This window comes from Archaeoglobus sulfaticallidus PM70-1 (genome assembly GCF_000385565.1).
Classification (GTDB): domain Archaea; phylum Halobacteriota; class Archaeoglobi; order Archaeoglobales; family Archaeoglobaceae; genus Archaeoglobus_A; species Archaeoglobus_A sulfaticallidus.
In genome coordinates this window covers 225,436-281,725 of the sequence record NC_021169.1, presented here as the reverse complement: position 1 = coordinate 281,725, position 56,290 = coordinate 225,436, and the positions used below count along the sequence as shown (strand labels likewise).

Genomic DNA, 56,290 nt, shown 5'->3' with positions numbered 1-56,290 from the left:
ACAGCTTGGAAAGCTGATATCCATGGAATGTGGGATTAAGATAGACAGGACGATTCTGAAGTTTAGTGGCAGATGTTTTTACAGAAATGAGGTTGTGGAAGCTGTGGAAAGGATAATGAGGGGAGAAAATAGGGTTGTTGTGAATTGTGGGTGGTAATAGCATGATCTTGAAAAAGTACAAAACCGATCTCTGGATCGACTGGTGTGCTGGATGTGGAAACTTTGGCATCCTTTCAGCGATATACAGGGCTTTTTCGGAGCTAAACCTCGATCCAAGGAAAACTGTGCTAGTTTCAGGAATCGGATGCTCCGGGAAGATACCTCACTTTGTGAATGTTAACGGCGTCCACACTCTGCATGGCAGGGCAATTCCGTTTGCTGTCGGGATAAAGCTCTCTAATCCCGAACTCACGGTTATGGTTAACGGGGGAGATGGAGATCTGCTTGGAATAGGGGCTGGACACTTCGTCTCGCTTGGAAGGAAGAATGTTGACATAACCGTTATACTTCACAACAACGGTGTTTACGGGCTAACTAAGGGACAGGCCTCACCAACCTTGGATTATGGATTGAAAACCAAAGCTCTGGCAGAGGCTAATAGGCTATATCCACTCAACCCGATAACTCTTGCAATCGTATCGGGATACACCTTTGTTGCTAGGAGCTATGCTCTGAAGCCTGAACATCTGAAGGAAATAATAAAGAAAGGTATCAACCACAGGGGATCGGCATTGATCGAGGTTTTACAGCCCTGTGTAACATATAACAACATCCATACATGGAAGTACTACAGCGAGAGAATCTACGAGCTTGAATCTGATTCCGGACTTGATTTTAGCGAAGCAATTGAGAAATCCAAGGAGAAGGAGAGAATACCAATCGGCATCTTTTACATGGAGAAAAAGAAGGTTTTAGAGGGGATTGATAAGAGGGCCAAGCTAAGCAATGAAGACTTCAAAAACCTGTTCAGAGAGAAGATAATTCGAGCGACATAGTTTTATCTTTTGAAGTGGTTGAAAGATTATGGAAGGATACAGGCTGATAAATCATACAGCTGACATCGCCTTTGAAGCTTATGGATACAGCCTTGAAGAGCTTTTCGAGAACGCTACAAGGGCTTTTTATGATGCCTTTGCTGTGCTTGAGAGTGTTGGTATCGATAGAGAACAGATTATCGAAATGGAGGATTCGGATATAGAGATGTTGTTCTTCAGATATCTTAATGAGTTGCTGTATCTGTTTGACACAGATTTCTTCGCCGGGAAGGAGGTTAATGTCAGCATCGAGGATGTTGAAGATGAATTAAGACTGAAAGCTAAGCTGAAAGGGGGGAAGATCTCGCCGGAGATTGTCAAAACCGAGCCAAAAGCAATAACTTTGCATAAGTTTATGATAGAAAAGGTTAAAAATGAAAAAGAATTCTGGAAGGCTTTTGTTGTGGTTGATATTTGAATTACCAATTTGAATTACTTCGCCCTCAATTCCTCTGGCTTGTAGTGCAGACTCAGCTTATCCAAGAAATCCTCAAAATTTATCCTTGAAAGTATGCTCCAGTCAAAATCCTCTGCTTCTCTCTCCTCTATATATAGTGCATGAGATGGGCAGACGGCTATGCACGATCCAAAACCATCACACAGCTTTTCATCTCTGAGCTTAGCTTTGTCGTTTTCCAGATAGAGTGCGGAAGTTGGGCAGGAGTTAACGCATCTCCCGCAGCCTATGCAGAGCTCCTCATCAACGGCTATTATCATCCTCTTGCCCATAATCAGCCACCTCTATGCGCCTTTATCTCGGCCTGCAGCATGCTTTCATCGACTTCTCCTGTGTATTCCTCAGTTTCTCCATTCACCCTGACTATCTTTCTCGTAACCTTAATCTCGCTCTTGCCCTTCTCCTTTCTCTCTTCATTTGCCTTTTCAACCATCATGTGGATGGCTTGGCAGCATGGGACCTCCATTGAGAATATCTCTATCTCTTCAGCACTGGATTCATCAACTATCAGCCTTATCTTCTCAAACATCCTTCTCGGATCTTCGAGCATCGGACAGCCAATAATCAGAGCCTCTTTACCGAATTTCTCACTGATTTCTTTATTTACAACCAAAGCACAGTCTGCAGAGATCGTGAGCTTCTTATCCTGCATGAAAGGTGCCTTTGGATGCACCAACAATATCTTTATCGGCCATTGCATAAAAAAAATTGTTTTTAAGTACTTATCTCTCTTTTCCCGAATCTTTTAGGTTTCTCATAATCTCCCTGTACAGTCTGCCCTGCAATCCGTGGAAGGCGGAGTATCCCTCTGCGAGCTTTTGATCTATTGAGGTTGTGTCGAAGGATGTAAGCTCTTCGCTGTATAACGCGTAGTCTGAATACCTTGCGACAGGTATCACGCTGCCCTTGTAAAGCTTCAGCTTAACCCATCCGGTGACTCTCTCCTGTGTTTTGTCTATGAACGCGTTGAGGGCATTATATAAGGGATCGTTTGTCAGCCCGTAGTAAACAAGCTCCGCCCATTCTTCCTCAACAAATCTCTTGAACTTCAACTCCCTTCTGCTGAGAACAAGCTTTTCTAGATCTCTGTGTGCGGTGAGCAGTATCGTTGCTGCAGGATGTTCGTAATTCTCTCTAGCCTTCAAACCCAGCACTCTGTCTTCCATCATATCCGTTCTGCCAACCCCATGCTTTCCGCCAATCTCGTTCAGCATTCTGATGAGTTCGTAGCCCTTCATTTTCTCATCGTTGATCGATACGGGAATTCCTTTCTCGAAGTCAATCTTTATGATCTCTTCTTCATCAGGAGCCTTCTTTGGATCAACTGTCCACTCATAGATTTCTTCTGGAGGTATAAACGATGGATTTTCCAGTTTCCCGCCCTCAACACTTCTGCTCCAGAGGTTTTCATCTATGCTGTATGGCTTGTCTTTTGTGGCCTTGATATCTATGTTCTTCTCCTTAGCGTACTCGATCTCCCATTCTCTTGTTAGGTTCAGATCTCTCATCGGGGCTATAACCCTGAAACCATACTGGAGAAAAACATTCTCAAATCTAAGCTGATCGTTACCCTTACCCGTACATCCATGAGCTATGGCAACGGCATTCTCCTTTAAGGCTATTTCAACAGTCTTTTTGGCTATAATAGGTCTGGCTATTGCTGTTCCGAGAATATAACCTTCATAATCTCCATTAGCTTTAATTAGCCTGAAAAGGGCTGAAACGAAGTCCTCTTTCGCATCGACCGTGTAATGCTTGTCCGCGTACCTCTTACCCCTTTCCTCAGCCTCAAGAACCTCCTTTTCAGGCTGACCAATATCAACTGTTACGGTTATTACCTCATCAAAACCATATTTTTCTTTTAACAGTGGAATGCAAACTGTTGTATCTAACCCTCCAGAGTATGAAAGCACGACCCTATCCATGTTTTCGATATTCTGGTTCATCTTAAATAATTTACCCGAAATCCATTCTAACAATGTTAAATTCAAAGCCTAAAGACGAAATATTTTTAACCTAGGTAAATTATCCAGAAGTGTGGAGTTTGATAGGCTCGTGAGTGTGCTCAAAGAAGCATCTCTGCCTAAAAGAATTGAAATGCTTGAAATAATAAGAGATAGTGGTGAGAATGGGATAGAGCACTCAAAACTGAATGAACTGGTTAAAAATGGGTTGGGACTTCCACCATCGACTTTTTACAGATCTCTCAACAACATGTTCTCTCTGGGTTTGATAAGAAAGGATGATGATAAAATATATCTGACTCCCATAGGAACTCTCCTCATAGATGCAATTCAATGCATCAACGATCTGCTTGAGTTTGAGTATTTGGATATCGCTTCGGCTTTCGTCCTTACAATACCTCCGGAAATGCGGTTTGGTGTGAGGTACATAAAGGAATGCAAGAAAGTTGACATAACCGAAACCAGTAGGCTAGTCTACGATCTCATAGCAGGAGTTGAGAAGGGCGGGAAGTATATAGACAGGATAATCGATCCAGACCTTTATGCTCTAATGCTTAAGAAAAGAAAAGAATGTGCAACAGAGAAAGTAATATCATCTGTTGATACCGTAATCCCCAGACTTAATGCAGAAATTGAGGCTGCGAAAAAAACCAATTTCGATAGGGATACGATAGAGGAGCTTGAAGAGAAGCTGGAGATAAAGGTTCTGGATCTACCGCTTCAGCTTGGTGTTATCGATGAGAGAATTGGAGTGATTATGTTTTTAAAGGACAAGTATTTCACGCCGATATTTATCACAGAAGATAAAAAGGCTGTGAGGTGGATGGACAGCGTATTCGATTACTACTGGGATATGGCAGAACCGCTTGATAAGTATCTGGAAGGCGGTATGGAAGGCTGGAAAAGGAGAGTAGTTGAGGCTGTTAGCTGAATGCATTTCTGGATGATTAGCCTGGCCAATCCTCACCCTTGCTGATTTATTCTGAATACCACGAAGACCATCAGTGGTTTTTAGGCAGAATCATGAATGTGAGCAGACCCCCAATGGATGATGAGATGTCAGCCAGCAATCCATTAACTTAGTAATTTAGATTATAAATATTTCAGATAATGGATAAAAATTCAAAAAATAAAAAATTTCAAAAGTGAGATCTTACTTCAGACTTCCTTCGTAAGCTCGACACAGTACTTCTGCACAGCCTCTTCCTCAACTGGCTTGGTTATCAGCGAGACGATTATGAACAGTAGGAAGCCCACTGGAATGGCCCAGACTTGGTGTGGTGTAATCAGAGCCTTCGGGTTGCCATACAGCACATCGTTGAGGAAGAAGAACGCGTGGTGTCCGAGCACGAGCTTGGCCTTGAGCCATGCATACAGGTGAAGGACTGTCATGACTATCGCGGTTGTCCACATAGCAGCTCTGGTGGCCCTCTTCCACCACAGGCCGAGGATTAAACCTGGACCAAGAGCGGATATGATGACAACGAATGCCCATCCTGAGAGATCCAAGACGAGTCCGGGTGGATTGACTGCAACAATCAGACCTATCAGCAGGAATATCACTGAAACAATTCTGGCCAGAAGGACCGGATTCTCCTTGGCGAACTTGCTCTTGAGCAGCATGTCACCCCAGTCTCTTGTCATCATAACATTAACGACCATAACCCATCCTGCTGCAGTGGACATAGCAATAGCCAGACCACCAGCAGCCAGAATACCGAGAACGAATGGGTTCTGAAGTGCCTCAACTGCTGCGACCATTGAGTAGTCCGTCCAGCCTCCAACACCATACTGTGCCATGTAGTTCTTGAGGATCACAACCGCGTTTGCACCCTCTGTTGCCATCGGGCCGGTCTCGATCATGACCTTGGATGCTGCACCGATTATCTCGAGGGCTATGTAGAATATACCAGCAGCGAGTGTACACCAGAAAATGCTCCTTCTTGCAGTCTTGATATCCATCGTTGTGAAGAATCTGACGACTGTGTATGGCATTGTTGCGAATCCATAGTGCCACACGAAGAACCATCCAATAATTGCAATCCACGAGCCACTAAGCAGATGTGGTGGGTTTGGATCGGATGGTGTGTTCCAGAATTTCGGATTGTTCGCAGCAACCGCATCATAGAATGCCCCAAGACCACCAAGCTTACCAACTATGGCTATGGCGGCTATAACAGCTGCTATTGTCATCAAAGCTGCTTGGAATGCAGCGTTCCAGCTCGTGGCAATCATACCGCCCCATACGACATACAGCATGACGATTATTGTTCCTATGATAATACCGTATATGTACGGGACTCCGAGAATCGCCAGCAGGAATAGTGCCATACCGACTATTGAGAGGGTTATGTACAGTATCGAGCCGATTATTGTGACGACTCCAACGAGCCATCTGAGCCTCTCATCGTTGTATCTATCGACATAATAATCAGCAAAGCTTGTTGGGGCATACTTCCTCAGAGCTGAAGCTGTTAGCAATGTGGCAACTGGCATTCCTGCGATAATTGCCGCCATTGCCCACCAGAATGGGTAACCTAGTATGAATATGTACGCAGGCAATCCGAGCATCGAAGCGGGACTCAGGTATGTGGATTCCAGAGCGAGACCGTTGACCACACTGCCTATCTGCCTGCCTGCAACATAGTAGTCGGTTGCACTCTTCATCCTCTGTCTTGAATAGTATCCAATCGCAATAACACCGAGAAAATACAGAACGGTTATACCAACTACAATCGAGTCAACCATACAACAACACCTCTATACTCCTCTTGCCTCTTCCGCCTTCTCGGGGAAGTAGAAGGATATTATCGACATTATCAGTGGTATCAAGAATGTTCCAACCACCGCCGCATACCAGAATGGTGCCAATGGTATATGGTTTATCCCTGCAGTCGCTTCAAGTATCCAACATAGTGCCGTCCATCCATAAAACAAAACTAAACTTATCCAAAACACTTTAGGGGGCCATGGCATTACATCACCTCAATTGAAAGTAAAAATAATTAAGGATTTAAATTTTTCTATTTTTTTCGTTATAGTTCAGATTAATCGTTAATTTAGCATTAGCACGCTGACAGTGTCGATTGTTATAGTAGTTATTTTTGTAGATTTTATAAAATAGCTTTTAATAATACCATACAAAGAGGGTGTGCCAATTTCTAAAGGGTATCGAAAATATTGGAAAGTGTTAAATAACCTTCCTGTAAAGAGGGTAAAAATGTATGAAATTTGATGTAATAATTATAGGTGCTGGACCCGGAGGGATGTTTGCCGCTCATAAACTGGCCAGTAAAGCAAGCGTTGCTATTTTTGAGATGGGTAGAAACATCGACAAAAGAAAGTGCCCGAGCGATCTTGCGGAGACCTACTGCATTAAATGCGATCCCTGCAACATAACATCTGGAGTTGGGGGGGCTGGTGGATTATCGGATGGTAAGCTCAACTTTGTGAAACCTGAGTATCCCTCCAGCTATACTGTTGGAGGGGATTTTCTCGGGCTTATCGATCCAGATTATCTGCTTAAAAAGATGGATGAGGTCGACTCCATCTTCCTCGAGAACGGGGCTCCAGATGAGGTTTACGGCATGGATGATGACAAGCTCACCAAGTTCCTAAGAAAAGCGAATTCCGCAGGAATAGAGTTCGTTCCACTAAAGCAAAGGCATGTTGGCAGTGATGAACTACCAAAGGTGATAAAGAATATCGAGGATTACCTTCTTGGAAATGGAGTTAAGATATTCACGAATAAAACGGTTGTTGACATAAATCCTAATGAAAAGAAGATTTACACTGCTGATGGAGAGGAATATGAATATGACAAGCTGATCATCGGTGTTGGAAGGGGAGGAGCGAAGTGGCTTGAAGAGTGGGCAGTTAAATATGGAATGAAGCTGAGTAAAGCCTCCGAAGCGAGAGCGATAGATGTTGGAGTGAGGGTGGAAGTTCCAGCCTCCATTATGGATGAGATAACTTCAGTAATATACGATCCCAAGCTGAGGGTTATAACGAAAAAGCATGATGACTACCTTAGAACATTCTGCACATGCCCGAGAGGGTGGGTTATCAGGGAGGATTATGGTAGTTTCTGTCTTGTGAATGGACACAGCAAGGCTAAGGAGAAAACAAACAACTCAAATTTCGCATTGCTTGGACATTACAAGTTCACAGAGCCGTTTGAACATCCGAACGAGTGGGGCAGGGATCTGGCGAGAATAACGACCAAGCTTGGAGGAGGGAATCCGATAGTGCAGAGGCTGAAAGACCTCAGGCTTGGGAGAAGGAGCACAGAGAACAGAATAAGGAATAACATACTCGTCAGACCAACCCTCAAAAAGGCAATTCCTGGAGATATCAGCTTGGCATATCCTGGAAGGGTTGTTACGGATATTCTGGATGCTCTTGAGCAGCTTGACAAGGTTATACCTGGAGTCGCAGACGATTCCACACTGCTGTATGCTCCGGAGATCAAGTTCTACTCGCTGAAGCTTGAGGTTGACTCTGAGATGAGAACAAACCTGAAAGATATTTATGCCATTGGAGATGGGGCAGGAGTTAGCAGGGGAATAGTCGGTGCTGCAGTTACCGGGTTGATTGCCGGGGAGAGCATTTTGAAGGATTTCAAGAGGGGTTAGAGTTTCTCTTTTTTCTTTTTTGACAGTTTAACTTGTGGTATATCAAAAGGATGTGAAATAGGAAAGAGTTTCTACTAAGTTAATCCAGCTTAAATTTAAATTCTTCTGAAACCCTGAGCTGAGAGAGAATACCGGATAGAACTATAAGAAAACCAAAAATATAGAATGGAGACTGAAATCCAATATATCCTCCAAGAAATCCGGCTATTATTGGCCCAAAGGCAAGTCCAAGGGTTAGAGAGGAATTCGTTATGCTCATACCCAGTCCTAGGTTCTGTTCACTTTTATCAGCTACAAGGGCTGTTGCGGGAGAATAAACAAATGCAACTAACACTCCCTGCAGAGTTCTTAGAATTACAAACTGCTCAAAATTTTTGCAAAAGGGTACAGCGATTGTTGATAATCCAAGCAGGATTGTTCCGATAACAAAAATCTTTTTTCTCCCAATTTTATCACTTAAATTTCCTGCTGGAGTGTTAAAAAACGTTCTTGTAATTATATATGCTGAATATGTAATTCCAAATGTTAATGGGGTTAATGCCATGTATTTAAAAAACGACTCTTCAAGAGGAACATATGAGGAGAGGGCACATATTGTAAAGAAAAGGGAGAGGGAGATGACAAAAATCTCAGGTGATGGTTTCTCATTCCCTCTGTCATTTACATTGATTTTATCAACTTTTGGAACTAGCTTCAAAACAAGTACTGCACTTACTAAAGTGAGTAAAGCTCCTGAAACAAAGACTTCATTAAATCCATAAAATTCAAGCAAGAATCCAGCGAGAACAGGTGAGACAGCAAATCCAATATCAGTCACAGTATAAAACAAACCAAAATTTTCTCCTCTATTACTTTTTTTAGAGATTGAAGCGATTATTACCACGGATGAGACCATAACCATAGCTTCTGTAAAACCAAGAGCAACTCTTACAGAAATCAGTGAGAGAAGGTCTCTAACGAACGTGTAGGAATAAAGAACAAGTGTGGTTAAAAGCAGTCCTGAGAAAAGTATCTTCTTTACTCTACCATACCTATCAATGAAAAACCCCAGTACTGGCTGGACAAGAGTCGCAATTATCCCCCAGATGGCAATAACAATTCCGGAAAGAAAAGCATTAGGAATTTCAGTTTCATTTATTTCTGCTATTAGCAGTGGCAAGGCGAAGTAAACTGCACCCCCTCCAAGAGCATCTGATAATCTTGAAAATGATATGGTAAGTATTGTTTTCCGGTTTTTGATATAATTTGTTACGGTGAACATGAGTCGGAAATTTGATGTCAGGATTTATTAACTCTTCACTCTGGAAGGAGTGACAGAATAACCGTCTGTTTCTCATCCATATTTCATATTCAGATCGTTTTGGTTAGCAATAAAAAGTTAGGCTTAGTGCTGGAGAATTCTATACGATGTGAGGAAGATACAGCATTCCTGTTAGTGCGAGAGTTATAAACGGATGTTAAACTGTGAAAAAGCATCTAATACCTCAACCGGAACATGGTGGGTAGAACCCCTCTTTTCTATAAAGACCTCCTATTCAAAGCCCTCTTTATCCAAACCATGAGTGAAGAGATAAAAAGATAAAGAAAAAGCTGCCAAACGCATGGAATATCTATGTCACCTTAAAATTCTCATTGAGTTGAGGACAGCAATGAGAGTGACACCAACATCGGCAAAGACCGCCTCCCACATTGTTGCTATTCCAAGAGATCCAAAGGCTATGAAAAATCCCTTTACAGCCAGAGCAAAGCTTATGTTCTGCCAGACTATGCGCTGTGTACGCTGCGAAAGCCTGATGGATCTCGCTACTTTCGATGGCTTATCATCCATTATGACGACATCAGCTACCTCAATTGCAGCTTCACTCCCGAGTCCCCCCATTGCTATACCAACATCTGCTCTGGCTATGACTGGAGCATCGTTTATACCGTCTCCAGCAAAAGCTACAATGCCATCTTCAGCTTTAAGTCCCTCTATAACCCTCACTTTATCCTCAGGAAGCAGTTCGGCATAATATTCATCAACACCCAGCTGAGAAGCGACTCTTTCGGCGATCTCTCTGCTATCTCCGGTGACCATCACAACTCTACATCCAAGTTCTTTCAGATCCTCCACCGCCTCCCTCGCATCGTCTTTCAGCTGATCTGACACAATTATATATCCAGCATAAACCCCATTGACAGCAACATGAACAACTGTCCCTTCAACATCACACGAGTCGTGTTCTATATTCATTTCATGCATCAGAGCATCGTTACCGGCTATTATCGTGTAGTCATCAATTTCTGCTCTAACGCCTCTTCCTGCAAGTTCTTTATAACTCTTCACCGAGCCACCTATCTCCCCATATGCGTCGATTATCGACTTGGCGATGGGATGGTTCGAATGCATCTCAACGAGAGCAGCAAACTTTAGCACATTTTCCTTGCTAAATCCATTCTTCGCCACAACCTCTGCAACCCTGAAACTACCTTTCGTAAGCGTTCCAGTTTTATCGAAAGCGACAATTCTTGTAGATCTCAGGGCATCGATAAAATTGGCACCCTTGATCAGTATTCCCTCTCTGGCAGCTTTGCCAATGGAGGCGAAGTAGCTGAGAGGAACAGACAACACGAGGGCGCAGGGGCATGAAATGACGAGCAAAACGAGGGCACGATAGATCCATGTAGTAAACGGTTCACCAAGTATCAGCGGTGGAAGTGCTGCAATGCTTACAGCCATGGCTATAACTGCAGGTGTGTAATAACGGGCAAAACGGGTTATAAATTTTTCAGCTCTTGCCTTTCTGCTTCCCGCCTCCTCTACAAGCTGGAGTATTCTTGAGACAGTTGAATCGCTGAATGGCTTTGTAACTCTTACTGTAAGAAGACCGCTCATGTTCACCATACCTGAAAGGACTTCATCTCCTTCGGCAACACTGCTTGGCTTTGATTCACCAGTTAAGGCAGAGGTATCAACCACTGAAGTGCCTTTAACCACAACACCATCCAAAGGTATTTTCTCTCCGGGCCTGACAACAATGAGATCTCCAACCTTCACATCCTCCGGCTTTGCCCTTACTGTTTTCCCATCAACCTTCAGGTTTGCAAAGGTAGGCTTTATTTCCAGCAGGGCTTTTATTGAGCGCCTGGACCTTCCCACTGCGATATCCTGGAAGAGTTCCCCCACTCTGAAGAAGAGCATAACACCAACAGCTTCGGGCATTTCATGGATCGCAATGGCACCTATGGTAGCTAAGCTCAGAAGAAAGTTCTCGTCAGATACAATTCCCTTTGTAAGGTTTCTGGCGGCCTTCCAGAGAACTCTCCAGCCAACTATTAGGTAGGCTGAAAGAAGTACGGTGTATTCAGCTGCGGGAATTGGGTGTAGAAAACCTTCTAGGGTTACTCCTAAGATGAACAGAATCGCAGAGACAACAATCGGAATGATTTCTTTTTTAGATACTCCTTCATCCTTCTCTCTTTCCTTACCATCCTCATCGAGATCTATGATTTCAACTTCTGGTTCCACTTTCTTTATGGTTTCAATGACTTTCTCGATGTCCTCTGTATCAACAACAAGCTCGGAAGTGGAGAAATTTACAGAAGCGAACCTTACGCCTTCCAGTTTTTTCAGCTCCTCCTCTATTTTAACAGCACAGCTTGCACAGTCAAGGTTCTTCAGCTTGCACTTCTTCATTTCCTTCCACTTCCCTCTTCAATATGTTCCAATGCTGTGTCCAGAATAGCAGCAACGTGTTCATCATCTAAGCTGTAGTAGACATTCCTGCCTTCCCGCCTGTACTTTACCAGTTTTTTGTCTCTCAGAATTCTGAGCTGATGTGAAACAGCAGAAACTGATAAGCCAGTTATTGCAGAGATATCGCAGGTGCAGAGTTCGCGTTTAGATAAAGTTAAGAGTATTTTAATGCGCGAGGAGTCGCCAAAAGCTTCAAGGAATTCGGAAAGCTCAATTATGCGCTCATCAGGTGGTAAACTTGAAGCAACAACCTCAATGTACTCCCCAATACTTTCATCTTTACAGACAGGTGCCTTTTTACTCTTTCCCATATTTGAACAATTGTTCAAATACTTATAAATTTTTTGTCTGGCACATCTGGATCATATTCTTCAATTAGGGTCTCTTTTTTAACCTCAACTTAATAATAATTACACAAGCTTTACTAATTTTATAGACCACTAAAAACACAATTTCATGAGCATGTATAACTGTTTTAACCTCTAAATAAGAAAACAAAGTTTAAAATAGAAGAATTTAAAAACAAAATGTTTACACGTAACTTATTGGTGATCGGAGTGGGATTACCTGTTGTAGCAGATATCAGAGTTCAAAAATTCAAGATCTTAAAGAAGGCGGTTAAAAAGATAGAAAAAGATGGGATAAAGGAAGCCCTATTCAGAAATTAAATAACACCTGTAGCTCTCACTACTGGCTTTATTTTACAATTATAATCCCCCGCATGAAGAAGTGGTAGGGACTGCACCGCACGGAGCATCCGAAAAAGTATATACCTTCCTTTTCTGCCACGAATTCAATTACCTTTCTCTTTCCAACATCTATAGGTCCGGTGTTGATGCCCAAGCTTGGAATTGTGAAGCCGTGAACGACATCCATGCTTTCCACAATGAGTCTCACTTTCTGCCCCTTCTCAACCACAACGAGGTTTGGCTTAAAGCCTCCAGCCTCTGCTATGTAAGCCCGTATCACAACCGTGCCGTTCTCTTCAGCTAAGAACTCTCTGTCCATGCTCAAAAGTGCGAGAGGTAATGCCAAAGCGAGAACAACAAGCGATAAAGCTACTATCTCCCAGAAAATTTTCATCCTCTCACCCCGCAATAACTTTTATCAGGATCAGAGCAGAAATGATATGCAATAAGCTCACCACTGCTGTTGCCCTGAAAGCCCTGTGATGCTCACCGAACAGCTCTTTCGCTATGCTATATGTAGTGATTATTGCAAGTGCGAGTCCAGTAAATATCAGGGGAGCCTGAAGGAAAGGAAGCCATTCAGGATAAAGCGGACTCCATTCAAATTCTGTACCAAAATTCCATCCCCAGCCAAACGGGTCTGAAAAAGCTGTTAGCGGGTAAGCCCAGAATACTGCGAGCAGTGATACCGCGAATGCTATCCATACAAAGAGTCCGTAAGGAGCAAGAGCATAGCTGAAAGAGAGGAAAATCTGCTTTGCAGGCATTCTGGTGTCAGCGACCTTTTTGGAAATCCATGAGAAGGCATAGAAAACTGCTGGATAGGCAACGAGTGCGAGTGTTGAAACGAGCAATGCCCACTTGATCCAGTTAATAACTCCCCACGGTGGAGGGATTAACAGTCTTGCAGTTTCGAGGTTCGCACCGTAAACGTTGCTCATATTCCCCCAGTCTTTCAGCCAGTAGTATGATCCGAAGAAGATTAGCTCATAGAATATAGCTAGTACAAACCTTGTGAAACCCATCCAGGCCTCATCAAATCTGTTTTTCGCTTTTGCAGCAATTTTTGGAAGGTCTTTTCCAATCATTCTGATTTTCACCGTCATGTTGTTTTTAGGACAGGATTTAATGCACTCAAAGCACTCCCCGCAGTAAGTGTTCTCACAGTTTCCGCCAGGATAGAGCTTCCATGGGCATCCATAGCCCTTTGAATTCCCTTTGATACAGTCTTTACTTTTGTGAGATCGGCAGATCTCTCTATCTCTCGATCTAACTGATAAAATGGAGACATTGGAGTGATATCCGATGTAGCCGCTTGCCGGACATATGTGCCGGCAGAAGTACCTCCCCGGATATAGGGTGTAGAGCAGCGTTGCAGCAATAACAAGGGTTAAAAATACCACTGCTGTTACGAGCGGTCTTGTTACGAGCCATGGGAGGAATAGAGAGAGTACGAAGAACCCGATAACAGATACCCACATGTTGTTAAAAGCCCTTGGCCACCTCCTTTTTATTTTGAGCTCGCTGACACCAACGATTCTTCTTCTCGCAATCCACTCACCAAGTACAGGGATGGGGCATGCTGCACACCAGAATCTTCCCGCAAAAAGTATTGTGAACTCTACGATTGCAAACCAGAGAATCCAAACCACAGCAATCGAAAAATTTCTATTACCTGTGGGGTTTCCAAAGAAACCGGCTACAATAACGAGAGTGAAGAAGAAGATACTGGGTAGAATTAGCGAGAGCTGGAGTCCTCTCCATTTGAGGATCTTTTCAAGTATAGGACCAATAAACCTCGCTTTGAGTATGTCAACCTCCCTTTCGTGACCTCCAAGCAGTTTATTTTCGGGTTTTCTCTGAAGGTACAGTAGCGTAAATCCACCTACCGCGAGCGTGGATATTATGAGGATGTGGTAGGGTATGTTCGGCTTGACCACTATGTCCATAACCATAAATGGATGCAGCGGCCCGCAGGTTACAGAGCAGCGAAGCTTGAACTTTCCTTCCCTGTCAAAAGTTATTGGACCGACTTCCAGAACTCTACCCGGCAACACAAAGATCTTTTGATCCGAGGGTGAGGGTGTGTAGCCATCAATATAGAAACCATGGGTGACATCCCTTGAAATTACTCTGAATAGAACTCTATCTCCCTTATTAACTTCTAAAACACTGGGTTCCGAACCTTTAGGATATACTTTCAGTTCAGAGCCTTCTTGGATAGCCCTTACAGTAAATCCAAATTGAAATGCTTCAATGTATACTATCTTGGTTGGAGAATCCCTGAAACTTTTTTCAGCCTGAGCGTTAACAATTTGAGCGTTAGCATTTGAAATCAACAGGACGAGCATAACGGATAAAACTGGTAAGATTGCCTTTTTAACCATGTAAACTCCTCCTTAAATTTGGTTTACCTTCTATTCTCAACCTTCCGAAGCATCTGCTAGTTTCTGAGAGTTAGCACGCTCATTTGTAACTTATATTAAAAAATATTTAATAAAAATAAGTTTGTCAACAGCAGCTGTGTCCTGATGCACTCGATCTCTTTTTTAGATACTTCTCAGGATTCTCATCGAAAGTCTTTTTGCAGTCAAGAGAGCAGAAGTAGTATGTTTTACCCATATATTCTGATTTACTGACTGCCTTTTCTCTGTCTATTACCATGCCACAAACTGGATCTTTTGTTTTGTCATTCGTCTCCGTTTCGTGTTTGTGTCGGGAGTGCCTGCAGAACATTTTTCACCTCCTCCAAAAATTAAAAAATAATAGAGCTAAATCAGTTTACCAGTACCCCATCATTGGGCAGTGCCATCCTCCGTAGTATCCGTAGGGCACATTGTATGTCTGAGGATACTGTTCAGAAGTTTCGTTGATATTCTGGTTCTGATTCGATGGGTCCTGTGGATACTGGTAGTCATACGCTGGCATACCATATCCAGCTCCATATCCTCCCATCATTGGTCCTCCCATCATTGGCATTCCGTATCCCATCATTCCACCCATGCCCATCGGCATTCCGTATCCATATCCTCTCCATCCAAATGGTGTTGCAGTTGCCGTATATACTACCGCAGCAACTGCTGCTATTGCTACTATTACAACTCCAACCTTTTTCCAATCCATCTCGCATCACCTCAATCAGTGTTTCACCTCAAAGGCAAAAGATGTTGTGTGCTAAAACTTGGAAAAAAGAAGCTTCGAGATCTTTCAGAACGTTTTAAACAGAAACCTAACGTTTCATTCTGGTCATCTATAGAAGCAAACTCCTTTTAACTGAAAACGAAGGAGTGAACGCTGATTTAAGATTTCAATTGCCATGACGAGAACCCTGGAGAAGGATAAAGCGTGGCCTGTTCAAATCCGTAATCGGGCTGATAAACGCAGATGTGAGCTCTGCGAGGGCTATCATCAAGAAGTAGTTTTTAAGGGATACTGCGTCCGGCCTCAAGCAAGTAAGTAGATTTGAGAGTCTTCCGAAAGCTCAAAGGTAGCTCCGAGTCTGCTGTATTGGACGGATAGGAGTAGCAAGGGGTTGTGTCCCCTACGGGGGTAAGGCTTATGCAAACCCGCCCGGAAGCTCTTGCGCAAGCGAGGGGTGATTCACCCAAGAGGTATATTGTCTCTCTCAAAGCTGCTGAGTTCTTTTACTAAATCTTTTACTTTTAGCATATTATTCGGTTATATATACTATCTTTTATTTTTTGATTAGGTTTACGTGTCCAAAACACCAAAACGCTCATATATTCATTTAACTTTACAGTGTTAAAATGTCTGGGAAACTTCAGGTAAAAAGCATATCAGAGCTTAATAATGCAGAATTTGTTTTGTTAATTGGTGGAGCCTTCTTTCTATTCACTTCGTTCCTTCTTTTTCCGAATCTACACCACTATATGATGATGGGGCCGTACTACATGAGTTACCTACCATTCATTCTTGGACTTCTGGGGCTTGCGATGATAATTCTCTCACTTGTGAAAACTTCAAGCTCGGAAGTGAGCAATTTGGAGAGAGACACGAATCTGAAAAATCATGAAGAGAATCAAAATGAGCGAAAAGATAATGAGAAGCTTAGCGTCGCTCTCAGACTTCTCAACGATGATGAAGCCAAGATTCTGAGAATCATACACGATAATGAAGGAATAACTCAGGATTCGCTGCACTTCAGGACGGGATTCTCACAGTCAAAAATTTCAATGATAATGAAAAAACTCGAAGAGAGGGATCTGATAGTCAGAGAGAGATTCGGTAAGACTTACAAAATATATTTGAGTGAGTGGTTAAGGGATTGCAAAAATAGGTAAAAATACTCTCAGTCTCAGAGTATGTCTCACGGTCAATGTAAGCTATTGCGAGGACATTAAATGAACTATTAGACGGAGATATTCTGCTTTAAAAGTGCAATCTAAATAAAATTATCCAAGACTCTTTTGTAATCGATGCTGAGCTTCCCGTCTATACTCAAGCCATGAGCAGTCTCACCATCCAACCAGTATCAATACTAGCTCTCTTCTGCGTATTCAATAAGTATACACTCGTATTCGACAAAACTCAGAAGAGTGAAGAATGAGATGTAATAAGGCTGGAGTGCTAAAGAGATCAGAAACCCTGCAGGTGGACAGAAATATTAGTGTATGTGAACTTCAACCTGTGATGAAACGAAACCGGTTTTTCATTCAGACTTTTTCTGCTTCAACTAGTCTGAAAACTGTGCCTAAAAGATGCTCCTCTTTTACTATGCTGAACCCTGCCTTTCTTATATTTTCGTCCGTCTTCCTGTTTATCTCAGGACCCATCATTCTCGCAATGGGGTTCAGCAGATGAAAGATCGGCTGGATTAAACGATTCTTGGGCAACATGTGTTCGAGGAAGAAAGCTCTGCCATCTGGTTTGAGAACTCTGTATGCTTCCTTCAAACCCTTTATCGGATTCTCCACAGAGCAGAAGACAAAAGTTGTGAAAACGATGTCGAAGACATCATCTTTAAAAGGTAGTGATTCTGCATCACTGACAATGAGTTGCACATCTTTGGTGGAGTTTCTCACTCTCTCCTTAGCCTTAAAAATCATTTTCTCGCTTATATCTACAGCGATATAGTGTCCATCCCTGTAATACGGGACATTTTTCCCTGTTCCAACTCCAATCTCCAGTATTCGATCGCCCTCACAGGGGTTGATTCTCTCGAAAAGGTACTTTCTCCATTTTTTAGATAAAAAGAGTTCCATTGGTGCCTCGGCAATCTCATAAATTGCTGCTATTCTGTTGTACCTTTTCCTGTCTTCTCCTACCTTCGCTTGAACTCTCACTCTTTCAGCCTCGCCTCGTAGCCCGCATCTTTGACAGCTCTCAAATATTTCTCCAAGTCCTCTCCTTCCCCTATCTCAATTTCTGCTTCGTTGAGAGTAATTCTCTCCACCCTCGCTCCAGCGTTCTCGAGAGCTGCCTTAACAACACCTACACAGCCACCACACGAAAGCCCGGAGAGCTCAAGTCTGACTTTCTTCACACTCCCACCTCCTACCCCTTTATTCACAATTTTGCCATACTTTCTCAAATACCACTCACAACACCTGCTAGAGGGGTTTCATCCCTCCACTTCCACACTCTTTACAAATCTCGTTCATTCAATCACTTCCTGAACTTCCTGACCGGCGGAATGTAGTTCTTCATCAGCAGGGAGTTTGTCACAACGCTGACACTGCTCATCGCCATCGCTGCTCCAGCCCATTCAGGTCTGAAGACCACTCCAAAGATAGGATACAGCAAACCCGCCGCTGCTGGGATTAGCATGGAGTTGTATATCATCGCCCAGAAAAGGTTCTGTTTGATCTTGTTCAGTGTCTTCTCGCTGAGCTGAATAGCTGCAACCACATCTCTCAAATCATCCCTCATCAGCACAATTTCGCCGCTCTCAATAGCTATGTCTGTGCCACTTCCAATGGCAATGCCGAGATCTGCCTGAGCCAAAGCAGGAGCATCGTTTATACCATCACCAACGAATGCAACTATTTCCCCGCTTTCCTGCAATCTTTTAACCTCCTCAGCTTTCTGATGAGGCAGAATTTCGGCAAGAACAAAATCTATTCCAAGTTTTTTAGCAATTACCGTGGCAGTCCTTTTGTTATCGCCGGTTATCATTGCCACTTTCTTGCCCATTTTGTGGAGTTCATCTATAGCCTCCAAAGCAGATTCTTTCAGCGTATCTGCTATACCAATAACTCCAACAATTCTGTCGTTTGAAGCAACGAGTATTGCTGTTTTTGCCTCCATTTCAAGTTTCTGTAAAGCATCCTCCACCTTCTTATCAACGGCAAGCCCGTTTTCAACCATCAGTTTTCTGCTGCCAACCAGTATGCGATTACCATTGAACGAGGCAACGACCCCCTTACCTGCGATAATCTCGAACTTCTCAGGCTCTTCAACACTTATTTTCTCAGCTTCAGCCTTCCGCACTATCGCTTCTGCCAGCGGATGTTCGCTTCTCTTTTCTGCTATCGCGGCGATTTTCAACACTTCCTTTTCGCTTCCATCGAAAGCTGTCACATCTGTAACTTCCGGCCTGCCTTTTGTAAGAGTGCCCGTCTTGTCAAAGACAACGATACTTACTTTTCTTGCAATCTCAAGAGCTTCTCCATGCTTTATCAGTATTCCGAGCTCTGCACCCTTACCCATTCCAACAGTTAAAGCTGTAGGTGTTGCTAAACCAAAAGCACAGGGACATGCTATTACCAGAACTGCAACGAGGGTTGTGAAGGCGAATATTGCCGGAGCATCGGCGATGAAATACCAGTAGACAAAAGAGCCAACTGCTATTGTCAGAACCGCTGGAATGAAGTAAGTAACTATTTTATCAGCTAATCTCTGTATCGGAGGCTTGCTGCCCACTGCCTCCTCCACCAGTTTTATGATCTGTGCAAGCAGTGTATCCTTCCCGACTCTTGTAGCTCTTATCTTCAGAAAGCTGTTCTTGTTTATTGTAGCTGCGATGACCTCATCGCTAACCTTCTTGAGATTTGGAGTTGGTTCGCCTGTGATCATCGACTCGTCAACATAGCTTTCTCCCTCTATTACCACACCGTCAACAGGTATTTTTTCTCCCGGTTTGACTATTACGATGTCTCCAACTTTAACATCCTCAACTGACACAACAATTTCTCTACCATCTCTGACCACAACTGCTGTCTTTGCCTGCAGACCCATCAGCTTCTTTATAGCCTCACTTGTTTTCCCTTTCGCAACCGCCTCCAGAGTTCTGCCGAGTAAAAGGAAGGCTAAAAGCAGGACTGAGGTCTCGAAGAAGAGATAGTCTTCCGGTAGAAAGCCGAGAGTTGAGAGGACACTTGCTGCAAAAGCACTTCCAACACCCATTGAATACATAACATCCATGTTCAGCATTCTGTTTCTGAGAGCTCTTGCTGCCGCTGAAAACATGCTCCTGCCAGAGTAAAGCATCACGGGTGTTGCGAGAATCAGCTGTATCCAGCTGTTGTAAGGTACACTTAGGCCGATAAATCTCCCATAGGTCAGAATGAGGAGAACTGCTCCTGTTGCAGCGGCGAAGAAAAGTCTTCTCTTCATCTGCGTGATATGATCTTCCCCTTCCTCTTTACTCTTCTCTTCTCCTTCAACCCCGAGGAACCTGTAGCCGACGCTCTCTATCGCCTGTTTTATATCTTCCAAGCTTGTAGTTGATGAATCAAAAATGATTCGAGCAGATTCTGTGGAAAGGTTAACGCTGACACTCTTAACTCCAGGCAGTTTGCTTACAGTGGTTTCTATGGATTTAGCACACATGGCACAGCTCATTCCACCTATCTTCACAGTTATGGCTTTCTCGTCTTCTAAAACGCTGTAGCCTATACTTTTTATGGTCTCAATCATCTTTTCAAGACTGATCTTGGAAGGATCATATTCAACATAGGCTGATTCAGTAGCGAGATTGACAGATACATTCTCAACTCCTTCGAGCTTCCTTAGGGCGGTTTCGATAGCTTTAACGCACGATGCACAACTCATTCCCGTAATCTTGATGTTTTTCTTCTCCATATCAATCGCCCCAAGATAATATACAAGACGATACTAAATAAGGTTAATTTTTGACAATTTGTTAAATAATTGTAAATCGGGTGTCTTATTCAGACTTTTACAACCCATCCTTCAATTCCTTGTGAGAAAAACTTAACAAAAATTTGATTAATTGTCTGTTTGAGGTGTAGAGGTGTGTTGGTGGGGATTGGATGGCGGACTAGTAGAAGATCCTAAAAGGAAAAACAAATCAAAGAGCTAAAACACATCATTCTAATTAAAACTACCGGTAATCTTGACTGACAAACCAACAAAAAGTGGGGCGGCGGAGATTTGAACTCCGGTCGCCGGCTCCCAAAGCCGGAAGGATAACCAGGCTACCCTACCGCCCCTCTTGCTAAGGAAATTTATCGGGCTTAAAAAATCTTTCTGTTGTGGGATTAGTGTGGTATGGTATTAGCATAGATTCAGCTAGGATTATATACTACAGCACACAAAATCTTATTCAGAAAAATTAAAAATATTTGTTGAATTAAAATTTCTCAACCACAAACGGTGGTAGCAACCTTGTCAGAACCTTCTGGTCGGTTATTATCCCGATTGGATTGCCCCTATCTGTCACGATAAGAACCCTGACATCTTCGTCTCTCATCAGTCTTATGGCCTCTCTTATCTTTGTATCCTTCTCTGCAGTCACGATCTTTGGTCTCATAACTTCTTCAACCCTCGCATCGAGCTTATCCTCAGCTATAGCTTTAACAGCATGTTCCAATGTGAATATTCCGATTAAAGACCCATCAGACTTTACTGGAGCGCAGTAAATCTTCTTCTCGCTCAGTATCTTTGTAGCATCCCTGACAATCATGTCCTTATCAACTGTAATCAGCGGAGATGACATATGCTCCCCAATCGTATCCTTAGGCAGGGCTACTATGCTCTCAGTGTCGATTATTATTGTATTCGCTGTATCATCCCTCCCGCTGACCTTTCCGGAAACTATCATCTCGTTTACCGGTGTTGGGCCAACAAGAATCCTGTCTCCGACGGTTATCTTCTTTATATCTCCTACAACCCTTATTCTGGCCTGACATACCTCAGGATGGGATATTGACGGAAAATCAAGTTCCTCTACCGACAGATCCTCCAGCAACTCGTCATTTCTGATTACCGGCACTCTAACTGCTTCCTCTGGCTTCGTCACAGATAAAAGCTCGTAAGCCTTTGCTGTTGGTTTGTAACCTCCCTTTGGTCCGGGAACACCCTCGACAAGACCCAAAGCTCTTAAAGCCTGCATCTGGTTTCTTACCGTTCCGGGATTCCTGTTGATCAGTTCGGCAATTTCTTCACCTTTTATTGACAATCCTATCTTCTTTTTGTATAGCGTGATCAGGGCATACAGGATGTCCTTCTGAATTTGTGTAAGCTCAAGTTCCATTCAAATACCTCCCAAATCTTTTCCAAAGATTTAATCTGAAGAGTATATATATTTTTTCACGGTTATTCAATAAACAACCACCTCTCCTTTATACCTTATAACCTGAGGGCTCACTAAAACTTTAATTAAAAGAATTTTCACCAAGAAACTCTTTAAGAACCAATTGTTATTATTGTTCATTATAGTTATGTTCGTAGATCTTATCACTCGTCACTTTAGAACCTTGCCTGTTGAGAGATACCACAGATTTAGATCCAGTTCTCCCGGGCTCATCGAGAGCTTTTCGGCAATCTCCACAAAAACTTTCTCGATCTCAAGATACTTTCTCCTGCTCAGTGTTTTCGGTTTTTCTATAATCCCCTCGCTGCTTAAAAGCTTCAGTATGTGCCTGTCAAGGATCGCAAAATTCAGATATCCAACATTTCTCATGAAGTGGCTGGCCTCCTTATAACCCAAACCCTTTACATTTCTAACCAACCATTCTCTTGCCTCAAATTCTCCTGAAGAGTGCACGATATCCTGTATTATGTCCTTTATGTTTCTGAACCTTCTCGCGAGAACGATGTACTCTGCTCTCTTGTTGTAGAATCTGTGTCCAAGATCTTTTAACCTCTCAGAAAGCTTTTCCTTATCCATATAATAGAATCCATCAAAACCAAGCTCTTTTTGAATCCTAATGCCCAACTCCGCTGAGGAGTTGGCAGTTAAAATGCAAAAACAGAGTTCGCTAAACCAGAACTCGTTACCCTTGTGCCTAAAAGATAAAAACTCGTTAATTCTTCTATTGACTTCCCGATGGATTATTGGCTTGACTGCTCTTACTTTCTCGATCAGACTCCTCAAGTCACTCGAGCACTTCAACTATCTCAGCCTTTATCTCTCCCTTTCCACCGGTATGCTCGGCCAGAGTCCTCCCGCAGATCAGGCACTTCACATCGATGGAAGGATGATCAAAAATTACCTGCAGATTCTCACAATCCGGGCACTTAACCCTGATAAACTTGCTCTTCTTCATGAACATCACCCCCCATCAGACGAGTTCAAATCTCTTAGCTCTCCATGTAGGCCTGTGCTCAGCCTTCTTGCACTCTGTGCACCTGAACCTTATGTTAACTCTCTTCGTTGGCTTATCCCCACCTGGAACCTTGCTGAACTTACCGAGGTTTCCGACCTTACCCCTTCTCGCCTTCTGCCTGTTGATCCATCTGAGAGAACTCTGCCTGCCTTTGCTTACCTTTTCAACTTCATGAATCGTGTGCCTGCCACAATACTTGCAGTAAGTCCTAACCTTCTTCGGATACTTCATATCTTCACCTCATCACTTTCGATGATCTCAACGATATCAGCCTTAATGAGTGCCTTAGCATTTAATCTTGGAAGTGTAACTACATCCTCCCGACTCAATTTATATGTTTTTCCATCAACGCCTTCAAACTCGTCTATACTTGTTTTAACCCTCACGAGAACATAGTCATTCTCGATCTTCTCTATTTTTTCTTCCCTGACTTGCTCATAATGTACATCTTTCTCCGGATACGACATTATACGCTCCTTGTAGTTTTTAATAACCTCAACAAGCCTGAAAAGCAACTCTTTCTCCCCTGAGTTTAAATTTTCCGTGCTCTCTGAATTACCGCATACCATGCTCCAGGCAATCCTGATGATTTTGCTTGTTCGTGTTTCAAAAATTTTCTTGAGTATCCTTCGGAGCGTTCTTATGTTATCGTTTATTCTTGAAATCTCCTCATCGTCAGCACGATCTCTCATTTTTTCAAGCTTTCTGATTTCATCTTTTATCCTGTCGTAGAAATCGTCATCTATCTTCGTAAGTTTAGTCCTATTTTTCTCAAGAATTATCAGCAGTTCATCAATGTCCATATCTTGCTAACCCCCTGCAGATAAGATGGACTGCCAGATACTCCGGCACATCAACCCTCTCACCGCTCTTCAACTTAAAAAATTCATCGTTCATCTTAACTTTAACGCTCTTTAACACAGTTATTTTCACATTCTCATCACCAAAAGCTAACGCATCTCGAAACGGGTTAAAGTCCTCTATATCGTTTAAGCTAACTTCCATTGCTTTCAAACCGCTTTTTCCATGAATCGAGCCGGGAAGTCTGATCAGCCTCTTGATATCTGCTGTGACCGGAGCATCGATGTGGATTGAGAGCTTTGATATGCATGAGCTAACAATCTGTTCGATCATGGAATTCAGTTTTTTGGATTTGCTCCTCACCTTATCTTCTATCCTGTAATCCCCCCTGATGAAAGCTCTGCTGTCTTCAACGAGTCTTCTGAGATCAGATTCAATAATATCTGTTTTTCTTATTCCCAAGCTTTTTAGATACTCTTTCAACTTATCTTTTTTCATTAAATTCCTCAGAAATGAGATGAAGCAGACTCTTAACCTCCTCGATTGAAGGCTGTCCGCGTACATATCTGGCTGGGTCAGGAGTATGTAATCGACTATCTCCCTCCTCTCAGCAGATCCGAGTATGGATAACCCTTCATCATAAACATGCAGGTGATAACCCCTCCCACCAGAGAACACGATTCTCATTTCGCTATCGCTCACGCCGAAGTCCTTCGACAGTAGCTCGGAAAGCCTGACGATTTCTTTTTTTGCAATATCAATAAGCTCATCCATATCCTTACTCTTTGCCGGTATGTGGTCTGCATCGATATCGAATATCAGATCTGCATACAGCCAGCCTTTCTTTTCCATAACCTCATCCGGCTTTTCGTAGCACGCTGAGGAGTAGTAAACATGTGCTGGGGGAGAGTTTATGATCGATGCCTTGAACTCCTCAAAACTTTTGAATGATATGTGGCGGTGCATGAAAAAGTCTGGGAGGATTTCGAGCGGAACAAAAGCCCACTCTCTTTTCTCGAAATTTGGTGGAGGTTTTATATCTGCCTTTGAATAGTACTCCCTGAATTTTCTTAGCAGGTAGATCTTTGAAATGCTGTCCACAAAAATCTGTTGGTCAGAGATTATTTATCTTTTTAGAGGTTCTGTTATTCATTGCCGAGAAATGAAAAATGTCAAAAACCTTGGTTCAGCACGATATCCTGCAGCAGGGCTCCACTCTGTATGGTCTATCCAGAATGTTATGTTCAGTCGGCTCCAGATTTCAAAGAAAAAATTTATTAAATCTTCTAATTTAATTTATGATTATGAAACTTTGCAGTGCCTGTTTGTTAGGAATAAACTGCAGATATGATGGCAGAAGCAAACCCAGTAAAAAAGTTCTGGAATTAGCGAGAAAAGAGGTCTTAATCCCGGTCTGCCCAGAACAGTTGGGTGGTTTACCCACTCCAAGAGAACAGTCAGAGCTAAGAGGAGAGAGTGTAGTTACAAGATCAGGAAAAGATATCACTGAAAATCTTGTAAGAGGTGCAAAACAGGTTTTAAAAATCGCAAAGTTGTTTGATGTTAAAGAAGCGATTCTAAAACAGAGGAGTCCATCGTGTGGTTGTGGTCAGATTTATGATGGGACTTTTACAGGAACCGTAATTAGGGGAGATGGTGTTACAACAGCTTTACTGAAAAAACATGGGATAAAAGTAGTCTCTGAAGAAGATTTATAGGGTACGGATTTCACTTCTCAATGTCAACAGGACCTCAAAAACAGATGAAGCTCTCCCAGCTTCCCATAAATTCAGAAAATAATAAAAAATTTATGAAGAGAAGGCCTTCTCGAAGTTTGGAACAACCTGCTTCTTCCTGCTCATTACTCCCGGCAGCCAGACAGATCTTCCCTCGATCTCCTTGTCGAATGCCTTCTTAACTACCTCGGGATCATCTGTAACGCACAGGAGCTCGGTACCTTCCTGGATGATATCCGTCAACATCAGGAAGATGCTGTGGTAGCCTTCAGCCTCCTTAAGCTTCTGCATCTCCTCGTAGAGGGCATCCTTGAAGTTGTCGAGCAGGGAGAGAGACACAACCTCTATCTGACCAATGCCAACCTTGTTTCCGGACATGTCGAAATTCTTGAAGTCCCTGAAGAGCAGATCCTTTGCTGACTTGCCCTCAAGCTCTGACTTCCTCTTGAACATCTCCATTCCGAGTTCCTGAATGTCATCCACTCCAGCTATCTTGGCAAGCTCCTCTGCTGCTTTGCGATCAATATCAGTTGTTGTGGCGGACTTCAGAATTACCGTATCGCTCAAAATCGATGCGAGCAGAATTCCAGCAATTTCTTTGCTTATCTCAACACCAGCATCCTCATAGAGCTTTTTGACCACAGTTGCTGTTGATCCAACTGGCATGTTGAGGTAGAATATCGGGTTTGGTGTTGTGACATCACCGATCTTGTGGTGATCCACTATCTCAACAATCTCTCCCTTGTCGAGGTTATCCAGTGACTGTGCAACCTCGCTGTGATCCACAAGGATTACCCTCTTGCCCGTAGCATCGGTTACAAGCTCGGGCACATCAAAGCCGAATTTCTCAAGAACGAATGTTGTTTCTGGATTGAGGTCCCCCTGTCTAGCCGGTACAGCATCCACCCCCACCTTTTTCTTCAATTCCGCATAGGCTATTGCAGAACAGACGGAATCCGTGTCCGGACTTTTATGTCCAACAACATATACTGCCATGTAAAAATTGTTTAACAACTCACTAATAACTTTTTCTCTTATTTTCGGAGGTTGGTTTAAATTTGGGTGCCTGATAAGAAGTTAATGAAAAATCGATAAGATTTTATGCCTCCTACTCTCAAAATCACTCTGATGGAATGTATATAATCTCTATATTGGCATCTTTCAGAAACTGAAGACCCCTCTCATCAGGATACTTTTTGCCGTATATCACCTTTTTGATCTTCGCATTGATTATCATCTTCGCGCACATTATGCACGGCTGGTGGGTTGTGTACAGCGTTGCTCCGGCTATACTGACTCCATGAACTGCAGCCTGAATTATCGCATTCTGCTCAGCATGAACCGCCCTGCAAAGCTCATGCCTCTCTCCTGAAGCTATGTTCAGCTCCTCCCTCAGACAGCCTATATCCAGGCAGTGAGCGAGTCCGGTTGGTGCACCGTTGTATCCCGTGGACAGAATTCTCTTGTCCTTGACTATAACCGCCCCGACATTCTGCCTTAAACAGGTAGATCTGGATGCTACGAGCTTTGCAATACTCATAAAGTATGTATCGATGTCAGGCCTTTTTTTGTCCATCCGATAGGTTTAGGCTGTCAGTTTTTTAAAGCTTTGCTGTAATGTTTATGATTTGTTCACTAAAATCGAAAGGATTTTCAATGATAATTTCAAACTGACGAGTATGAATGCAAATGAGCTTGGAGAGGTTATAGAGAGATATCTCAGGGTGCAAACATTTCCCTTAGGATTCAGGTTTGTGAAGAGCAAAGAAGAGGTTCCTGAAAAAGCCAGAGTAATCCCGGACATAGCGATATGTCAGGCATACAACCTTGCCAGAAAGTACGGCTGGACGGTTTACTTTGACATAAACACAACCTGTCCACTGGGAATAGTTGCATACGGTTTTGCTGAACCCGATGAGCTATACAACTCCGGTAAACTGGCATACGATGCTGGATATGCGGAGACAATGGATGTTGCCCCGGCTTTTGAAGATGCCGTGCCAAAGCTCGCCGAGAGGTTTGAGGGATGTGTTGTAGCTCCATTGAACAGGTGCAGTGAGGTTGACTTCGTTGTAGTTTATGGTAATCCAGCTCAAATCCTGAGGCTGGTTCATGCAGTTCTGCACGATAAGGGAGGAGCTTTTGAGACGAAAATCCTTGGGAGGGGTGCCTGTGCAGAGTTTCTCGAGGCGTACATCGAGAAAAAGCCCAGACTGGTTATTCCGTGTTATGGAGACAGACTTTTTGGACTCACTCAGGATGACGAGATAGCGTTCTCATTCCCCTACGAGATGGGGCAGAAAATTGCCGAAAACCTCGAAAAAACGCACAGAAGAGGTATAAGATATCCAATACCTAACACAGCATTGAGGCTGAGGCTTCCAATGATAAAGAGCTATGAAGAGAGTGTCTCAAATATGAAAGGAAAAAGGTAGTCAGGGAATCATTTTGATGAAGTACTCATGAACCCGCGTATCACTGGTTAGCTCGGGATGGAAGGACAGGCCAAGGATGTTGTCCTCTCTGACAGCAACAATGTGGTTGTCATACCTCGCTAGAACATCAACCCTCTCTCCAACTTCTGTTATCACCGGAGCCCGGATGAACACTGCATCGAACTCTCCTATTCCTTTTATTTCAAGCCTTACCTGAAAGCTTTCCCTCTGCCTGCCGAAGGCATTTCTCCTAACATGCACATCCAGCAGTTCGAGCAATTGTGTGCCTGTTTTTTCAACCTGCTCATCTCCATGCTTTGAAAGCAGGATGAGCCCTGCACATGTGCCCATTACAGGCTTGCCATCCTTGGCCAGATCAAGAATTTCTTCGGATATGGATTCTCTGAATATCAGCTTGCTTATCGTTGTGCTCTCCCCTCCAGGAATTATGACTGCATCGCTGTTCGAAACGATGCCGTACTTCCTAGTGGCCTCAACTTCTCCGTTTATGCCGAGCCTGTCAAATGCCCTCTTTACTGCTAGGACATGTTCCTCCACATCGCCCTGAACACCAACAACGGCAACCTTCATATCAGAGAATCAAACCCCTCTACTCTCCATTCTCTCGCTCTCTTCGAGCTTGAACACATCCAGACCCTTCATCGCATCTCCAAGTCCCTTGCTCACCTCTGCAACAACCTCTGGCTCATCGTAGTGCTGAACAGCCTCAACTATAGCTTTGGCATACTCTGGCGGATTTGAGGACTTGAATATTCCAGAGCCAACGAAAACTCCATCCATACCAAGCTGCATCATGAAGGCTGCATCCGCCGGGGTTGCCACGCCTCCAGCAGCGAAATTAACCACAGGCAACCTCTGCATGTCCTTTATCTCGAGCAGAATCTTGTATATCCCATCGATTATCTCGGTCAGGGTGTAGTCCTCGAATACCTTGTCCCTGTTGGATATCCCAGCAAATCCCTGTTCCTCTCTGACAGCGGTAAGAAGCCTTGTGTATGCGGAAGCATAATTCTCAGCAACTCTCGTGATCTCTGTCTCAACCATTCTCTTCAGCTCGCTTATCGCCTTGTTTATCAGACGGATGTGCTTCACCGCCTCAACAACATTTCCAGTTCCAGCCTCTCCCTTGGTTCTTATCATCGCGGCTCCTTCGAATATTCTTCTAACAGCCTCACCCAGACTTCTCGCCCCGCAGACAAACGGGACGGTGAATTTGGTCTTATCTATGTGGAAGAATATATCTGCTGGAGTCAGCACCTCACTCTCATCGATCATATCAACTCCAAGAGCTTCGAGTGCTTTAGCCTCGGCAACATGCCCGATCCTGCATTTTGCCATAACGGGAATCGTTACGGCATCCATTATTTCCTCTATTTTCTTGGGATCAGCCATTCTTGCAACTCCACCAGCAGCCCTGATGTCTGCTGGCACCTTGTGCAAAGCCATAACAGCAACAGCTCCGGCATCCTCGGCTACTCCGGCCTGTTCAGCGTTAGTAACGTCCATGATCACTCCGCCTTTTTGCATCTTGGCAAATCCTCTCTTTATGAGTTCTGTGCCAAATCTTAGATCTGAAAGGTTTATTTCTGGCAAGGGTATCACCCAAATAGAGGTGGGAGCTGCGATATTTAATTTCTTTGTTTCCCTGAAATCCTTAAATGGTTTCAATTTATCAGATGAGAGTGCCTGAATTGGTAAGATAAAGCATCGTAAAGCTTTATAAACCGTGAGGTCTATTATAAAACTGATAAAGATACTTTGTTCTGGCTTATGATAAAACAATCCATATATTCAAATGAAAACAAAGCTCATTCGAGGTGATGCGAGATGAAAAGGGTTTTGATCTCACTGCTGATGGTGGCACTTCTGATAATGCCATCGCTGGTGACAGTATCTGCAGTTGGAGTTGGGAACAAAGAGGTTGGCGTGAAGGTTGATGTAAACGAAACAATGGGACCTATGGGACCTATGGGACATGGCGAAGCTATGGGTCATGTAAAGCTTGGTGAGGAGAAAGGTAAGAAAGGAGAGCAGCTTGGCAACCTGAACAGGGTTATGAACAGAACAATGAACCAGATGATGGACCAGGATCACACGCAGTACATGAACAGAACGATGGATCAGGAACACACTCGGTACATGTACAGAACCATGAACAGGACAATGGAGCACGCAATGAACGGGACGAATGCGATGGAGAATGTGATGGAGAATGCCATGAACAAGACAAACATGAACAAAAATCAGGTCAAGGCACAGTTCAAGACTGCTGGGAAAATGCATAAAGTAAGGCTTCAGGACATACAGAAGAAGAGAGAGCAGTATGAGAATGAATACAGATACTATTCAGAGAACTACGAGAAACTGAAGAAGAAGGGAGTTAGTGTGAAAGAGATCTTAAAACACCCAAACGCCTTCAAGTTCGCCAAGAGAAAAGTTGTTGCCGGATGTGGCGTTGGTCTGACCTATCTGGAAGCTCTGAAAGTGAGACTCAACGATACCGACATTGAAAACAAGGAGATGCTGATAGAGATAATCGATAACGCAATACAGATAATCGAGGAGAGGAGGGAGCTGTTCAACTCAACAGACAACCCGGATGAGTTCGTTCAGGAAGTTAGAGAGTGGAACAAGGAGTGGCTGGTAATCAAGGAACAGATAAAGGCAATAACGGTTGAGCTGGCAATTTATAAGGCAGAGACAGTCATAGACAAGGGACTGGACAATTATGACAGGATATATGCGACACTGACGAACCTCTCTGCGGACAATGAGACATTCAGCCTCCTTGAGTCATACAAAACGAGGCTTGAAGACGCAAAGAGCAAGCTAGAGGATGTTAAAGATGAGCTGAACTCAGCTTTCAACTCTACAGATCCGGCAGAGATCAGAGAATACACACTGAGTGCTAGAGCAAGTCTGGGTGAGATTCTGAAGGATATAAAAATCGCATTTAGCGATCTCAGGCAGATATTCGTTCACATAAAATTGACAGTGGAGGGGTAGCATGAAAAGGTTATTAGCACTGGTGCTCATGTTGTCAATACTACTGGCTGGATGCACACAGACCACAGAGACCACAGAGACTCAGAAGGAGGTCAAGCCAGCAGAGACATCTGAAAAGGTTACTGAGGAAAAGGTTACTGAGGAGATACAGAAAATAAATGACACAGCTATTGAGCAGACGCTCAAGGAGATCGAGGATTTAACAACCCAGCTCAAGAGCCTCGACAACCTTACATTTGAAATTTAATTTTTTTAAGTTTCAGTCAGCATTTCTGGATTTTTAGCCAGCTCTTCGATTACAGCGAGACAGGATTCTGTAGCTATCGATGGGGAGCTACCTCCTCCAAGAACAACTACAAGCTTTCCATTGCAGATTTCTTCAGCAAGATTTTTTAGAATTTCTGCAATTTTCACATACTCCTTTACCGTCAGTCCAATATCTCCGTAATCGCCCTCGTGTGTGTCATGCCCGAAATACCAGAAGATCAGATCTGGTTTGAAATTTCTGGCTTTCCTGTCGAAGTCCTCGACCAGCTGTGGGTACTCGTCAGGGTTAAGGCCTATGTAGCTGGCATCGATTTTCAGACCATCCTCTGACACATAGTCTGTGGAGCAGATGCAGTAGTGCAGAACCTCTTTATCCTCAATCAACTCCCTCGTACCATCACCATGATGGGCATCGGTATCTATTATCGCAAATCTGACATCCCCATATTTCTCCCAGATGTTCGTCATTGCCAGAACAACATCGTTGAAACAGCAGAAGCCCCAGAATGTTTTTCTTCCGGCATGATGTCCTCCAGCCCCTATGAAGCAGAAGGCGTTTCTTATCTCTGATTTATACACCTTCTCGGTAGCTGTAACCACACCACCAGCAGAGTGCCAGGCTGTGGAGCATAGTGTGTCATTTTTTACTCCTTCCAGCAACTCCAGAGAGTGAACCTTGAGTATGAGATCCTCACTAACAGGTTCGGACTCAAAAATTTCAATATTGCTGTACTTCTTTTTCAGAAACTCGAAAGCTCTTGGAAAATCCTTAAGCCTGGTTCCAATTGTCAGATAGCTCCTTCTGCTGAAGCTTTCATGATAGAATATTCCGGTTGTTAGATTTTCTGTCATTAAAAACGAAATGGCTATAGAAATATTTAATATTATGCATTTAGGTTGAAGCTGACGATTTTGAAGTTCAAACCTTCATCCACCAGGCTTACGAGCAGGTTGTCGAGCAAACTCTCCGTGCATACAGCGATAACCCCGGCACCATGGTGAGATGCCTCGATGCAGACTTCTTTTGAACCAAAGAATATTGGTTCAACCCTTATCTTCCGGCAGGCAACCAGAGCTTCCACTCCAATAGCAACAACTATCTTTTTCGGATTATCCTTTATCAGTTTGGAGAACTCCCCGTAGTTAATCTTTCTGCTCCCACCCTCTCCAATATCCGGAACCTTTACAACGATTATTTCTCCCTTCTTTGGGGGTTCGAATCCCTCGAGGGGTTTAATCAGAACATCTTCTCCATCTGAGGCCGAAGTTAAGGCTATGCCGTTGCCCGTCTTGTTTTTCTTGGCATATATAAACCCATCCTGATACCAGTAAGATATTCTGTCGTCCTCTTTGATATCTCCAGAAGCTATAGCAACGATAGATTTTGAGTACAGCTTCTTTATCAGCTCTTCAGAGAAAATATGAAGGTCAAACAGGTTTTTGGTTAACCATTCAGTTCCTTTTTCCGTGACCTCATAGAATCCCTTGTGTATTACCCTTATATATCCCTCATCGACCAACTCTTTAAAATGCTCTGAAATAGCCTGAGGGGTGAGGTTAAACTTTCTCGCGATGTCTCTCTGATTTGTTTCCTTTCTCAGTACTAGTTCTGAGATGATTAGCAGCCTCATTGCATCTTTTCTGCTGAGGAGAACATTCATAAAACTAGTAAATCCTTTTATTTAATAACTTTTTGTCGTTAGCTGGCAGATGGACTGGATGTTTGATAATGGATTGTGAAGAATAGAAAATGAATGGAAGAGTTGGAGTCAGAATCTGGCAAAGCAGGTTATGGTTTTAAACACAGAATGTATCGGGTTGGTTAAAGCTTAGATGTACTTTTCGGGCTTTTTAAACTCTGAAATCTCTATAAGCTGCTCGTTTATGTGAATCTCTGGATTCAGACCCTTTTCCTGCAGGGGAGCGAGGTAGTTTACACCAGCATAGATTATCAGGTTGGCTTTGAAGTTTATCGATTGTATTATATGATTCTCAAGCGGATAGGATATACTTATGATCCCCCTGATACCCTTCTCTTCAATCTCAGAAACTCTCCGTTTGACAACATCTATCAGATGCACATTGAAGCTTCTTATCGTTGCTATCACATCCCCATATCCCTTCTTCTCAGCCCGGAACACGGAAGTCAGCCTGGATTTCACGAACAGCCATCCAGGGCTTAATGTTGTTCCGGAATAGCTTATAAGCTCAGAGAAACCCTGAGGGACTTTCTTCTCAACATGCAGCAGTCCGGAAGCTTCGGGTGTGAGTACAACACCATACTTTCTGAGTATGACATCAAAAATCGTGTTCGAGACTATCCCGACAGCGAACTTATTCTTCGGGATCTCGAGATATCCAGCCCTCTCGCTCTCGTCAATCACTGTTATCAGATCTGACACGATGAATCTCGATTGCGAGACCTCGTTGAGGATTGTCATTGCCTTTTCGTAGTGTTTTTTGTCGAGGATTGCGATGTTCGTTGGGATCGTACCTTTAAACTCATCGATGCTGAAGTTAGACATGAAAACGTTGTATTCCACTCTCTCCGAGAACTCTCCAAGCCTCTCGAAAACCAAACTCCTTCTGAGAACTTCTTTTCCCTTTGGAGTTATGATTCGCTTGTACTTTACTGGCTTTTGCGTCAGTCCAGCTTTATCCATTTTGCTGAGATGGTATCTTATAGTTCTCGGTTCAAGATTTATTCCCTTCTCCTTAAGCGAATCTGCAATATCCTTCGAACTAAGAGGGGATTCAGCTTCAGACAGAACTCTAAGGATCTCAACGACTATCCTTGAGGTCACAGAAATACTTGGAATGCAAAATATTTAAGGTTATCTTATTTCGGAAAACGATTACCGAAAATTTTGTATAGTAATATATGCATTAATTATGTTGGTGGTTGTATGGCATTTAAAGGAATCGATTTCTACAATATTGATGAGCTGCTTACAGAAGAAGAGAAGCTCGTAAGGAACTCTGTTAGGGAGTTTATGGAAAACGAGATTTTGCCACTTGTGGCAGACGCTTTCCACAATGAAGAGCCACTGAACATGAGAGAGATCGCTCCAAAGATGGGTGAACTCGGCTTGCTTGGAGCTTTTCTGCCTGAGGAATATGGATGTCCGGGGGCGAGCTATACTGAATTTGGGCTGATATGTCAGGAGGTTGAGAGAGTTGACAGCTCTATGAGGAGCTTCGTTGCCGTTACATCCGGACTGGTGATGTATCCGATATGGAGGTACGGCAGCGAGGAGCAGAAGAGGAAGTATCTGCCAAAGCTTGCGAAGGGGGAGATAATAGGATGCTTTGGACTGACTGAGCCGAACCACGGCTCTGATCCGGGAAGCATGGAGACCACAGCGAAGAGAGATGGAGATGAATGGATACTCAACGGAACGAAAACATGGATCTCAGAAGCTGGAATTGCCGATATTGCCGTGGTGTGGGCGAGAGATGTGGATGATGGAAAAGTCAAGGGGTTTATAATCGAGAGAGGCACAAAGGGCTTCCAGCAGAATGAGATCAAGAGAAAAGGATCGATGAGGGCTGGAGATGTTGGAGAACTCGGCCTTGTGAACTGCAGGGTGCCAGAGGAGAACAGGTTGCCTGAGGCAAAATCCCTTGGAGCACCACTATCATGCCTGAATCAGGCCAGATATGGAATCTCATGGGGTGCCATAGGGGCTGCAATGGATTGTTTTGAGACGGCACTGAACTACACCAAGGACAGAAAGCAGTTTGGCGTTCCGCTGGCATCGTTCCAGCTCGTTCAGGAAAAGCTTGTAAAGATGTTCATGGAGATAACAAAGGGTCAGCTCGTAGCCTACAGGCTCGGAAGGCTGATGGATGAAGGAAAGGCTACAACCGAGCAGATATCCTTTGCCAAGAAGAACAATGTTGCTGTCGCCAGATACTGTGCCAGAGTGGCGAGGGAGCTTCTGGGTGCTAACGGAATATCATTGGACTACTCTCCAATAAGGCACATGGCGAACATCGAGAGCGTTTACACATATGAGGGAACAGACGACATCCACACGCTCATTCTCGGGAGGTATCTGACAGGTTATCAGGCATTCAGAAGGGAGCTTTAGAAGGGAGTGAGATGAAACTCCACGAATATCAGGCTAAAGAAATATTCAAAGAGCATGGCATCCCTGTTCCAGAGGGTTATGTTGTTAGAAGTGTTGATGAGGCTGTTGAGGCTGTTAAAAAGCTGGGAAAAGCTGTCATCAAGGCACAGGTTCTTGTTGGCGGGAGAGGGAAGGCTGGAGGAGTTAAGGTAGTCGATGATGCGGAATCGGCAAGAGAAGTAGCGAGCCAGATGCTCGGTTCGATGATAAAGGGACATAAGGTTGAGGCTTTACTGGTTGAAAAAGCCATAGATGTAGAGAAGGAGCTTTATTTGGCATATATCGTTGATAAAACGGAAAGGAAGCCAACAATAATCTTCAGCAAAATTGGCGGAATCAACATCGAGGAATTAGCGAGGGAGCATCCGGAGAGCATCTTTAAGGTGTCGTACGATCCGTTAATAGGCCTGCAGGACTACCACATAAGAAAACTCCTTTTCAAGGCTGGAGTCGAGGACTTCAAGGAATTCTTTTCTTTGATCAAGAAAATAAACGAGATTGCGTGGAAGTATGAGGCAGAACTCGTTGAGATAAATCCGATTGTTAAAACGAAAGAAGGGCTGTATGCCGTGGATGCCGTGATTATAGCAGATGACAACGCTCTTTTCAGACATCCAGAGCTTGAGAGTCTGAGAGACTCAACGGAAGTGGATGAGCTTGAGAGGGAAGCAAGGCTGAAGGGGCTGAGCTATGTGAGGCTAGATGGGGACATAGGAGTTATAGCCAACGGAGCCGGGCTTGCTATGACGACCATGGACATGATAGCCTACATGGGTGGTAAACCTGCCAATTTCCTCGATACGGGAGGGGGCTTGGCAGACCCTGAAAAAATGAAGAACTGCCTGCTGCATGTGGTCAAGGATGAGAAGGTCAAGGTTGTTTACATCAACATTTTCGCAGAGATCACGAGGTGCGAGAAGGTTGCGGAGGGTATCGTGAAAGCTCTGGATGAAATGGACAGAAAGGTTGTGCTCGTTGTAAAGCTTGTAGGCGTTAACGAGGACATTGGCAGGGAGATTCTGAAGAAGTATATGGAGGAGAAGGGTGCGGAGATATACTTCGTGAACACGCTTGAAGAGGGTGCGAGAAAGGCGGTTGAGATAACGAGGAGGGAATGAAATGGCGATACTCGTTGATGAAAACACTAGGGTTATAGTTCAGGGAATTACAGGATTTCAGGGGAGTTTTCAGACGAAAAGGATGCTCGATTACGGCACGAAGATTGTTGGAGGCGTCAGCCCAGGGAAAGGTGGACAGGAGGTTTATGGAGTTCCGGTTTTCAACACGATGGAGGAGGCGATGGTCACCGATCCAAACACCTCAATAATCTATGTGCCCGCAAGATTCGCATACGACGCGATCCTTGAAGCACTGGATGCTGGAATAGGCTTTGTCGTTTGCGTAACTGAAGGAGTTCCACTGTATGAGGAGATGAAGTTGAGCTGGATAGTCAGAGACTACAACGCAATGCTTCTCGGCCCCAATTGCCCGGGAGTTATAAGTCCAGGAAAGTCCAAGGTTGGTTTGCTGCCGGACAGATGCTTCATTCCTGGCGATGTTGGAGTTGTTTCGAGGAGCGGGACACTGACGTATCAGGTAGCCGAGAACATGACGAAAGCCGGTATAGGACAGTCAACCGTTGTGGGAATAGGCGGAGACCCGATTCCGGGGTTAACATTCGTGGATGTCCTTCAGATGTTCGAGGAAGATAAGGAGACAAAGAGAGTTGTTCTGATTGGAGAGATAGGTGGCAATGCTGAAGAGGTGGCCTCGGAATACATCAAGGAGATGTCCAAGCCTGTGTATGCTTTTCTGGCGGGAAGAACTGCCCCGAGAGGAAAGAGGATGGGGCATGCGGGGGCCATAATAGAGGGCTTCAGTGGAACTGCAGAATCAAAGACTGAAGCACTGGAGAAGGCTGGAGTCAGGGTTGCGAAAACGCTTGAGGAGCTAATAGATCTCCTGAAAGAAGATTAATTAATGTAATTTAATTTTATTTCTAAATTTTTACCACTTTTTTCCGATTTTAGTCCGTTAGAAATACCCCGAAAGACTTATAAGGTTCTGAAAATAAAAGTTATTTTGGGGATGTTTATGGCTGAGAAAGTTAGAGATAGGGAACATCATGAAAGGCTTTTCAAAGCCTCGATGAGTCCATATAGAAGACAAATCGTCGCTGCAATTGGAGTACAGGGTAAGGCTCTCGAAGATCTAAAGAAAGAACTGAATTTGAGTGAGTTTCAGCTGAAGTTCAACCTCGACTGGTTGATAAAAGAGGGATTTGTGGTTGAAGAGGAGGGTAAGCTAAGGCTGACAGAGGATGGAATTGAGCTGCTTGAGGCTGGTTGAGTATTTTTTATTTATTGTTTGCAGATCTGTAATTCAATACTCTGTAATTCAATACAAATCTCGAGTGGGTGTTTAACCGCTCCATTCTCTATTGTTTTTAGAATAGAGCATAGGTCATTTCTTCTCGTAAAATCTGTTGAATCACATCTGGCTGCTGAAAAATAATTCTGTGGTGGGAATAATTTTAAGAAACTACAAAATACATCTCAGACCAAAATGCTTATCTACTCATAATACAATAATTTTATGGGGTGCCAACCAGCATTGTTATTCGTCCCGCCGTCACCGCAGTTTTATCTGTTATCGGCACCCCTTATATTGAAATTTTCTGATTTCTAGCAAATCTGGTTGTGGTGTTCAATTTCAGCAAAAGTAATATTCAAAGCCACTCCAAATAGTGCTATGGTCAAGATTGCAGTGTCAGGAAAGGGTGGAGTCGGAAAAACAACCCTGACAGCTATGCTCGCGTATCTGTTTGCGAAAGACGGCTACAATGTTACTGCAATAGACTGTGACTCCTCCATAAATCTCCCTACCGTTCTTGGAGTGGAGGAAGAAATAAAGCCGATATCCGAGCTTGAGGATGTCATTGAGGAGCGAGTCAGAGGTCCACTTGGGACATACAAGCTGAATCCGAAGGTAGATGATGTATTCGAAGCCCACTCCAAGAAAAATGAGCATGGTATAAGGGTTCTCGCTCTGGGAACCATAGAAAAAGGAGGAGAGGGATGCTTCTGTCCGCAGAATGCATTTCTGAGGGCTATTCTTAGGCATGCCATTTTCAAAAGAAAGGATGTGCTTTTGCTCGATATGGAAGCGGGTATAGAGCACCTCGGCAGGGGGACTGCCAGAGGGGTTGATTTACTGATAGCTGTCGTGGAGCCTGGAATGAGGTCATTTGAAACTCTGAAGAGGATTCAGAAACTTGCTGAGGATATCGGTATAAAGAAGATTGGAGTTGTTCTGAACAAATACATCGACAACGAGAGTTCGAGAAAGCTGATCGACATGATCTCTGAGAGATATGCCCTGCTCGGCAGAATACCATACAACGAGTGCTTTATCAAAGCAGATCTGGAGAACATCCCGCCATATGAGCTTGAATGCGAATTTGAGTCATTCAAGAAAATAAAGGAGGAGGTTTTGAAGCTAATCGAATAGCTGACTATGCTTTGTAAGCTCCCTTAACCTCATCGAACTCAAATTTTTGTATTATTTCGAAAAGGGAATCGTCAACCACTATGTAGTCCATCTGCCTGCAAACCTCCAGAAAGTCCCTGTAACTGAGGTTCAGCCAGTCGAACTTCCTGAAGTCAGATTTGAGCACGAACCTGAACGGTCTCTTGGAGTCGAGCCTCTTCGTTATTTTTGGCAGTTCTTTTTTAAGCCTCCACCTTGCAACGAGATTGCTCTGGACTCTCCTTATTGCCTCCTCAACCTCAATTCCATCGAGGACTGTTAGCAGGACCATCTCGGCAATCGTGTTGATTCTGTCTGGCACACCAATCGTATCCCCTCTCAGCAGAATCTTGGCTGAAGTGAAATCTATTCCCTCTCTCTCCAGATCCCGCCCAATTTTGGATGTCCATCCCTTCTTGTTCCCGGTTTTATCAACTATCCCACCGATTATGAAGCAATCCGCTTTTTCACCACTGTAAACCTCCTCTGCATTTGGATCGAGCAGAATAACCCTGTCAAAATTTTTCTCTTTGATGAAGGATGCTGTAGATTCGGAGTAAAACCTTTCGAACTCCTGAATCTTTTTGCCCGTAATGGCAAGCCTGTCATCCCACATGAAATCTCTGATAACTCCCAGAGTAGCTCTTAGCTGGGTTTTTACCTTGGATTTCTCTTTCTTGCTATGTAGATCATAAAACTGACAGTCGATCACTACATAGGGGAAACCTTCAGTTCTCTCAATTAGCTCATCCCTGCCGAATACGGCGTTGGAGCAGTCTCCAACAAAAGCCTTTGCCTCGCTAACTGGTTCACCATTCAGCTTGAAAGCTTTTCCTTCTGACCCTCTGCAGACATTAGCTTTTCCATTTGCAACATAAACAGCCATCTGCTGTATTGGGTCTCTTGAGATGAGCTTTAAGCTGGTTGATATGCTGTCGATTCCATGTTCCTTCAGCAACTCGATGAAGTAGTCTTTCAACCTCACATTTGAAAATGCTATTCGCGGGTTTTAAATTTGATTCATGCTATTATTTTCTATAATCGTTGAAATTTAGTAAACTTTTTATATTATCGCCTTTACGCGAAAATATACACGATAAATTTCGAAAAACTTATATCGATTTTTAAAAATCATTAATCGGGTGAAAATATGGGAGATATCATGAGTTATCTCGTTCCAGAAGACACTTGGCCTGAAGTGATAATACCAGATGAGGTAAGGGAGTATATTGGCGATAGGAAGGAGTTGAATCTGGCGGAAGAGATTCTTGACAGAAACATCAAGGAGGGAAGGGGTAGAAAGACAGCGGTTTACTTCATGGACAGGAGAGTGACATATCGTGACCTCTACAGGCTTAGCAACAGAATTGCGAACTTCCTGAAAGGCATCGGTGTTGAGAAGTACGACAGGGTTGGCTTCAGGATGAGAAACATGCCTGAAGCGATCGCGGTGAACTTCGGAATCATGAAGGCTGGGGCCATACCCGTTCCGCTCAACCCGATGTGGGCCAAGAAAGAAATCGTTCATGTCTCCAATAATGCAGAGGTAAAGGCAATATTCGTTAGCGGTGATGAAAAGACATTCGGTGCGGTTAAAGAATCCGTTCCGGAAATTAAGACGCTGAGCAAGGTCATTGTGACTGATCAGGAGGATTTAGAGGATCCATTCGTTTCGTTCAGTGAGATATACAACGAGAGTGCCAAGTTCGATCCAGTGCCTCTGGAGATCGGAAAGCCGGCAGTGGTTCTGTTCACTTCGGGAACAACTGGATTGCCAAAGGGATGTGCCCACTTTGTTGAGAATGTTCTCTCAGCAGTTTATCTGGTTGGAAAGTATGTCTGGAAGTTGAGGGAGGATGATGTCGTTGGAGGCCCTGCTCCGGTTAGCTTTGCGATGGGTTATGGAAATGGCTGCCTGATTCCGTACTTCCACGGGGCTGGAGTCAGTATATGGCCAATGTTTAGCGTTGAAAACTTCTTCAAGTTCGTTGAAGATCATGGGATTACGATATTCTCTTCGCTCCCAACAGCCTACAGGCTGATCCTAGTCAATCCGAACCTCGATGAGTATCTGAAGAAATACGATCTTTCAAGCCTGAGACTGTGCACCGGTGGTGGAGAAGCTCTCGGAGCTGAAACCGCGATAAAGTGGAAGGAGAAGTTTGGTTTGGATATATACGAGTCCCTTGGTGCGACAGAGATGGTCCACATATGCGTTTCCAACACATGCGCTCCAAAGCCGGTTGCCGGGAGCATTGGATGGCCTGTCCCAGGGTACATAGCGAAGATAATCGATCCGGAGACCAAGGAGGAGTGCAAGGCTGGAGAGGTTGGAAACCTCTACATAAAAGGCCCCACCGGCATAAGGTACTGGAACCACCCAACCAGACCGCTTGACGAGAAGCAGAAGAAGAGCGTTGTGGATGGCTGGAATGTCCTCGGAGACTTCGTAAGAAAGGATGAGAACGGTTACATCTATTTTGTCTCGAGAGACGATGATCTGATCAAGTCGAGCGGATACAGAATTGGCCCGGATGAGATCGAGCAGCCCCTCAGCCAGCATCCAGCAGTTCTTGAATGTGCGGTTATAGGGGTTCCAGATCCGGAGGGAGTCAGAGGGCAGGTGGTTAAGGCAGTCATAAGGCTTAAGGAGGGATACGAGCCAAGCGAGGATCTGAAGAAGGACATTCTGAAGTACCTTGAGGGGCAGATAGCTAAATACAAGCTTCCGAGGATTATTGAGTTCAGAGAGGAGCCACTTCCGAGAACAGCCACTGGAAAGCTGCTAAGGAGGTTCCTCAAGGAAGAGTAGCGTTTAACATTCTTTCCATTTATTCTTTTTTGGAACGGATATTCCTCTCTGCTGGGAAAAAGCTTAAATATTGAGCTAGTGCTCATCAACTATGAAAAAGATTTTGTTAGAGGATGATGAGATACCAAAAGAATGGTACAATATTTTGCCAGATCTGCCAGAGCCACTCCCTCCACCACTGCACCCAGCCACAAACGAGCCGGTAAAGCCGGAAGATCTTGAACCCATATTCCCGAAGGAGCTTATAAAGCAGGAGATGAGTGATGAGAGATTTATAAGGATTCCAGATGAGGTTAGGGAGATATACGCTATCTGGAGACCGACTCCACTGATAAGGGCTGAAAGGCTCGAGAAGGCACTGAAAACTCCTGCGAGAATATACTTCAAGTATGAAGGTGTTAGCCCACCGGGTAGTCACAAGCCCAACACCGCTGTTGCTCAGGCTTACTACAACATGAAAGAGGGTGTTGAGAGACTCACAACCGAAACAGGAGCAGGACAGTGGGGTTCAGCACTTTGCTTCGCAACCAAGCTTTTCGATTTGAAGTGCACGGTTTTCATGGTTAGGATCAGCTATGAGCAGAAACCGTACAGAAGGGTTATGATGGAGACATGGGGAGGAGAGGTGGTCCCTTCTCCAAGCGACAGGACGGAGTTCGGCAGAAAAATTCTGAAGGAGCATCCGGACACTCCCGGTAGCTTGGGAATAGCCATAAGTGAAGCAATAGAGTCTGCGGCCAGCGATGATAAAACGAAGTACAGTCTCGGAAGTGTTCTAAATCATGTTCTGTTACATCAGACCGTTATAGGGCTTGAGACGAAAAAGCAGCTTGAGAAGGTTGATGAGAAGGCTGACATCCTCATAGGATGCGTTGGTGGTGGCAGCAACTTTGCAGGGCTGTGCTTCCCGTTCGTTAAGGATTCGGAGAAGGATGGGTCAAAGATCATCGCTGTGGAACCAACTGCATGTCCAACGCTGACGAAGGGGGATTACAGGTACGATTTCGGAGATACTGCAGGACTGACACCTCTGTTGAAGATGTACACTCTCGGGCACGACTTCACACCTCCGCCAATCCATGCTGGTGGGCTGAGGTACCATGGCGATGCTCCAGCACTCTGCATGCTCGTAAAGCACGGAATTATTGAAGCCAGGGCGGTTGATCAAGTATCCACATTTAACGCTGGACTTCTGTTTGCGAAGACTGAGGGCATAATTCCCGCTCCGGAGACAACTCATGCGATCAGGGTTGCGATAGATGAGGCTCTGAAAGCTAAGGAGGCAAACGAGGAGAGAGTTATAGTCTTCAACTTCAGCGGCCATGGGCTGCTCGATTTGCAGGCATACGATGACTTCATGAATGGAAAGCTGAAGGGAACCTGAGGAAAATTTTTAAAATTTTACTCTTTTCTTGATGTATGGATGCTGTAATCTATGGTTTTGGACCGATTGGTAGGTTAATCGCTGAATGCTGTGTTAAAAAAGGAATAAATGTTGTGGGAGCTGTTGATATAAATCCAAATTTGATCGGGAAGAGGCTGAGCGATTTTGGAATCGACAGCTCTGCTGAAATAAGCTCGAAGCTTGATTTTGAGGGAGATGTTGTGTTTTTGTCAACCGGATCGTTCGTTGATGGAATCTATCCTCAGATTGAGGATTGCATTAAAAGGGGATTCAACATCGTAAGCACATGCGAGACGCTCAGCTACCCCTACTACAGATATCCTGAGCTTAGTGAGAAGATCGATGCGCTGGCCAAGGAATATGGCGTGACAGTTCTGGGATCGGGAATAAATCCTGGATTTCTGCTTGACTCTTTGGTTGTGGTTCTGTCTGCATCCTGCACCGAGGTCAATCAAATAAGGGCGATCAGGAAGATAGATGCCTTGAAAAGAAGGGAACCCTTCCAGAAAAAAATTGGGATTGGGAAGGATAAGGAAGAGGTTGAAAGGTTGTTGAGCGACGGTAGAATATCTGGCCATGTTGGCTATGCAGAATCCATCATGCTGCTCTGCACATCAATGGGTGTCAGGCCTGAGAAGATTGAGGAAGGGCAGAAAATAGTGCTTTCAGAGGGAGGAAAGATCGAGAAAGGAAAAGTTGCCGGAATGATTGGATGGGGTAGTGCTTTCGCTAACGGAAAGGAGATTATCAGGATTGAGTTCCATGCCGTTGCTGAGGCTGAGGAGTATGAAGAGGTGGAAATAAAGGGAGATAACGAAATCAGATGGAGGAGCACGGGGACGAAAGGGGATCTTGGTACAGCATCTGTTATAGTCAACCTGAGCGAGAGAGTTGTGGCGCATGAAGCTGGGCTCATAACGATGGCAGACCTCATACCATTCAGACCATCCTTTAAAGTTTAATTTTGTTAGATTGTGCTTGACTTTAATTTTAATTGAAGTAACTCCACCCAGCCAGTTTGTGGTATTAACCGTATGGTGTTAACCATAAATAGATTAAAATAGAAAACGACCAAAACCTGAGACCATGATTCTGGAGGAAAAAAAGAACACAACCCTAATTATCAAGGGCCCCTCTGAGATCAGGGTTATAAAAGGTATTGTGAGTGTTTTCGGATGCAGGATTGATCAGCTAAGCATAGCAAAGGAAAAAACAATTCCTGTTTATCTGGAAGAGGATTCAACCATAGAGATCCCAGATAATACCTTTTACATTCCAGTTAACGGAAGCACGATTCCAGAATCATGGGAAAAGCTCGTTAAAAAGTTCAGAAATAAAAGCAACGAATCCTTTTTCATCTATGGAGAATCGGATTCCGGCAAGAGCAGCATAGCTGCATACCTTTCCAACAGGCTTGATGGAAAGAAGGTTATAGTGGATCTCGACATCGGGCAGGCGAGCGTGTCTCACCCAGCCTCAATGGGCATCGGAATAACGGATGGGAGAATAACATCCATCTCTGATGTAAGGGTGGTGGATGGTGCCTTTGTTGGTAGCATATCTCCTGTCGGGAGGGAAACAAGGTGCATAAATGCTGTCATGGAGATCAGAAAGAAGATAAGAAAGCTCGAAGGGTGGAAGATAATAGACTCTACTGGATGGATCAGGGGCAGGAGGGCGAATGAGTACAAGCTGGCTAAGATCAGCATACTCGAGCCCACAGCAATTATCGCCTTCAAGACCCCTCCTTTTCTGGATTTTATTGACTGCGATGTGTTCATGCTTGAATCCTTTGCAGGAAAGAGGAGCAAGAATCAGAGGAGCAGCTACCGGGCGGAAAAGTATTCGAAATTTTTAGAGGGAGCATCCATTATCGAGCTTAATCTGAAGAATCTAAAGTCCAGATGGAATCCGATAGGGGACAGAATTTCCAGAGATGAGCTTGAGATTTTAAAGGATATTCTTGATACCGAGGTAGTTTATGCTGGAAAGGGAAGCTACTCTCTCAGCATAGTAACTGTGAGTAAGGTTGAAGTTGGAAGGGAGGTTGTAAGATCCATTAAGGAGATGTTTGGAATAGAGGATCTGCTCATGCTGTCCAAAGATGATTTGGATGGACTGGTTGTTGGATTCTATGCAAAGGATGGCAGATACCTTGGATTCGGGTTAATAAGGAACATAGATTTTGAAAAGGGCCTGGTAGAGATTCAGACCTCTGTATCTGGGGAGATTGCGAGAATCGAGTTTGCAGAATTCAGGCTTGATGATAACAGGAGAGAGATATTCTTAAGGAGCTACTGATCTTTTTTCAGCCTTTTATCTTTTTAATTCTTCTTACTTTCTTACCCTTTTGATTTGTATACTCTTGCAAGAGCCCTTCTGAGTTTTACTTCAGCTCATTTCTGTTGCAGGGTTCCATCTCTGGAAATCACCTCGTCAGCTTTTATCATCACTTTTTCACCATCATCAAAGCAGATGGTTCTCGTTACGAAAGCCTCAATTTTTCTGTATTCTTCTTTCGTGTAGCTGCAAAATCATTGGCTCATCTGTCATGGCAACAACAGCATCAAATCCCGAAAATCAAGATGTCGTTGAATGCCTGAATTACTCGGTGACAATTCTCGCTTGAACCTGTTACGTCTCTCACATCTTAAGCAACCTCGCGTTCATCGCAACTATTACCGTGCTTAAGCTCATCAGCAACGCTCCAGCTGCTGGAGTGAGCAATATTCCATAACCATACAAAACACCCGCTGCTAACGGAATTGCAAAGAAGTTGTAGCCGGTGGCCCAGAGCAGATTCTGAAACATCTTTGAATAGGTTTTTCTCGAAAGCTTTATCACATCCACAACATCCCTCGGATCATTTTTAACCAGGATTATGTCTGCAGTCTCTACAGCAACATCCGTTCCAGCTCCAATGGCTATTCCAACATCCGCCTGTGCTAAAGCAGGAGCATCGTTCACGCCATCCCCAACCATCGCCACCGTATATCTCTCCTGAACCTCCTTTATTTTATCAGCCTTCTCGTGGGGCAAAACTTCTGCAAAATACTCATCTAAACCGATCTCTTCCGCCACCCACTTCGCAACAAACCTGTTATCTCCAGTTAGCATCATGCATCTCAAACCCATCTCTCTAAGCTTCTTTATAGCCTCCTTGGACTCCTCCCTTATAATATCAGCCAGAGCTATTGCTGCAACTGGTTTGCTACCTTCAACCAAAAACACCACGGTTTTGCCCTGCTGTTTTACTTTTTCCACTTCCTCATTGTCAACCTCAACACCCAACTCTTTCAGGTAACCCGGACTAACAACTTTGTATTTTGCGTTGTTTATGGTCCCTTCAATACCCCTGCCAGGAATTGCCCTGAAATCCTCCACATTTGTAATCTCAACACCCATCTTTTTAGCACTGTTTACGATCCCTTCAGCGATCGGATGTTCAGAATTAGCCTCTAATGAAGCAGCAATCTCCATAATCTTATTTTCTTCGATGTCTGCAAGTGGTATTATGTCTGTAACTCCAAATTCTCCTTTAGTGAGAGTACCAGTTTTATCAAAAACAACAGCCTGCAAGTCTTTTGCTCTCTCAAAAGCCTGTCTATCTCTGATCAGCAGCCCGTATTTTGCAGCGAGAGATGTAGATACTGCAACAACCAGTGGAATTGCCAAACCCAAAGCGTGAGGGCATGTTATAACCATTACTGTAACAGCCCTTTCGATTGCAAAGACGAATTCTTTGCCATAGGCAAGCCAAACAATTAATGTGATCGTTCCAACCGTTAAGGCTAAAATTGTTAAAATAAAGGCAGCCTTGTTTGCCAGATCCTGCGTTCTTGATTTGGTTTCCTGTGCCTGTCTAACGAGTTCTATTACTTGGTTGAGATATGTATCCTTTCCAGTCTTTTCAACCTTAACAACAATTGACCCCTCACCGTTGATTGATCCACCGATGACCTTATCACCAGCTTTTTTGGTAACGGGTTTTGACTCACCTGTCAACATTGCCTCGTTTACTGCTGTGACTCCTTCCAACACAACACCATCAACAGGTATTTTCTCTCCGGGCTTGACTAACACCTTATCTCCAACTTTGAGCATCTTTACGCTAACATCAACAACATCCCCATTTTTGATCAGGTGTGCCTGAGAGGGCATGATCTTGACAAGCTCCTCCAAAGCTCTTGAAGCCCCCAAAACAGACCGCATCTCGATATAGTGGCCAAGGAGCATGATGTCTATCAGCGTTGCAAGTTCCCAGAAAAAGAATTTGCCCTCGAGCCCGAAAACAACTGCTGAACTGTAGAAGTAGGCAACGCTTATTGCAACGGCAATTAGTGTCATCATTCCCGGATTTTTCTTCTTTAGCTCATCAACAATGCCTTTGAGGAATGGATAACCGCCATAGAAGTAAACAAAAGATGAAAGGAAGAATGTTATGTATAATGAACCTGCAAACTCAAACTTGAATCCAAAAAAACTCTGAATTGCTGGAGACAGGACTAAGATTGGAACCGTTAGAATTGAAGAAACAATAAATCTCTTTTTAAAATCCTGAAGCATGCGTGCATGGTGATCGTGTGTTTTATGCTCATGAGTTTCATGCTGCGGTTCGTGCATTTCATGTTCCTTCTCTTCGTGCATGCTGTGTTCATGTTTCATGCTATCCCTCCAGCTCTTTCTTCATTCTCAGATATTCCTCTTTTGTTATCTCTCCCTTAGCATATCTTTCTTTTAAGATCTCCAGAGGTGTCTTCTCAGCCTTAGACTCCCTGATAACAATATACAGTAACAGAAACACTATGCCAATCATCGGGAGAATTACCAGTATAAACCACAGCGGACCATTCATCCCTCTCTCATTTGCATCCCGGTACACAAGAAATCCAATGACAATGAATAACAGCCACCAGAATAGCATACCAAATCCGAAAAAAGGGAACCCGAACCAGTCCATGGAGTGTATAAACCCATCCATAAATCTAATTATTTTCAATAATATTTAACATTATTCCCCCAATTTTTTTCGCATATGATATTTCACAAAAATTTAAATTTTTTGGTAAATTTTTTATATTACACAATGTTTAATAAAAGTATGGGACGGTATGGCATTTACATTGTAGTAGGTTCAGTGTTGGGAGTTTTGTTGGGTTTGTTCCTATATTCCATGTTGTTTGAGGGGCATTTAGGTTATGATCAACGCAGTCAAATGGGTCCTATGGGTTCAGGTTATGGGGATGGAAGATACTATCCGCCAGGATGCTGTCAGGGACCAGTAAGTTTTGAATCAAACGGTGAGAGGATATACTACACGGGCATCAACGATGAGGGAGAGAGAATTCCATTTACCGGTGGTCCAACTTGGTTAAGAGTTCATGGCGGTAGCTGTGTAAACTGCCATGGGAGAGACGGTACAGGCGGTTTTGTACCAATGATGTGCGATGAAAAATCCCCAGACATTAGATACTCTGCCTTGGTAGAGGAAGGAATGAGCGAGGATGAGATAAAAACTGCCATAACAAAAGGAGTTCATGAAAATGAGACACTAAACTACTGTATGCCGAGATGGCAGATGGGTGAGCGAGACTTGAATGACCTGATCAGTTATCTAAAGAAACTTGATTAGGATCTTCACACAAGTAATTTTACTCTGGCGTGTCCTATTTTCAGGACAGATTGTCAGTGAAGTTTGAATCTTAAAATAGAATAAAGCTGAAAATAAATTTTAAGTTCTGAGAGCAAGATTGATGTCTTCTGCCTTAACAGTCTTTCTGCCTACATGTTTTGCTATTTCTACAGCCTTTTTGGCTATTTCTGTTGCCCACTCCTCAAGATACTCAGCCAAAACGACTTTGGCATCCTCACTAACCCTCTCCGCACCAGCATTCCTTATCAACCTCTCCACTGGAGCAATTGGCAATTCACCCATAATCTTTCACCTCCTCCAAGCGTTTAGTGAGTTATTTAGAATATATATAGTTTTCGAATTAATAAGAATCTCGTCAATTATTTTTTACTAAATCGCTCACATCAAAGGTGGTTTTCGATCAGCGATAACATTTACTTCCTTTTGTTTATTTAATATAATTGTATTGTTAAAATCTTATCAGCTTCCTGTCAACTCCACTATTTTCAGATCTAAAAACGAAAGTGATATATCAGCCTTTGTTATTTTCATTCTCATGGAGGAGCATGAAAAATTTCTGGTAAAGGACTTCATGACCGAGGATGTCCTGTCCATTGATGAGGAAATGAGTGTTGATGATGCGATGAATCTCGTGATCGATAAGAAGTATAATGCCCTGCCGGTAACGAAGAACGGAAAGCTGATAGGCATCGTGAGCAGGATGGATCTGATAAAGATGTTCTCCGTTGGACTGAGCCCGGTGTATGTGGACATCTGGAAGACATCCTCAAAGAAGGTCAAGCACATAATGAGGAAGGCTGTTGTTACAGTAACTCCTGATGACACGATAAAGGCCGCAGCCGATCTGATAGTTGAGTACAGGATCAGGAGTTTGCCGGTTGTGGATAAGGAGAAGAATCTCGTTGGAATTATAACTGTTGGAGATGTTTTGAGGGCTTTTATGGAGATGAAACGGAGCAACATGGGCTAAAAAACACTCTCAATTAATCTATAGTCTCCGGAAGAGCTAACAATTCGGAGAGCTGAGAACAGAAAGGTTGGATTATTAATCTCGCAAATAAATTAATTGTCTATAACAGGATTTTTTGGAGAAAAGCTTGGAGAAAAGTAATTAAAAGAAGGTAAAAATCGTAAATCTGGATTATTCCGATGAATTACTCCGGAACTTCTGAAACCTCCCTGCCGAACAGTAGCAGATACAGGAAAACACATGCTGAGATCAGTAAGGGTACAAGGAAGACCAGCGTTATGATATACAGCTCGTAAGATGTTGCCAGCGGGTTTGATAGCTCGAGACTCAGCCTTTCAGCAAGAAAAGTCCTTATTGGTTCTGGGATGCTTGAAACGAAAGCATCATCTCCAAGCTTTGCAACGAAGTATGGATACTGGCTGAATGAATTCAGCATCTCCCCGGCAAAAATTGCTATCATTGAGGCGGGCCCGGCGAGCACTATTGCCCTGCTATATCCCGGATTCTTTCTGATCTTCAGGAAAGCTATGATTGCCAGAGCCTGTATCACGAACATGACAACTTTTATGGTGAAAAGCCAGCTGAAATCGTACTTCGCGTTTGCACCAACCAGAGCACCGAAAGCATTGCTGAATTTGTAGTTCACATAGATGTTGAGCACCTCTGCATAAACAGCTCCAAGCACGAGGGTTGCTATGAATGCTATGGCTGCTAGGGGCATGAACTTGTTGACGATCTCAATTGCCTCGTTCTCTCCTCTGCCGTATTTCAGCATGTACGCCGAGGAAATCGTAAAGAAACCGGTAGCCAGAGCTGCTGTAATGCTCTTCAAGTACAATGGCAGGAAGGTTGGATTCAGAAATGCTGCAATGACATCGAGATGTGGTTTTGGTGTCAGTATCAACCCTTCAGGTACATTTAAGAAGGCAGAGACAGCTCTAAAGCCAATCGGGATTAGATACACCGATACGAGCAAAATCAGGCCTAAGGTATAATGCACATCACTACTCCATCTGTCCCACCCGTACCAGTAGGCTGTGATTGCGAAGAAGTGAAGCACTATCGCCAGCACAGCAAGCCCGAATGGAACGAATGTTAGATGTCCGGCAAGTCCTATGAAGGATGGATAGAAACTCAGCAGAAATACAGTAAATGCTGTGCCGAAAACACCTCCAAGTGCGTATGTGGCAGCATAGAAGTTCATAAGCTGCTTTGAAGTTTTTATGTATGCATAGTTACCCTCTTTCTCGCCCCTTCTTTTGAGCAGAGGTATGGCTGTTGAGAAGGCAATACCGAGGTTGACTAGCACTATATGCAGTCCAAAAACTAAGGCTAGGAAGTAGAGTATCATCCTACCCCCTCCACAGGAATTTATATGTCGAGTATGTTAGGACAGCGAGAATCCCAACGAAGTAGAGCGATATTATCGCTGCTTCTCCGAGAGTAGGGGGGTTGATCGTATGGGCAGTACCAACATCCATGACTCCGTATATCGTCCAAGGTTTTCTTCCGATCTCCCTCACAGCCCAGCCGAGAAAGCTGACAACCTGTGCAACTATTGGAAGGATAATCAGGTAGCCGTAGGACACCTCTCTATCTCTGTAAAGCATGTATGCTGCTAAGAGCGCCATTATCCCGAGAACTGCTGCAACGGTGATTTTTACATAGTACAGGTAATGAATCAGGAGTGGAGGTCTGAGATCATCCGGTATCTGGTAGTAGTCTGGAATCTCTGCATTGAAATTTCCATAGGACAGATATGCTACTATCCTTTCGAGAAATGCTGGTGTGTTTGCTTCCATGGCAGCGAATTTTTCAGGATTCCATTCCGCAACAGCCACGCCCATCTCATGCCCTGTGACAATTCCCTGAAATGCGAGAGATGCTATTGCGAAGTACAGCCCATACTTCAAACCGAGCTTTGCGTGCTTCACATTCTTTCTTGAGTATGATAATGCATAACCTCCAGCAACCGTGAATGATGAAACGGTTATCGCTGCAAACAGTGTATGGAGAAGGGAAGCGAAGTAGGTTGGAGATTTGAATGTTACTGTATAGACCCCAACCTCCTTTACGGTATTCGCAACGATTGCATCAACAACATTCAGAGCGGGCACATCTTTGAGAGAGTTCTTTGCAGCATCTGTTAATGCCACATATAGCAAACTCTCGCCAACGGTTTTACCGCTGAACGCGTCAGAGATAAGCTGTTTCACAATCGAAACCGGAAGGGCAACGATCACACTGTTGTCCGTTTTACCCAGCACATCCGTTCCGAGAGATTGTAAAACTTCAACATCTAACGCTGACACTATTTCATTTGGAACGAAGAGTGTTAGCTTTGGATAACCCTCATCAAACCTCCAGCCATTATCGTAAGCGGGAATTATTCCCGGAGGGGCCTGCATGTAACTGTTTACACTCATTATCATCGAGGCTGAAAACCAGGCTCCTGTTATCGCAAGGATACCCACAACAATGTGTGCCTTTGTAGGCAGCTTTTTCCACGCGTACCAGAACATGTAGATGAAAATGACTTCCATCAGAAAAGCGAATATCTCAGCATACAGCGGGAAATAGATGTATCTGCCAGCAGCTTCAATCAGATTTGGCCATAGCAAAACTAAGCCAAACTCTGAAGCAGTCCCCATTGCTGCACCAACTGCGAAAACTATGATGAAACCCTTCGCTATCGTTCTTGAAATCTTAGCCCACTCCTCTTTTTTCGTTTTCAGCCATATTACCTCAGCAACAACAGCTAACAGAGACAGACCGAGAATGTACTGCAGGATTATCCAGTGGATTTCGATACCGATCATCGAAAGAACTCTATCGTATCCGGCAGGATAGCTGGAAAGCCACTGATCCAGCATCCTATCACCTAATAAAAATAAAAAATTAGAAGTATCTTTCTAATAAACCTTTCAGAGCCTCTGCGTGCCTGTACTCATCTCTTGATGCCTCATCCCATATGTCGTGGGCCTCATCGAGTCCGAGTTCTTTGGCTTTAACTGCAATCTTCCTCTTATGTACATTTGCTTTCCTTTCACCCTCAAGCATGTATTCCAAACTCTCTTTAAGGGTATCCTTTATCATGCCGTTCAGCTCAGCAAATCTTGATGCGTGATAAGCTTCATCCATTGCAATGTCCCTCAAAACTCTGGCGATCTCCGGATAACCCTCTCTTTCAGCCTGTCTTGCCATTGCCAGATACAATCCAACTTCCATTGTCTCTCCTCTGAACTCATTCGTCACAGCTTCTTCGATCTCTGTGCCTTTTGTCACACCTATCCTGTTCCTGTTTTCACCATACTCTACCATGCTTGGATATCTGTTCTCTGTTCAATATAAATCTTACGGTTTGATATGTTTCGAACCAATAGTATTTTATACTAACAGTAAGAGTTACAATTATGCTTAGAGAATTAGATGAAACCAGATTGAAGATCCTTGAAATACTGGATAAACCTAAGACAACAACCGAAATTGCAAAAACACTTGGCTTATCTAAATCTACAATATCTCATCATCTTAAAATCCTTTCAGAGTTGAAACTGGTAAAAGTTGTAAAAACCGAAATTGAGAGGAATTTTATCAAAAAATACTACATTTCAACCTTAAACACTCCAAACCAACTACTTCCTCAGGAGGTTTTTAAGGGTTTTAGATTATCTAACCGTGAATTTCTAAGGGCTTTACTGCGATCGTTTACTTTGTTAAATCTGGAAAATAAAATTTTTCTTAGGAAAATTGGACTCGATATTGGTTATTTTCTCCTTGCGGATAAGGTGGAAGGAGAAACATATGAAGGTATTGCTGATTTATGGGAGAAATTAAGGCTTGGGAAGGTTGTAGAGATAACTCCAAACTCTTTTGTCGTTGAGGATTGCTACATGTGCAGAGATTTGCCCAACATTAATGACACTTACTGTAAGACGGATGAAGGGATAATTGAAGGAATTTTGTTGGGTAAAACTGGAAAGAGATACTTGGTTAAGGAGGTAAAATGCTGGGGAACGGGAGATGAGGTATGTGAGTTTGAGATAAAAAATACTGTCTAATTTCTTTCAACACCAAATTTAGCCCAGATATTGCATGTCCCCTCGAAACTCACCATGCACGCGCCAACAGGGTCTTTGGGTGTACACCTCTTGTTGAAAAGCGGACAATCTAAAGGTGTGATTATCCCCCTTAGCACATCTCCACATCTGCATGCCTTTTTGGCCTTATCCTCCACCGGAACAAAATCGCTGAAGGCATCCTCAAAAACTTTAACAACATCGAACTCGCTGTATTCCTCCTTGATCACAGCTCCTGACCTCGGAACAACTCCTAATCCCCTCCACTCCCAGTCATCAACCGAAAAGACATCATCCATGACCTTCTGAGCCATAACATTTCCGTCGTAGGTCACGGCCCTCGTGTACTCGTTGAAAACCTCCGCATCACCTCGCTTTATAGCTTTGATCAGTTTTAAAATGCTCAGCATAACATCTTCCGGCTCGAAGCCGGAGATTATCTGAGGGATGCCGTACTTCTTTATTTTCTCATATGCTTTAATTCCTGTGATGGTTGAGACATGTCCGGGATTTATGAACCCGTTAACTTCAACCCCCAACGATATCAGATGCTCCATCGCCGGTATGAAGTACCTGTGGGAGCTGAAAACGCAGAAGTTTTCAGGAGCATCCAGGATTGCTAAAGCTGTTGACGGCATCGTGGTTTCGAACCCTATACCGAAGTGAACAACAGTCCTGCTAGAGTTTCTGGCGATCTTGATGGCATCGAATATGCTGTAAACGATTCTTATGTCATATCCTTTCGCCTTGTAGTAGAAGAGAGATTTGCCGTTGTGCGGAACTCTCGCCATATCACCAAAGGTGGTGAATATGATATTTTCTTTCTCAATCAGGTGAAAGACCTTCTGAAGATCCTCATCCGGGATTATGCAAACCGGACATCCCGGGCCACTGAGGAGCTTTATGTTGTCTGGGAGCAGAGAACGGAGGTTGTATTTCGTTATCGTATCCTCATGGGTTCCGCAAAGGTGCATTATCTTTATCTTTCCAGCGTCTTTGGCCTCTTCGTGAATCTTCTCAGATATTTTGGAAATAAGCTCTTTTTTGTTCATAAAATCCCTTCTTCCTGAAGTTTTTGATATATTGCTGCAAGCTCTTCAACTTCCTTCACATCAACCTTCTGAATGGCATATCCCACATGGACGAGAACATAGTCGCCAACCCTCACATCCGGCAGCAGATCTATTCTGACCTCCTTCCTGGTCCCTCCAAAATTCACTATCGCGATGGGAAAATTTACCTCCTCGACCTCAGCCGGAATAGCCAGACACATTTACCTCACCTTCACAGCATCTCTCAAAAACTCCAGCCACTCATCAAATCCCTTCCCTGACTTGAGATCCATCTTTATGATCCTCGCTGAACCATTTATCCTTTTTGCGTCCCTTACCATCTTATCGACATCTGCCTCAACAGCCTCAGCCAGATCTATCTTGTTGATTATTATCACATCAGCAAGCCTGAATATCTCCGGATGCTTCTCCACAACATCATCCCCCTCAGTTACGCTGACCATCACAACCCTGTAATCCTCTCCAAGATCGAAATCCACCGGGCATACGAGGTTTCCAACATTCTCGATCAGGATGAGATCCACATCGCTGAAGGACTGAATCACATGGCTTATCAGGTGAGCGTCTAAGTGACATTCCTTGCCGGTGTTTATTGGCTCAACACTGACATCGTATTTTTTAACCCTCTCGTAATCAGCCTTGCATATGACATCGCCCAGAATAACTCCAACCCTGTAGTCAACACTCTGCAAGGTTTTCTCTATCAGCAGCGTCTTTCCAGAGCCTATGGCACCCATGATGTTTATCGCAGTTATGCCCTTGCTCTTTAGGTACTCCCTGTTTTTCTCGGCAAGTCTCTTATTTTCTGAGAGCAAATCCATTTCAGCATCGATCTCGATTCTGTGCATCTAATTCCCCTCCATCTCGATTTTTTTGAGAATCATATCCTTCCCACCGTTTACGGAAACAAAACCACCGCATTTCTCACATAGGTATATGGGAGAATCGTACCTCTCACCGCAATTAACGCATTTTATCTCGGCTTTTGAAACCTCGATTATCAGCTTCGAGTTCTCAAGAATAGTTCCCTTGCTCGCAACACTGTAGCAGAACTCAAGCTGATCCGGGTTTATGAGTAAAAGCTCACCCACTATTACTGTTATGGAATTAACCTTCTTAGCGTTATGCTTTTCGGCAAGCTTTAGCGCGTTCTCAACTATGGCTGATGCAAAGCTCATTTCATGCACAACACATCCTTCAGCATTTCAGTTAAAATTTTTTCGCTTGCGGAACTTAATTTTGAAATTTTTTGATGCTATAGTTCTTAGCAGATATTCATTTTTGGGTTATAATCTTTAGTTTTTGGTCGGCAACACCTTCTGTTT

The 56,290-nt window shown here is 43.7% G+C and carries 61 protein-coding genes, 1 tRNA gene and 1 pseudogene (1 of these 63 cut by a window edge); 23 read left to right on the top strand and 40 right to left on the bottom strand.

The features are described 5' to 3' along the window. The 3 genes in view from ASULF_RS01585 to ASULF_RS01575 are tightly spaced (at most 28 nt apart) and all read left to right on the top strand, a layout consistent with a single transcriptional unit that may run on beyond the window. Positions 1-157, top strand: partial view of a 2-oxoacid:ferredoxin oxidoreductase subunit alpha gene (locus ASULF_RS01585; RefSeq protein WP_015589947.1) — the end only. Its footprint begins 1,685 nt before the window's first position; the window shows 157 of its 1,842 coding nt (coding positions 1,686-1,842); its start codon lies beyond the left edge, outside the window; the stop codon is at positions 155-157. Positions 158-161: 4 nt separating this feature from the next. Then, on the top strand, positions 162-995 hold the full coding sequence (locus ASULF_RS01580) for a thiamine pyrophosphate-dependent enzyme (protein WP_015589946.1): 834 nt from the start codon (positions 162-164) through the stop codon (positions 993-995). A gap of 28 nt (positions 996-1,023) precedes the next feature. Further along, positions 1,024-1,452, top strand: coding sequence for an archease (locus ASULF_RS01575; RefSeq protein WP_015589945.1), 429 nt, complete (start codon positions 1,024-1,026; stop codon positions 1,450-1,452). 14 nt (positions 1,453-1,466) lie between these two features. Here the strand turns inward: ASULF_RS01575 and ASULF_RS01570 are convergent, their stop codons facing one another. The 3 genes from ASULF_RS01570 to ASULF_RS01560 form a co-directional block, all read right to left on the bottom strand. Beyond that, complete coding sequence (locus ASULF_RS01570; RefSeq protein ID WP_015589944.1) at positions 1,467-1,763, bottom strand: ATP-binding protein; 297 nt, start codon at positions 1,761-1,763, stop codon at positions 1,467-1,469. A 2-nt stretch (positions 1,764-1,765) separates the two neighbouring features. Beyond that, positions 1,766-2,143, bottom strand: a complete 378-nt coding sequence (locus ASULF_RS01565) for a hypothetical protein (RefSeq protein ID WP_236609697.1) — start codon at positions 2,141-2,143, stop codon at positions 1,766-1,768. A gap of 70 nt (positions 2,144-2,213) precedes the next feature. Beyond that, positions 2,214-3,416, bottom strand: coding sequence for an argininosuccinate synthase (locus tag ASULF_RS01560; protein ID WP_015589942.1), 1,203 nt, complete (start codon positions 3,414-3,416; stop codon positions 2,214-2,216). A 112-nt stretch (positions 3,417-3,528) separates the two neighbouring features. On the opposite strand from ASULF_RS01560, the gene ASULF_RS01555 reads away from it, so the two are divergent. Then, positions 3,529-4,386, top strand: coding sequence for a transcriptional regulator FilR1 domain-containing protein (locus ASULF_RS01555; protein ID WP_015589941.1), 858 nt, complete (start codon positions 3,529-3,531; stop codon positions 4,384-4,386). A gap of 227 nt (positions 4,387-4,613) precedes the next feature. Here ASULF_RS01555 and ASULF_RS01550 read toward each other — a convergent pair whose 3' ends face one another. Further along, entirely contained in the window at positions 4,614-6,203 is a 1,590-nt protein-coding gene (locus ASULF_RS01550) for a sodium:solute symporter family protein (protein ID WP_015589940.1), read from the bottom strand. A 12-nt stretch (positions 6,204-6,215) separates the two neighbouring features. Then, entirely contained in the window at positions 6,216-6,431 is a 216-nt protein-coding gene (locus tag ASULF_RS01545) for a hypothetical protein (protein WP_015589939.1), read from the bottom strand. Positions 6,432-6,679: 248 nt separating this feature from the next. Between ASULF_RS01545 and ASULF_RS01540 the strand changes: the two genes are divergently transcribed. Further along, the gene (locus tag ASULF_RS01540; RefSeq protein ID WP_015589938.1) at positions 6,680-8,089 is read left to right on the top strand and encodes an NAD(P)/FAD-dependent oxidoreductase; all 1,410 of its coding nucleotides are present in this window, start codon (positions 6,680-6,682) and stop codon (positions 8,087-8,089) included. 79 nt (positions 8,090-8,168) lie between these two features. Here the strand turns inward: ASULF_RS01540 and ASULF_RS01535 are convergent, their stop codons facing one another. The 7 genes from ASULF_RS01535 to ASULF_RS01505 form a co-directional block, all read right to left on the bottom strand. Beyond that, positions 8,169-9,350, bottom strand: a complete 1,182-nt coding sequence (locus ASULF_RS01535) for an MFS transporter (RefSeq protein WP_015589937.1) — start codon at positions 9,348-9,350, stop codon at positions 8,169-8,171. A gap of 354 nt (positions 9,351-9,704) precedes the next feature. Then, positions 9,705-11,765, bottom strand: a complete 2,061-nt coding sequence (locus tag ASULF_RS01530) for a heavy metal translocating P-type ATPase (protein ID WP_015589936.1) — start codon at positions 11,763-11,765, stop codon at positions 9,705-9,707. Further along, positions 11,762-12,136: an ArsR/SmtB family transcription factor gene (locus ASULF_RS01525; RefSeq protein ID WP_015589935.1), complete on the bottom strand. Its 375-nt coding sequence runs from the start codon at positions 12,134-12,136 to the stop codon at positions 11,762-11,764. Before ASULF_RS01525 ends, ASULF_RS01530 begins: the two co-directional genes overlap by 4 nt. A gap of 385 nt (positions 12,137-12,521) precedes the next feature. Further along, entirely contained in the window at positions 12,522-12,908 is a 387-nt protein-coding gene (locus ASULF_RS01520) for a cupredoxin domain-containing protein (protein WP_015589933.1), read from the bottom strand. A gap of 4 nt (positions 12,909-12,912) precedes the next feature. Then, positions 12,913-14,901 (bottom strand): 4Fe-4S binding protein, encoded by a 1,989-nt coding sequence (locus ASULF_RS01515; protein ID WP_015589932.1) that lies wholly within the window; start codon positions 14,899-14,901, stop codon positions 12,913-12,915. 124 nt (positions 14,902-15,025) lie between these two features. Continuing rightward, entirely contained in the window at positions 15,026-15,250 is a 225-nt protein-coding gene (locus ASULF_RS01510) for a YHS domain-containing protein (RefSeq protein WP_015589931.1), read from the bottom strand. A 45-nt stretch (positions 15,251-15,295) separates the two neighbouring features. Further along, entirely contained in the window at positions 15,296-15,637 is a 342-nt protein-coding gene (locus ASULF_RS01505) for a hypothetical protein (RefSeq protein ID WP_015589930.1), read from the bottom strand. A 203-nt stretch (positions 15,638-15,840) separates the two neighbouring features. Between ASULF_RS01505 and ASULF_RS12380 the strand changes: the two are divergent. Together ASULF_RS12380 and ASULF_RS01500 are read left to right on the top strand one after the other, a co-directional pair. Next, positions 15,841-16,113: pseudogene (locus ASULF_RS12380) on the top strand (RNA-guided endonuclease InsQ/TnpB family protein); the annotation flags it as partial. 168 nt (positions 16,114-16,281) lie between these two features. Further along, the gene (locus ASULF_RS01500; protein WP_015589929.1) at positions 16,282-16,815 is read left to right on the top strand and encodes a helix-turn-helix transcriptional regulator; all 534 of its coding nucleotides are present in this window, start codon (positions 16,282-16,284) and stop codon (positions 16,813-16,815) included. Positions 16,816-17,187: 372 nt separating this feature from the next. Here the strand turns inward: ASULF_RS01500 and ASULF_RS01495 are convergent, their stop codons facing one another. From ASULF_RS01495 to priS, 10 genes are all read right to left on the bottom strand, one after another. Beyond that, positions 17,188-17,817, bottom strand: a complete 630-nt coding sequence (locus tag ASULF_RS01495; protein WP_015589928.1) for a class I SAM-dependent methyltransferase — start codon at positions 17,815-17,817, stop codon at positions 17,188-17,190. After that, on the bottom strand, positions 17,814-18,017 hold the full coding sequence (locus tag ASULF_RS01490; RefSeq protein ID WP_015589927.1) for a hypothetical protein: 204 nt from the start codon (positions 18,015-18,017) through the stop codon (positions 17,814-17,816). The genes ASULF_RS01495 and ASULF_RS01490 overlap by 4 nt, the downstream gene beginning before the upstream one ends. A gap of 122 nt (positions 18,018-18,139) precedes the next feature. After that, complete coding sequence (locus tag ASULF_RS01485) at positions 18,140-20,557, bottom strand: heavy metal translocating P-type ATPase (RefSeq protein ID WP_015589926.1); 2,418 nt, start codon at positions 20,555-20,557, stop codon at positions 18,140-18,142. A gap of 297 nt (positions 20,558-20,854) precedes the next feature. After that, a tRNA-Pro gene (locus ASULF_RS01480) sits at positions 20,855-20,928 on the bottom strand. Between the two features lie 140 nt (positions 20,929-21,068). Then, positions 21,069-21,971 carry a CBS domain-containing protein gene (locus ASULF_RS01475; protein ID WP_015589925.1) on the bottom strand — a complete coding sequence of 301 codons (903 nt, stop codon included), beginning with the start codon at positions 21,969-21,971 and terminating at the stop codon, positions 21,069-21,071. Positions 21,972-22,181: 210 nt separating this feature from the next. Continuing rightward, positions 22,182-22,832 carry an N-glycosylase/DNA lyase gene (locus ASULF_RS01470; protein WP_236609696.1) on the bottom strand — a complete coding sequence of 217 codons (651 nt, stop codon included), beginning with the start codon at positions 22,830-22,832 and terminating at the stop codon, positions 22,182-22,184. Next, positions 22,816-22,986 carry a 30S ribosomal protein S27e gene (locus ASULF_RS01465; RefSeq protein WP_015589923.1) on the bottom strand — a complete coding sequence of 57 codons (171 nt, stop codon included), beginning with the start codon at positions 22,984-22,986 and terminating at the stop codon, positions 22,816-22,818. Before ASULF_RS01465 ends, ASULF_RS01470 begins: the two co-directional genes overlap by 17 nt. Before the next feature lie 15 nt (positions 22,987-23,001). Continuing rightward, positions 23,002-23,277, bottom strand: a complete 276-nt coding sequence (locus tag ASULF_RS01460; protein ID WP_015589922.1) for a 50S ribosomal protein L44e — start codon at positions 23,275-23,277, stop codon at positions 23,002-23,004. After that, entirely contained in the window at positions 23,274-23,849 is a 576-nt protein-coding gene (locus tag ASULF_RS01455) for a hypothetical protein (RefSeq protein WP_015589921.1), read from the bottom strand. Before ASULF_RS01455 ends, ASULF_RS01460 begins: the two co-directional genes overlap by 4 nt. Further along, positions 23,839-24,948, bottom strand: a complete 1,110-nt coding sequence (priS, locus tag ASULF_RS01450) for a DNA primase catalytic subunit PriS (RefSeq protein WP_015589920.1) — start codon at positions 24,946-24,948, stop codon at positions 23,839-23,841. The genes ASULF_RS01455 and priS overlap by 11 nt, the downstream gene beginning before the upstream one ends. A gap of 203 nt (positions 24,949-25,151) precedes the next feature. Here priS and ASULF_RS01445 point away from each other — a divergent pair, with 203 nt between their 5' ends. Beyond that, on the top strand, positions 25,152-25,565 hold the full coding sequence (locus tag ASULF_RS01445) for a DUF523 domain-containing protein (protein WP_015589919.1): 414 nt from the start codon (positions 25,152-25,154) through the stop codon (positions 25,563-25,565). Between the two features lie 90 nt (positions 25,566-25,655). Here ASULF_RS01445 and ASULF_RS01440 read toward each other — a convergent pair whose 3' ends face one another. Then, a complete protein-coding gene (locus ASULF_RS01440) occupies positions 25,656-26,579 on the bottom strand; it encodes a manganese-dependent inorganic pyrophosphatase (RefSeq protein WP_015589918.1) in 924 nt (307 codons plus the stop codon). 124 nt (positions 26,580-26,703) lie between these two features. Next, positions 26,704-27,159 carry a deoxycytidylate deaminase gene (locus ASULF_RS01435; RefSeq protein ID WP_015589917.1) on the bottom strand — a complete coding sequence of 152 codons (456 nt, stop codon included), beginning with the start codon at positions 27,157-27,159 and terminating at the stop codon, positions 26,704-26,706. A gap of 103 nt (positions 27,160-27,262) precedes the next feature. Between ASULF_RS01435 and ASULF_RS01430 the strand changes: the two genes are divergently transcribed. Beyond that, the gene (locus tag ASULF_RS01430; RefSeq protein ID WP_015589916.1) at positions 27,263-28,018 is read left to right on the top strand and encodes a DUF169 domain-containing protein; all 756 of its coding nucleotides are present in this window, start codon (positions 27,263-27,265) and stop codon (positions 28,016-28,018) included. Here ASULF_RS01430 and pdxT read toward each other — a convergent pair whose 3' ends face one another. Together pdxT and pdxS are read right to left on the bottom strand one after the other, a co-directional pair. Then, positions 28,019-28,609: a pyridoxal 5'-phosphate synthase glutaminase subunit PdxT gene (pdxT, locus tag ASULF_RS01425; protein ID WP_015589915.1), complete on the bottom strand. Its 591-nt coding sequence runs from the start codon at positions 28,607-28,609 to the stop codon at positions 28,019-28,021. It lies immediately after the preceding gene. 9 nt (positions 28,610-28,618) lie between these two features. Next, the gene (gene pdxS, locus ASULF_RS01420) at positions 28,619-29,566 is read right to left on the bottom strand and encodes a pyridoxal 5'-phosphate synthase lyase subunit PdxS (RefSeq protein ID WP_236609733.1); all 948 of its coding nucleotides are present in this window, start codon (positions 29,564-29,566) and stop codon (positions 28,619-28,621) included. Between the two features lie 300 nt (positions 29,567-29,866). Here pdxS and ASULF_RS01415 point away from each other — a divergent pair, with 300 nt between their 5' ends. Beyond that, on the top strand, positions 29,867-31,045 hold the full coding sequence (locus ASULF_RS01415; RefSeq protein WP_015589913.1) for a hypothetical protein: 1,179 nt from the start codon (positions 29,867-29,869) through the stop codon (positions 31,043-31,045). 1 nt (position 31,046) lies between these two features. Next, positions 31,047-31,292 carry a hypothetical protein gene (locus ASULF_RS01410; protein ID WP_015589912.1) on the top strand — a complete coding sequence of 82 codons (246 nt, stop codon included), beginning with the start codon at positions 31,047-31,049 and terminating at the stop codon, positions 31,290-31,292. A 5-nt stretch (positions 31,293-31,297) separates the two neighbouring features. On the opposite strand, the gene ASULF_RS01405 is transcribed toward ASULF_RS01410, so the two are convergent. The 3 genes from ASULF_RS01405 to ASULF_RS01395 form a co-directional block, all read right to left on the bottom strand. After that, positions 31,298-32,164 carry an arginase family protein gene (locus ASULF_RS01405; RefSeq protein ID WP_015589911.1) on the bottom strand — a complete coding sequence of 289 codons (867 nt, stop codon included), beginning with the start codon at positions 32,162-32,164 and terminating at the stop codon, positions 31,298-31,300. Positions 32,165-32,196: 32 nt separating this feature from the next. Continuing rightward, a complete protein-coding gene (locus ASULF_RS01400) occupies positions 32,197-32,973 on the bottom strand; it encodes a DUF7839 domain-containing protein (RefSeq protein WP_015589910.1) in 777 nt (258 codons plus the stop codon). A 168-nt stretch (positions 32,974-33,141) separates the two neighbouring features. Continuing rightward, positions 33,142-34,116, bottom strand: a complete 975-nt coding sequence (locus ASULF_RS01395) for an NrpR regulatory domain-containing protein (RefSeq protein ID WP_015589909.1) — start codon at positions 34,114-34,116, stop codon at positions 33,142-33,144. Positions 34,117-34,218: 102 nt separating this feature from the next. Here ASULF_RS01395 and ASULF_RS01390 point away from each other — a divergent pair, with 102 nt between their 5' ends. The 5 genes from ASULF_RS01390 to ASULF_RS01370 all read left to right on the top strand — a co-directional run bounded on the left by ASULF_RS01390 (position 34,219) and on the right by ASULF_RS01370 (position 38,955). After that, positions 34,219-35,406 (top strand): acyl-CoA dehydrogenase, encoded by a 1,188-nt coding sequence (locus ASULF_RS01390; protein ID WP_015589908.1) that lies wholly within the window; start codon positions 34,219-34,221, stop codon positions 35,404-35,406. 11 nt (positions 35,407-35,417) lie between these two features. Then, positions 35,418-36,563, top strand: coding sequence for an ADP-forming succinate--CoA ligase subunit beta (sucC, locus tag ASULF_RS01385; protein ID WP_015589907.1), 1,146 nt, complete (start codon positions 35,418-35,420; stop codon positions 36,561-36,563). Between the two features lies 1 nt (position 36,564). Then, positions 36,565-37,422, top strand: a complete 858-nt coding sequence (sucD, locus tag ASULF_RS01380; RefSeq protein ID WP_015589906.1) for a succinate--CoA ligase subunit alpha — start codon at positions 36,565-36,567, stop codon at positions 37,420-37,422. A 117-nt stretch (positions 37,423-37,539) separates the two neighbouring features. Then, positions 37,540-37,794 (top strand): helix-turn-helix domain-containing protein, encoded by a 255-nt coding sequence (locus ASULF_RS01375; protein ID WP_015589905.1) that lies wholly within the window; start codon positions 37,540-37,542, stop codon positions 37,792-37,794. 402 nt (positions 37,795-38,196) lie between these two features. Continuing rightward, positions 38,197-38,955, top strand: coding sequence for an ATP-binding protein (locus ASULF_RS01370; protein WP_015589904.1), 759 nt, complete (start codon positions 38,197-38,199; stop codon positions 38,953-38,955). A 4-nt stretch (positions 38,956-38,959) separates the two neighbouring features. Here the strand turns inward: ASULF_RS01370 and ASULF_RS01365 are convergent, their stop codons facing one another. Continuing rightward, the gene (locus ASULF_RS01365; RefSeq protein ID WP_015589903.1) at positions 38,960-39,958 is read right to left on the bottom strand and encodes a hypothetical protein; all 999 of its coding nucleotides are present in this window, start codon (positions 39,956-39,958) and stop codon (positions 38,960-38,962) included. A 165-nt stretch (positions 39,959-40,123) separates the two neighbouring features. On the opposite strand from ASULF_RS01365, the gene ASULF_RS01360 reads away from it, so the two are divergent. From ASULF_RS01360 to ASULF_RS01345, 4 genes are all read left to right on the top strand, one after another. After that, positions 40,124-41,785 carry an acyl-CoA synthetase gene (locus tag ASULF_RS01360; RefSeq protein WP_015589902.1) on the top strand — a complete coding sequence of 554 codons (1,662 nt, stop codon included), beginning with the start codon at positions 40,124-40,126 and terminating at the stop codon, positions 41,783-41,785. Between the two features lie 91 nt (positions 41,786-41,876). After that, positions 41,877-43,169 carry a TrpB-like pyridoxal phosphate-dependent enzyme gene (locus tag ASULF_RS01355; protein ID WP_015589901.1) on the top strand — a complete coding sequence of 431 codons (1,293 nt, stop codon included), beginning with the start codon at positions 41,877-41,879 and terminating at the stop codon, positions 43,167-43,169. A gap of 35 nt (positions 43,170-43,204) precedes the next feature. Beyond that, on the top strand, positions 43,205-44,152 hold the full coding sequence (locus ASULF_RS01350) for a hypothetical protein (protein WP_015589900.1): 948 nt from the start codon (positions 43,205-43,207) through the stop codon (positions 44,150-44,152). A gap of 124 nt (positions 44,153-44,276) precedes the next feature. Continuing rightward, positions 44,277-45,491 (top strand): Clp1/GlmU family protein, encoded by a 1,215-nt coding sequence (locus tag ASULF_RS01345; RefSeq protein WP_015589899.1) that lies wholly within the window; start codon positions 44,277-44,279, stop codon positions 45,489-45,491. Positions 45,492-45,833: 342 nt separating this feature from the next. Here ASULF_RS01345 and ASULF_RS01340 read toward each other — a convergent pair whose 3' ends face one another. Both ASULF_RS01340 and ASULF_RS01335 read right to left on the bottom strand, forming a co-directional pair. Beyond that, the gene (locus ASULF_RS01340; protein ID WP_015589898.1) at positions 45,834-47,855 is read right to left on the bottom strand and encodes a heavy metal translocating P-type ATPase; all 2,022 of its coding nucleotides are present in this window, start codon (positions 47,853-47,855) and stop codon (positions 45,834-45,836) included. A 1-nt stretch (position 47,856) separates the two neighbouring features. Then, on the bottom strand, positions 47,857-48,171 hold the full coding sequence (locus ASULF_RS01335; RefSeq protein WP_015589897.1) for an SHOCT domain-containing protein: 315 nt from the start codon (positions 48,169-48,171) through the stop codon (positions 47,857-47,859). 243 nt (positions 48,172-48,414) lie between these two features. Between ASULF_RS01335 and ASULF_RS01330 the strand changes: the two genes are divergently transcribed. After that, positions 48,415-48,822: a c-type cytochrome gene (locus tag ASULF_RS01330; RefSeq protein ID WP_236609695.1), complete on the top strand. Its 408-nt coding sequence runs from the start codon at positions 48,415-48,417 to the stop codon at positions 48,820-48,822. A 99-nt stretch (positions 48,823-48,921) separates the two neighbouring features. On the opposite strand, the gene ASULF_RS01325 is transcribed toward ASULF_RS01330, so the two are convergent. Next, positions 48,922-49,125: a histone family protein gene (locus ASULF_RS01325; RefSeq protein ID WP_015589895.1), complete on the bottom strand. Its 204-nt coding sequence runs from the start codon at positions 49,123-49,125 to the stop codon at positions 48,922-48,924. 253 nt (positions 49,126-49,378) lie between these two features. On the opposite strand from ASULF_RS01325, the gene ASULF_RS01320 reads away from it, so the two are divergent. Beyond that, positions 49,379-49,813, top strand: a complete 435-nt coding sequence (locus tag ASULF_RS01320; RefSeq protein WP_015589894.1) for a CBS domain-containing protein — start codon at positions 49,379-49,381, stop codon at positions 49,811-49,813. Positions 49,814-49,997: 184 nt separating this feature from the next. Here ASULF_RS01320 and ASULF_RS01315 read toward each other — a convergent pair whose 3' ends face one another. From ASULF_RS01315 to ASULF_RS01305, 3 genes are read right to left on the bottom strand one after another with little or no spacing between them, the layout of a single operon-like run. Next, positions 49,998-51,164 (bottom strand): cytochrome ubiquinol oxidase subunit I, encoded by a 1,167-nt coding sequence (locus ASULF_RS01315; protein WP_015589893.1) that lies wholly within the window; start codon positions 51,162-51,164, stop codon positions 49,998-50,000. Position 51,165: 1 nt separating this feature from the next. Next, positions 51,166-52,686, bottom strand: coding sequence for a cytochrome ubiquinol oxidase subunit I (locus ASULF_RS01310; RefSeq protein WP_015589892.1), 1,521 nt, complete (start codon positions 52,684-52,686; stop codon positions 51,166-51,168). 25 nt (positions 52,687-52,711) lie between these two features. After that, on the bottom strand, positions 52,712-53,134 hold the full coding sequence (locus ASULF_RS01305) for a ferritin-like domain-containing protein (protein ID WP_015589891.1): 423 nt from the start codon (positions 53,132-53,134) through the stop codon (positions 52,712-52,714). 92 nt (positions 53,135-53,226) lie between these two features. Between ASULF_RS01305 and ASULF_RS01300 the strand changes: the two genes are divergently transcribed. Beyond that, entirely contained in the window at positions 53,227-53,874 is a 648-nt protein-coding gene (locus tag ASULF_RS01300; RefSeq protein ID WP_015589890.1) for a V4R domain-containing protein, read from the top strand. Here the strand turns inward: ASULF_RS01300 and hypD are convergent. The 4 genes from hypD to hypA are packed head-to-tail and all read right to left on the bottom strand — an operon-like array spanning position 53,871 to position 56,143. Beyond that, positions 53,871-54,944 (bottom strand): hydrogenase formation protein HypD, encoded by a 1,074-nt coding sequence (hypD, locus tag ASULF_RS01295; protein ID WP_015589889.1) that lies wholly within the window; start codon positions 54,942-54,944, stop codon positions 53,871-53,873. The two genes, ASULF_RS01300 and hypD, sit on opposite strands and share 4 nt — an antisense overlap. Beyond that, on the bottom strand, positions 54,941-55,165 hold the full coding sequence (locus tag ASULF_RS01290; protein ID WP_015589888.1) for a HypC/HybG/HupF family hydrogenase formation chaperone: 225 nt from the start codon (positions 55,163-55,165) through the stop codon (positions 54,941-54,943). The genes hypD and ASULF_RS01290 overlap by 4 nt, the downstream gene beginning before the upstream one ends. Further along, positions 55,166-55,813 carry a hydrogenase nickel incorporation protein HypB gene (hypB, locus tag ASULF_RS01285; protein WP_015589887.1) on the bottom strand — a complete coding sequence of 216 codons (648 nt, stop codon included), beginning with the start codon at positions 55,811-55,813 and terminating at the stop codon, positions 55,166-55,168. It abuts the gene before it with no gap. Then, on the bottom strand, positions 55,814-56,143 hold the full coding sequence (gene hypA / locus ASULF_RS01280; protein WP_015589886.1) for a hydrogenase maturation nickel metallochaperone HypA: 330 nt from the start codon (positions 56,141-56,143) through the stop codon (positions 55,814-55,816). Positions 56,144-56,290 lie beyond the last annotated feature (147 nt).

Bases quoted from the DNA above. Each gene is read 5' to 3' on its own strand.
- ASULF_RS01575 (WP_015589945.1), top strand. From the start codon at position 1,024: ATGGAAGGATACAGGCTGATAAATCATACAGCTGACATCGCCTTTGAA.
- ASULF_RS01315 (WP_015589893.1), bottom strand. From the start codon at position 51,164: ATGATACTCTACTTCCTAGCCTTAGTTTTTGGACTGCATATAGTGCTA.
- ASULF_RS01350 (WP_015589900.1), top strand. From the start codon at position 43,205: ATGGATGCTGTAATCTATGGTTTTGGACCGATTGGTAGGTTAATCGCT.
- ASULF_RS01330 (WP_236609695.1), top strand. From the start codon at position 48,415: ATGGGTTCAGGTTATGGGGATGGAAGATACTATCCGCCAGGATGCTGT.
- ASULF_RS01570 (WP_015589944.1), bottom strand. From the start codon at position 1,763: ATGGGCAAGAGGATGATAATAGCCGTTGATGAGGAGCTCTGCATAGGC.
- ASULF_RS01290 (WP_015589888.1), bottom strand. From the start codon at position 55,165: ATGTGTCTGGCTATTCCGGCTGAGGTCGAGGAGGTAAATTTTCCCATC.
- pdxT (WP_015589915.1), bottom strand. From the start codon at position 28,609: ATGAAGGTTGCCGTTGTTGGTGTTCAGGGCGATGTGGAGGAACATGTC.
- ASULF_RS01520 (WP_015589933.1), bottom strand. From the start codon at position 12,908: ATGAAAATTTTCTGGGAGATAGTAGCTTTATCGCTTGTTGTTCTCGCT.
- hypD (WP_015589889.1), bottom strand. From the start codon at position 54,944: ATGAACAAAAAAGAGCTTATTTCCAAAATATCTGAGAAGATTCACGAA.
- ASULF_RS01540 (WP_015589938.1), top strand. From the start codon at position 6,680: ATGAAATTTGATGTAATAATTATAGGTGCTGGACCCGGAGGGATGTTT.
- ASULF_RS01325 (WP_015589895.1), bottom strand. From the start codon at position 49,125: ATGGGTGAATTGCCAATTGCTCCAGTGGAGAGGTTGATAAGGAATGCT.
- ASULF_RS01505 (WP_015589930.1), bottom strand. From the start codon at position 15,637: ATGGATTGGAAAAAGGTTGGAGTTGTAATAGTAGCAATAGCAGCAGTT.
- ASULF_RS01580 (WP_015589946.1), top strand. From the start codon at position 162: ATGATCTTGAAAAAGTACAAAACCGATCTCTGGATCGACTGGTGTGCT.
- ASULF_RS01390 (WP_015589908.1), top strand. From the start codon at position 34,219: ATGGCATTTAAAGGAATCGATTTCTACAATATTGATGAGCTGCTTACA.
- ASULF_RS01455 (WP_015589921.1), bottom strand. From the start codon at position 23,849: ATGGACATTGATGAACTGCTGATAATTCTTGAGAAAAATAGGACTAAA.
- ASULF_RS01550 (WP_015589940.1), bottom strand. From the start codon at position 6,203: ATGGTTGACTCGATTGTAGTTGGTATAACCGTTCTGTATTTTCTCGGT.
- ASULF_RS01410 (WP_015589912.1), top strand. From the start codon at position 31,047: ATGAAAAGGTTATTAGCACTGGTGCTCATGTTGTCAATACTACTGGCT.
- hypB (WP_015589887.1), bottom strand. From the start codon at position 55,813: ATGCACAGAATCGAGATCGATGCTGAAATGGATTTGCTCTCAGAAAAT.
- ASULF_RS01300 (WP_015589890.1), top strand. From the start codon at position 53,227: ATGCTTAGAGAATTAGATGAAACCAGATTGAAGATCCTTGAAATACTG.
- ASULF_RS01560 (WP_015589942.1), bottom strand. From the start codon at position 3,416: ATGGATAGGGTCGTGCTTTCATACTCTGGAGGGTTAGATACAACAGTT.
- ASULF_RS01345 (WP_015589899.1), top strand. From the start codon at position 44,277: ATGATTCTGGAGGAAAAAAAGAACACAACCCTAATTATCAAGGGCCCC.
- ASULF_RS01515 (WP_015589932.1), bottom strand. From the start codon at position 14,901: ATGGTTAAAAAGGCAATCTTACCAGTTTTATCCGTTATGCTCGTCCTG.
- sucC (WP_015589907.1), top strand. From the start codon at position 35,418: ATGAAACTCCACGAATATCAGGCTAAAGAAATATTCAAAGAGCATGGC.
- ASULF_RS01335 (WP_015589897.1), bottom strand. From the start codon at position 48,171: ATGGATGGGTTTATACACTCCATGGACTGGTTCGGGTTCCCTTTTTTC.
- ASULF_RS01370 (WP_015589904.1), top strand. From the start codon at position 38,197: ATGGTCAAGATTGCAGTGTCAGGAAAGGGTGGAGTCGGAAAAACAACC.
- sucD (WP_015589906.1), top strand. From the start codon at position 36,565: ATGGCGATACTCGTTGATGAAAACACTAGGGTTATAGTTCAGGGAATT.
- ASULF_RS01360 (WP_015589902.1), top strand. From the start codon at position 40,124: ATGGGAGATATCATGAGTTATCTCGTTCCAGAAGACACTTGGCCTGAA.
- pdxS (WP_236609733.1), bottom strand. From the start codon at position 29,566: ATGCAAAAAGGCGGAGTGATCATGGACGTTACTAACGCTGAACAGGCC.
- ASULF_RS01535 (WP_015589937.1), bottom strand. From the start codon at position 9,350: ATGTTCACCGTAACAAATTATATCAAAAACCGGAAAACAATACTTACC.
- ASULF_RS01530 (WP_015589936.1), bottom strand. From the start codon at position 11,765: ATGAAGAAGTGCAAGCTGAAGAACCTTGACTGTGCAAGCTGTGCTGTT.
- ASULF_RS01355 (WP_015589901.1), top strand. From the start codon at position 41,877: ATGAAAAAGATTTTGTTAGAGGATGATGAGATACCAAAAGAATGGTAC.
- ASULF_RS01415 (WP_015589913.1), top strand. From the start codon at position 29,867: ATGAAAAGGGTTTTGATCTCACTGCTGATGGTGGCACTTCTGATAATG.
- ASULF_RS01475 (WP_015589925.1), bottom strand. From the start codon at position 21,971: ATGGAACTTGAGCTTACACAAATTCAGAAGGACATCCTGTATGCCCTG.
- ASULF_RS01405 (WP_015589911.1), bottom strand. From the start codon at position 32,164: ATGACAGAAAATCTAACAACCGGAATATTCTATCATGAAAGCTTCAGC.
- ASULF_RS01435 (WP_015589917.1), bottom strand. From the start codon at position 27,159: ATGGACAAAAAAAGGCCTGACATCGATACATACTTTATGAGTATTGCA.
- ASULF_RS01525 (WP_015589935.1), bottom strand. From the start codon at position 12,136: ATGGGAAAGAGTAAAAAGGCACCTGTCTGTAAAGATGAAAGTATTGGG.
- ASULF_RS01375 (WP_015589905.1), top strand. From the start codon at position 37,540: ATGGCTGAGAAAGTTAGAGATAGGGAACATCATGAAAGGCTTTTCAAA.
- ASULF_RS01440 (WP_015589918.1), bottom strand. From the start codon at position 26,579: ATGGCAGTATATGTTGTTGGACATAAAAGTCCGGACACGGATTCCGTC.
- ASULF_RS01310 (WP_015589892.1), bottom strand. From the start codon at position 52,686: ATGCTGGATCAGTGGCTTTCCAGCTATCCTGCCGGATACGATAGAGTT.
- ASULF_RS01430 (WP_015589916.1), top strand. From the start codon at position 27,263: ATGAATGCAAATGAGCTTGGAGAGGTTATAGAGAGATATCTCAGGGTG.
- ASULF_RS01460 (WP_015589922.1), bottom strand. From the start codon at position 23,277: ATGAAGTATCCGAAGAAGGTTAGGACTTACTGCAAGTATTGTGGCAGG.
- ASULF_RS01465 (WP_015589923.1), bottom strand. From the start codon at position 22,986: ATGAAGAAGAGCAAGTTTATCAGGGTTAAGTGCCCGGATTGTGAGAAT.
- ASULF_RS01320 (WP_015589894.1), top strand. From the start codon at position 49,379: ATGGAGGAGCATGAAAAATTTCTGGTAAAGGACTTCATGACCGAGGAT.
- hypA (WP_015589886.1), bottom strand. From the start codon at position 56,143: ATGAGCTTTGCATCAGCCATAGTTGAGAACGCGCTAAAGCTTGCCGAA.
- ASULF_RS01340 (WP_015589898.1), bottom strand. From the start codon at position 47,855: ATGAAACATGAACACAGCATGCACGAAGAGAAGGAACATGAAATGCAC.
- ASULF_RS01565 (WP_236609697.1), bottom strand. From the start codon at position 2,143: ATGCAGGATAAGAAGCTCACGATCTCTGCAGACTGTGCTTTGGTTGTA.
- ASULF_RS01305 (WP_015589891.1), bottom strand. From the start codon at position 53,134: ATGGTAGAGTATGGTGAAAACAGGAACAGGATAGGTGTGACAAAAGGC.
- ASULF_RS01510 (WP_015589931.1), bottom strand. From the start codon at position 15,250: ATGTTCTGCAGGCACTCCCGACACAAACACGAAACGGAGACGAATGAC.
- ASULF_RS01485 (WP_015589926.1), bottom strand. From the start codon at position 20,557: ATGGAGAAGAAAAACATCAAGATTACGGGAATGAGTTGTGCATCGTGC.
- ASULF_RS01500 (WP_015589929.1), top strand. From the start codon at position 16,282: ATGTCTGGGAAACTTCAGGTAAAAAGCATATCAGAGCTTAATAATGCA.
- ASULF_RS01400 (WP_015589910.1), bottom strand. From the start codon at position 32,973: ATGAATGTTCTCCTCAGCAGAAAAGATGCAATGAGGCTGCTAATCATC.
- ASULF_RS01445 (WP_015589919.1), top strand. From the start codon at position 25,152: ATGAAACTTTGCAGTGCCTGTTTGTTAGGAATAAACTGCAGATATGAT.
- ASULF_RS01545 (WP_015589939.1), bottom strand. From the start codon at position 6,431: ATGCCATGGCCCCCTAAAGTGTTTTGGATAAGTTTAGTTTTGTTTTAT.